The 55913-nt window shown below is 71.1% G+C and carries 52 protein-coding genes (2 of these 52 cut by a window edge); 25 read left to right on the top strand and 27 right to left on the bottom strand.

The window, feature by feature from the left end; all coding sequences use genetic code 11:
• Window positions 1-895, top strand: partial view of a HAMP domain-containing sensor histidine kinase gene (locus tag ABZX10_RS01890; protein ID WP_355533916.1) — the 3' portion only. 545 nt of this gene lie to the left of the window's left edge; the window shows 895 of its 1440 coding nt (coding positions 546-1440); its start codon lies beyond the left edge, outside the window; its stop codon occupies window positions 893-895.
• Window positions 896-898: 3 nt separating this feature from the next.
• On the opposite strand, the gene ABZX10_RS01895 is transcribed toward ABZX10_RS01890, so the two are convergent.
• Window positions 899-1300, bottom strand: coding sequence for an HIT family protein (locus tag ABZX10_RS01895; protein WP_355533918.1), 402 nt, complete (start codon window positions 1298-1300; stop codon window positions 899-901).
• A gap of 39 nt (window positions 1301-1339) precedes the next feature.
• Here ABZX10_RS01895 and purD point away from each other — a divergent pair, with 39 nt between their 5' ends.
• The 4 genes from purD (at window position 1340) to ABZX10_RS01915 (ending at window position 5056) form a co-directional block, all read left to right on the top strand.
• A complete protein-coding gene (gene purD, locus ABZX10_RS01900; RefSeq protein ID WP_355533920.1) occupies window positions 1340-2578 on the top strand; it encodes a phosphoribosylamine--glycine ligase in 1239 nt (412 codons plus the stop codon).
• An 87-nt stretch (window positions 2579-2665) separates the two neighbouring features.
• Complete coding sequence (locus ABZX10_RS01905) at window positions 2666-3268, top strand: TetR/AcrR family transcriptional regulator (protein ID WP_355533922.1); 603 nt, start codon at window positions 2666-2668, stop codon at window positions 3266-3268.
• Between the two features lie 18 nt (window positions 3269-3286).
• A complete protein-coding gene (locus tag ABZX10_RS01910) occupies window positions 3287-4180 on the top strand; it encodes a LysR family transcriptional regulator (protein WP_355533924.1) in 894 nt (297 codons plus the stop codon).
• A 6-nt stretch (window positions 4181-4186) separates the two neighbouring features.
• Window positions 4187-5056, top strand: a complete 870-nt coding sequence (locus ABZX10_RS01915; RefSeq protein WP_355533926.1) for a LysR family transcriptional regulator — start codon at window positions 4187-4189, stop codon at window positions 5054-5056.
• A gap of 1 nt (window position 5057) precedes the next feature.
• Here ABZX10_RS01915 and ABZX10_RS01920 read toward each other — a convergent pair whose 3' ends face one another.
• A complete protein-coding gene (locus ABZX10_RS01920; RefSeq protein WP_355533928.1) occupies window positions 5058-6365 on the bottom strand; it encodes an MFS transporter in 1308 nt (435 codons plus the stop codon).
• A gap of 159 nt (window positions 6366-6524) precedes the next feature.
• On the opposite strand from ABZX10_RS01920, the gene purB reads away from it, so the two are divergent.
• Complete coding sequence (purB, locus tag ABZX10_RS01925; RefSeq protein ID WP_355533930.1) at window positions 6525-7964, top strand: adenylosuccinate lyase; 1440 nt, start codon at window positions 6525-6527, stop codon at window positions 7962-7964.
• Window positions 7965-8022: 58 nt separating this feature from the next.
• On the opposite strand, the gene ABZX10_RS01930 is transcribed toward purB, so the two are convergent.
• Window positions 8023-8598 carry a DUF559 domain-containing protein gene (locus ABZX10_RS01930; RefSeq protein ID WP_355533932.1) on the bottom strand — a complete coding sequence of 192 codons (576 nt, stop codon included), beginning with the start codon at window positions 8596-8598 and terminating at the stop codon, window positions 8023-8025.
• Window positions 8599-9060: 462 nt separating this feature from the next.
• Here ABZX10_RS01930 and ABZX10_RS01935 point away from each other — a divergent pair, with 462 nt between their 5' ends.
• Window positions 9061-9951: a phosphoribosylaminoimidazolesuccinocarboxamide synthase gene (locus ABZX10_RS01935; RefSeq protein ID WP_355533934.1), complete on the top strand. Its 891-nt coding sequence runs from the start codon at window positions 9061-9063 to the stop codon at window positions 9949-9951.
• Window positions 9948-12047 (top strand): S9 family peptidase, encoded by a 2100-nt coding sequence (locus ABZX10_RS01940; RefSeq protein WP_355533936.1) that lies wholly within the window; start codon window positions 9948-9950, stop codon window positions 12045-12047. The genes ABZX10_RS01935 and ABZX10_RS01940 overlap by 4 nt, the downstream gene beginning before the upstream one ends.
• Window positions 12048-12135: 88 nt before the next feature.
• On the opposite strand, the gene ABZX10_RS01945 is transcribed toward ABZX10_RS01940, so the two are convergent.
• A complete protein-coding gene (locus tag ABZX10_RS01945; protein WP_355533939.1) occupies window positions 12136-13746 on the bottom strand; it encodes a DHA2 family efflux MFS transporter permease subunit in 1611 nt (536 codons plus the stop codon).
• Complete coding sequence (locus ABZX10_RS01950; RefSeq protein ID WP_355533941.1) at window positions 13743-14237, bottom strand: MarR family transcriptional regulator; 495 nt, start codon at window positions 14235-14237, stop codon at window positions 13743-13745. Before ABZX10_RS01950 ends, ABZX10_RS01945 begins: the two co-directional genes overlap by 4 nt.
• An 81-nt stretch (window positions 14238-14318) precedes the next feature.
• On the opposite strand from ABZX10_RS01950, the gene ABZX10_RS01955 reads away from it, so the two are divergent.
• On the top strand, window positions 14319-14810 hold the full coding sequence (locus tag ABZX10_RS01955) for a glutathione peroxidase (protein ID WP_355533943.1): 492 nt from the start codon (window positions 14319-14321) through the stop codon (window positions 14808-14810).
• Between the two features lie 68 nt (window positions 14811-14878).
• On the top strand, window positions 14879-15577 hold the full coding sequence (locus ABZX10_RS01960) for a DUF2334 domain-containing protein (RefSeq protein WP_355533945.1): 699 nt from the start codon (window positions 14879-14881) through the stop codon (window positions 15575-15577).
• 10 nt (window positions 15578-15587) lie between these two features.
• On the opposite strand, the gene ABZX10_RS01965 is transcribed toward ABZX10_RS01960, so the two are convergent.
• The gene (locus ABZX10_RS01965; RefSeq protein WP_355533947.1) at window positions 15588-16232 is read right to left on the bottom strand and encodes an MBL fold metallo-hydrolase; all 645 of its coding nucleotides are present in this window, start codon (window positions 16230-16232) and stop codon (window positions 15588-15590) included.
• A gap of 81 nt (window positions 16233-16313) precedes the next feature.
• Here ABZX10_RS01965 and purS point away from each other — a divergent pair, with 81 nt between their 5' ends.
• Genes purS through ABZX10_RS01980 form a run of 3 tightly spaced genes read left to right on the top strand, consistent with a single transcriptional unit; the run spans window position 16314 to window position 18516 of the window.
• Window positions 16314-16553, top strand: coding sequence for a phosphoribosylformylglycinamidine synthase subunit PurS (gene purS / locus ABZX10_RS01970; protein ID WP_355533949.1), 240 nt, complete (start codon window positions 16314-16316; stop codon window positions 16551-16553).
• Window positions 16550-17233: a phosphoribosylformylglycinamidine synthase subunit PurQ gene (purQ, locus tag ABZX10_RS01975; RefSeq protein WP_355533951.1), complete on the top strand. Its 684-nt coding sequence runs from the start codon at window positions 16550-16552 to the stop codon at window positions 17231-17233. The genes purS and purQ overlap by 4 nt, the downstream gene beginning before the upstream one ends.
• Window positions 17233-18516 (top strand): M18 family aminopeptidase, encoded by a 1284-nt coding sequence (locus ABZX10_RS01980; protein WP_355533953.1) that lies wholly within the window; start codon window positions 17233-17235, stop codon window positions 18514-18516. The genes purQ and ABZX10_RS01980 overlap by 1 nt, the downstream gene beginning before the upstream one ends.
• A gap of 150 nt (window positions 18517-18666) precedes the next feature.
• On the opposite strand, the gene ABZX10_RS01985 is transcribed toward ABZX10_RS01980, so the two are convergent.
• The 5 genes from ABZX10_RS01985 to ABZX10_RS02005 all read right to left on the bottom strand — a co-directional run bounded on the left by ABZX10_RS01985 (window position 18667) and on the right by ABZX10_RS02005 (window position 23906).
• Window positions 18667-19704: a zinc-binding dehydrogenase gene (locus ABZX10_RS01985; protein ID WP_355533955.1), complete on the bottom strand. Its 1038-nt coding sequence runs from the start codon at window positions 19702-19704 to the stop codon at window positions 18667-18669.
• A gap of 11 nt (window positions 19705-19715) precedes the next feature.
• Window positions 19716-20492, bottom strand: coding sequence for an SDR family oxidoreductase (locus tag ABZX10_RS01990; protein ID WP_355533957.1), 777 nt, complete (start codon window positions 20490-20492; stop codon window positions 19716-19718).
• A gap of 9 nt (window positions 20493-20501) precedes the next feature.
• Window positions 20502-21950: an MFS transporter gene (locus ABZX10_RS01995; RefSeq protein ID WP_355533959.1), complete on the bottom strand. Its 1449-nt coding sequence runs from the start codon at window positions 21948-21950 to the stop codon at window positions 20502-20504.
• 106 nt (window positions 21951-22056) lie between these two features.
• Window positions 22057-22848, bottom strand: a complete 792-nt coding sequence (locus tag ABZX10_RS02000) for an IclR family transcriptional regulator (RefSeq protein WP_355533961.1) — start codon at window positions 22846-22848, stop codon at window positions 22057-22059.
• Window positions 22848-23906: a D-2-hydroxyacid dehydrogenase gene (locus ABZX10_RS02005; protein ID WP_355533963.1), complete on the bottom strand. Its 1059-nt coding sequence runs from the start codon at window positions 23904-23906 to the stop codon at window positions 22848-22850. Before ABZX10_RS02005 ends, ABZX10_RS02000 begins: the two co-directional genes overlap by 1 nt.
• 56 nt (window positions 23907-23962) lie before the next feature.
• Here ABZX10_RS02005 and ABZX10_RS02010 point away from each other — a divergent pair, with 56 nt between their 5' ends.
• Window positions 23963-24865 (top strand): NAD(P)-dependent oxidoreductase, encoded by a 903-nt coding sequence (locus tag ABZX10_RS02010; RefSeq protein ID WP_355533965.1) that lies wholly within the window; start codon window positions 23963-23965, stop codon window positions 24863-24865.
• 36 nt (window positions 24866-24901) lie between these two features.
• On the top strand, window positions 24902-26374 hold the full coding sequence (locus ABZX10_RS02015; protein WP_355533967.1) for an amino acid permease: 1473 nt from the start codon (window positions 24902-24904) through the stop codon (window positions 26372-26374).
• Here ABZX10_RS02015 and dinB read toward each other — a convergent pair whose 3' ends face one another.
• Window positions 26375-27586 carry a DNA polymerase IV gene (gene dinB, locus ABZX10_RS02020; RefSeq protein WP_355533969.1) on the bottom strand — a complete coding sequence of 404 codons (1212 nt, stop codon included), beginning with the start codon at window positions 27584-27586 and terminating at the stop codon, window positions 26375-26377.
• Between the two features lie 118 nt (window positions 27587-27704).
• Between dinB and ABZX10_RS02025 the strand changes: the two genes are divergently transcribed.
• A complete protein-coding gene (locus tag ABZX10_RS02025; RefSeq protein ID WP_355533971.1) occupies window positions 27705-29588 on the top strand; it encodes an SDR family oxidoreductase in 1884 nt (627 codons plus the stop codon).
• A 71-nt stretch (window positions 29589-29659) separates the two neighbouring features.
• Window positions 29660-30382: an SDR family NAD(P)-dependent oxidoreductase gene (locus tag ABZX10_RS02030; protein ID WP_355533973.1), complete on the top strand. Its 723-nt coding sequence runs from the start codon at window positions 29660-29662 to the stop codon at window positions 30380-30382.
• On the opposite strand, the gene ABZX10_RS02035 is transcribed toward ABZX10_RS02030, so the two are convergent.
• From ABZX10_RS02035 to ABZX10_RS02045, 3 genes are read right to left on the bottom strand one after another with little or no spacing between them, the layout of a single operon-like run.
• Window positions 30340-31011, bottom strand: a complete 672-nt coding sequence (locus ABZX10_RS02035) for a GNAT family N-acetyltransferase (protein ID WP_355533975.1) — start codon at window positions 31009-31011, stop codon at window positions 30340-30342. The two genes, ABZX10_RS02030 and ABZX10_RS02035, sit on opposite strands and share 43 nt — an antisense overlap.
• Before the next feature lie 50 nt (window positions 31012-31061).
• Complete coding sequence (locus tag ABZX10_RS02040) at window positions 31062-31748, bottom strand: response regulator (RefSeq protein ID WP_355533977.1); 687 nt, start codon at window positions 31746-31748, stop codon at window positions 31062-31064.
• Complete coding sequence (locus ABZX10_RS02045) at window positions 31745-33301, bottom strand: ATP-binding protein (protein WP_355533979.1); 1557 nt, start codon at window positions 33299-33301, stop codon at window positions 31745-31747. Before ABZX10_RS02045 ends, ABZX10_RS02040 begins: the two co-directional genes overlap by 4 nt.
• A 96-nt stretch (window positions 33302-33397) precedes the next feature.
• On the opposite strand from ABZX10_RS02045, the gene ABZX10_RS02050 reads away from it, so the two are divergent.
• Window positions 33398-34771, top strand: a complete 1374-nt coding sequence (locus ABZX10_RS02050; protein WP_355533981.1) for a cation:dicarboxylase symporter family transporter — start codon at window positions 33398-33400, stop codon at window positions 34769-34771.
• Window positions 34772-34809: 38 nt separating this feature from the next.
• Here the strand turns inward: ABZX10_RS02050 and ABZX10_RS02055 are convergent, their stop codons facing one another.
• From ABZX10_RS02055 to ABZX10_RS02070, 4 genes are read right to left on the bottom strand one after another with little or no spacing between them, the layout of a single operon-like run.
• Window positions 34810-35364, bottom strand: coding sequence for a hypothetical protein (locus tag ABZX10_RS02055; protein ID WP_355533983.1), 555 nt, complete (start codon window positions 35362-35364; stop codon window positions 34810-34812).
• A gap of 27 nt (window positions 35365-35391) precedes the next feature.
• On the bottom strand, window positions 35392-36561 hold the full coding sequence (locus ABZX10_RS02060; RefSeq protein ID WP_355533985.1) for a sulfotransferase: 1170 nt from the start codon (window positions 36559-36561) through the stop codon (window positions 35392-35394).
• Window positions 36554-37327: an SDR family oxidoreductase gene (locus ABZX10_RS02065; RefSeq protein ID WP_355533987.1), complete on the bottom strand. Its 774-nt coding sequence runs from the start codon at window positions 37325-37327 to the stop codon at window positions 36554-36556. The genes ABZX10_RS02060 and ABZX10_RS02065 overlap by 8 nt, the downstream gene beginning before the upstream one ends.
• Complete coding sequence (locus tag ABZX10_RS02070; protein ID WP_355533989.1) at window positions 37327-38490, bottom strand: hypothetical protein; 1164 nt, start codon at window positions 38488-38490, stop codon at window positions 37327-37329. Before ABZX10_RS02070 ends, ABZX10_RS02065 begins: the two co-directional genes overlap by 1 nt.
• Window positions 38491-38583: 93 nt before the next feature.
• Here ABZX10_RS02070 and ABZX10_RS02075 point away from each other — a divergent pair, with 93 nt between their 5' ends.
• From ABZX10_RS02075 to ABZX10_RS02095, 5 genes are all read left to right on the top strand, one after another.
• On the top strand, window positions 38584-39501 hold the full coding sequence (locus tag ABZX10_RS02075; RefSeq protein ID WP_355533991.1) for a helix-turn-helix domain-containing protein: 918 nt from the start codon (window positions 38584-38586) through the stop codon (window positions 39499-39501).
• A gap of 205 nt (window positions 39502-39706) precedes the next feature.
• A complete protein-coding gene (gene cysD / locus ABZX10_RS02080) occupies window positions 39707-40663 on the top strand; it encodes a sulfate adenylyltransferase subunit CysD (protein WP_355533993.1) in 957 nt (318 codons plus the stop codon).
• A gap of 61 nt (window positions 40664-40724) precedes the next feature.
• Entirely contained in the window at window positions 40725-42557 is a 1833-nt protein-coding gene (gene cysC / locus ABZX10_RS02085) for an adenylyl-sulfate kinase (RefSeq protein ID WP_355533995.1), read from the top strand.
• Between the two features lie 22 nt (window positions 42558-42579).
• Window positions 42580-44859 carry a phosphoribosylformylglycinamidine synthase subunit PurL gene (purL, locus tag ABZX10_RS02090; protein WP_355533998.1) on the top strand — a complete coding sequence of 760 codons (2280 nt, stop codon included), beginning with the start codon at window positions 42580-42582 and terminating at the stop codon, window positions 44857-44859.
• On the top strand, window positions 44859-46268 hold the full coding sequence (locus ABZX10_RS02095; protein ID WP_355534000.1) for an amino acid permease: 1410 nt from the start codon (window positions 44859-44861) through the stop codon (window positions 46266-46268). Before purL ends, ABZX10_RS02095 begins: the two co-directional genes overlap by 1 nt.
• 98 nt (window positions 46269-46366) lie before the next feature.
• On the opposite strand, the gene ABZX10_RS02100 is transcribed toward ABZX10_RS02095, so the two are convergent.
• Complete coding sequence (locus ABZX10_RS02100) at window positions 46367-47668, bottom strand: sensor domain-containing diguanylate cyclase (protein WP_355534002.1); 1302 nt, start codon at window positions 47666-47668, stop codon at window positions 46367-46369.
• Between the two features lie 66 nt (window positions 47669-47734).
• Here ABZX10_RS02100 and ABZX10_RS02105 point away from each other — a divergent pair, with 66 nt between their 5' ends.
• Entirely contained in the window at window positions 47735-48574 is an 840-nt protein-coding gene (locus ABZX10_RS02105) for an SAM-dependent methyltransferase (RefSeq protein WP_355534086.1), read from the top strand.
• On the opposite strand, the gene ABZX10_RS02110 is transcribed toward ABZX10_RS02105, so the two are convergent.
• From ABZX10_RS02110 to ABZX10_RS02140, 7 genes are all read right to left on the bottom strand, one after another.
• Window positions 48571-49314, bottom strand: a complete 744-nt coding sequence (locus ABZX10_RS02110; RefSeq protein WP_355534004.1) for an anti-sigma factor — start codon at window positions 49312-49314, stop codon at window positions 48571-48573. The genes ABZX10_RS02105 and ABZX10_RS02110 overlap by 4 nt on opposite strands.
• Window positions 49311-49877 (bottom strand): ECF RNA polymerase sigma factor SigK, encoded by a 567-nt coding sequence (gene sigK / locus ABZX10_RS02115; RefSeq protein WP_355534006.1) that lies wholly within the window; start codon window positions 49875-49877, stop codon window positions 49311-49313. Before sigK ends, ABZX10_RS02110 begins: the two co-directional genes overlap by 4 nt.
• A gap of 88 nt (window positions 49878-49965) precedes the next feature.
• Window positions 49966-50550, bottom strand: coding sequence for a lipocalin family protein (locus ABZX10_RS02120; RefSeq protein WP_355534008.1), 585 nt, complete (start codon window positions 50548-50550; stop codon window positions 49966-49968).
• Window positions 50547-51338 carry a DUF1295 domain-containing protein gene (locus tag ABZX10_RS02125; RefSeq protein ID WP_355534010.1) on the bottom strand — a complete coding sequence of 264 codons (792 nt, stop codon included), beginning with the start codon at window positions 51336-51338 and terminating at the stop codon, window positions 50547-50549. The genes ABZX10_RS02120 and ABZX10_RS02125 overlap by 4 nt, the downstream gene beginning before the upstream one ends.
• Window positions 51335-52621, bottom strand: coding sequence for a class I SAM-dependent methyltransferase (locus tag ABZX10_RS02130; protein WP_355534012.1), 1287 nt, complete (start codon window positions 52619-52621; stop codon window positions 51335-51337). The genes ABZX10_RS02125 and ABZX10_RS02130 overlap by 4 nt, the downstream gene beginning before the upstream one ends.
• Window positions 52618-53376: a DUF1365 family protein gene (locus ABZX10_RS02135; protein WP_355534014.1), complete on the bottom strand. Its 759-nt coding sequence runs from the start codon at window positions 53374-53376 to the stop codon at window positions 52618-52620. The genes ABZX10_RS02130 and ABZX10_RS02135 overlap by 4 nt, the downstream gene beginning before the upstream one ends.
• On the bottom strand, window positions 53373-54635 hold the full coding sequence (locus ABZX10_RS02140) for an FAD-dependent oxidoreductase (protein ID WP_355534016.1): 1263 nt from the start codon (window positions 54633-54635) through the stop codon (window positions 53373-53375). The genes ABZX10_RS02135 and ABZX10_RS02140 overlap by 4 nt, the downstream gene beginning before the upstream one ends.
• A gap of 94 nt (window positions 54636-54729) precedes the next feature.
• Between ABZX10_RS02140 and ABZX10_RS02145 the strand changes: the two genes are divergently transcribed.
• Window positions 54730-55913 carry the 5' portion of a TIGR01777 family oxidoreductase gene (locus ABZX10_RS02145; protein ID WP_355534018.1) on the top strand. 160 nt of this gene lie beyond the right edge of the window, so the window shows 1184 of its 1344 coding nt (coding positions 1-1184); it begins with the start codon at window positions 54730-54732; its stop codon lies off the right edge, out of view.

Below are 55913 nucleotides of genomic sequence, written 5' to 3' on the forward strand. Positions count from 1 at the left end.
GCTGCGGCCGCTGGAGGAGGTCGAGGCGACGGCGGAGGCGATCGCCGCGGGTGACCTCACTCGGCGTGTGCCCGAGGCGCCCCCGCACACCGAGGTGGGCCGCCTCTCGACCTCGATCAACACGATGCTGCATCAGGTCCAGGACTCGTTCGACCGCGTCGCGGCCTCGGAGGAGCACGCCCGCGCCGACGAGGAGCGGATGCGCCGGTTCGTCGGCGACGCCTCGCACGAGCTGCGCACGCCGCTCACGTCGATCCGCGGCTTCGCCGAGCTCTACCGGCAGGGCGCGACCGACGACACCGAGTTCGTCATGTCGCGCATCGAGTCCGAGGCGCAGCGGATGGGCCTGCTCGTCGAGGATCTGCTGATGTTGGCCCGGCTCGACGCGCGGCGGCCGCTGGCCGAGGACGCCGTCGACCTGGTGGCTGTGGCCGACGACGTGGTCCATGCCGCACAGGCCCGTGAGCCGGGCCGCGACATCGAGCTCGTCGTCGAGGCCGGCCAGGGTCCTGCCGTGCCGGGCCCCGGCACCCCGGGCCCGGGCACCGTCGACCTCACCGGCGACCGGGACCGGCTGCACCAGGTGATCACCAACCTGGTCTCGAACGCGTTGCGGCACACGCCCGACGACGCCTCGGTACGCGTGCGGGTGGCCGCAGAAGCCGGCGCGGTGGTGCTGTCGGTCGCGGACACGGGGGAGGGCATGGATCCCGACGAGGCCGCGCGCGTCTTCGAGCGGTTCTACCGCACCGACTCCTCGCGCAGTCGCGGCAGCGGCGGCGCGGGCCTCGGGCTGTCGATCGTGCAGGGCATCGTCGAGCGGCACGGGGGCACCGTCACCGTCGAGACCGCCCCCGGGGAGGGCGCGACCTTCACGGTGCGCCTGCCGCGCTGATCCCTACTCGGCCGCGAGCGCCTCGACGATCCTGGTCTGCGCCTCGTCCAGCGACTCGGCCGACGGGTTCGGATCGACGCTGGTGAAGTCGAAGTCGGTGAGGCCGTACGCGGGGAAGACGTGCAGGTGCAGGTGCGGGATCTCGAAGCCGGCGACGATCAGGCCCGCGCGCGGAGCGTCGAAGGCGCGCTTGACGGCACGGCCCAGCCTGCGCGCGACGCCGTTGAGATGCGCCCACAGCTCGTCGTCGATGGACTCCCAGTTGTCCACCTCCGCGCGGGGCACCACCAGCACGTGGCCCTGCGTGAGCGGCGCGATGGTCAGGAACGCCACCACGGAATCGTCCTGGTACACGAACCGTCCGGGGAGCTCGCCGGCGATGATCTTCGAGAACACGGATGCCATGGGACCAGGCTAGTGGAGGTGCCCGGTAGTGTCATGACGGTGCGAGTACTCGTCATCGGCACCGGCGGCCGCGAACATGCCCTCCTCGACGCGCTGGCCCGTGACCCGCAGGTCACCGAGCTGCATGCGGCCCCCGGGAATCCGGGCACCGCGGCGATCGCGACCAATCACCAGGTCGACGCGTCCTCGGGCGACGAGGTGGCGGCCCTGGCCGAGCGCCTCGCCGCCGACCTCGTCGTGATCGGACCGGAGGTGCCGCTCGTCCTCGGCGTCGCTGACGCGGTCCGCGCACGCGGCATCGCCGTCTTCGGCCCGTCCGCCGCCGCCGCGCAGATCGAGGGCTCCAAGGCTTTCGCCAAGGACGTCATGGACGCCGCCGGCGTCCGCACCGCGCGCAGCGAGATCGTCGACAGTCCGGCGTCGATCGACGCGGCCCTGGACCGGTTCGGTCCCACCTGGGTGGTCAAGGACGACGGCCTCGCCGCGGGGAAGGGCGTCGTCGTCACCGCCGATCGCGCCGCCGCGCGCGCCCACGCCGCCGACCTCATCGAGTCCGGCCGGCCGGCCCTTCTCGAGTCCTTCCTGGATGGTCCCGAGGTCTCCCTGTTCTGCCTCGTCGACGGCGAGGACGTGGTGCCGCTGCTGCCCGCGCAGGATCACAAGCGCGTCGGCGACGGCGACACCGGCCCCAACACCGGCGGAATGGGCGCCTACGCCCCGCTCCCGTGGCTCGCCGAGGGGGCGGTCGACGAGATCGTCGAGACCGTCGTGCGCCCCGTCGCGCGCGAGATGGTGCGGCGCGGAGTGCCCTTCTCGGGCCTGCTCTACGCCGGCCTCGCGATGGGATCCGACGGCCCGGCCGTCGTCGAGTTCAACTGCCGCTTCGGCGACCCCGAGACGCAGGCCGTGCTGAGCCTGCTCATCTCGCCTGTGGGCGAGGCGCTGAACGCGACCGCCACGGGAACCCTGGGCGCGCTGCCCCCGCTCCGCTGGCGCGACGGTGCCGCGATCACCGTGGTGCTCGCCGCCGAGAACTATCCGGCGTCGCCCCGTAAGGGCGATGTCATCACCGGTGCCGACGGCGCGGGGATCTACCACGCGGGCACGGCCCTCGACGGCGAGGGCCGACTGGTCTCCAACGGCGGCCGCGTGCTCAACGTGGTCGGCGTCGGCGACGACCTCGCGGCGGCCCGCGCGGACGCGTACGCCAAGCTCGACCGGATCAAGCTGCCTGGCAGCCACTTCCGGACGGATATCGGATACCAGGCGTTACAGTAGCGCATTTGTGCTCGTCTTCGACGATGACGTCGGACGATTTGGTCGAAAAGCACTGCCCGGGCGGGGCGTGCTGGCAGCATGTCTCAGATGACAGCCGCGACTACGCCCAAGGGTGAGCGCCGGCGCGCGGCCCTTGTGGCGGCGGCCGGGGAACTTCTCGTCGAGGGCGGCTTCGAATCGGTCCGGCACCGCGCGGTGGCGCACCGCGCACACATCCCGCTCGCCGCCACGACGTACTACTTCGAGTCCCTGGGCGACCTGCTGTCGAACGCCGTGGCCTACGCGGGCGAGCTCGACACCGCCGCGATCCGCGGGCGGGTCGGCGCGGTCAGCAGGCGGCGCCGGGGCGATGCGGCGCTGTCGAAACTGTTGGCGGCGGTGTTCTTCGCGTCCGATACGGAGGCCGAGCGCGGCGCCCTGGTCTCCCGGTACGAGCGGTTGGTGCTGTGCACACGGGACCCCGAGCTCACCCGGCTGCAGGCGCAGACGCGGAACGTGCTGGCGGACCTGCACGCCGAGGTGCTCGACAGGTCCGGGCGGCGGGCCGACAGGCCCTGCGTGGACCGACTGATGGCCATCGAGGACGGTGCCGCTCTCGCGGCCTTCACCACGCCGGGCGCCGACGTCAACCGCGCGATCCGCGACGCCCTCGCCACCGTCGTCGACGATCTGGCACCGGTCCTACCCTGACGCTCGTACGGTGGAGCAATGAGTGAGTCGGCCGCGCCGGTCGAGGCGTACCTGCTGCGCTACTTCCTCGCCGTCGTCGAGCACGGTGGTATCAGCGCCGCGGCACCGGCGCTGTACCTGTCTCAGCCCGCCCTGTCCCAGGCGATCGCCAAGCTCGAGAGCCGCGTGGAGGCGGACCTGTTCGTCCGTCGGCCGTTCGAGCTGACCGAGGTCGGGCGGCGGCTGGTCCCCGCGGCCCGCTCGCTGTTGGAGCAGTTGGACGGTGCCGCCGCAGGTGCGCAACGCGTCCTCCGGCTGGAGGGCGGCAGGCTCGATCTGGTCACGTACTCGGCGTTCACGGTCGATCCACTGGTGCACCTGGTCGCCCGGTTCCGGCGCCGGTATCCGGACGTCCGGGTCGTCGTGCACGACGTGCAGTCGGGTCAGCTCGCCCGGGACGCGGTCCGATCCGGCGTCGCGGAGCTCGGCGTCGTCGACGGTGCCGAGGGCCGCGCAGCGACGGACCTGGCGCTGCCCTGGCAGGAGAGCGTCCTGGTCGGCCTCCCGAGCCTGCTCGGCGCGCTTCCCGACCCGGTGGCCCGCGAGACCGCGGCGCAGCTGCCCCTCATCCTGGACGCGGCGGAGCTTCCCCTGCTGCGGGCCGCCGGGCCCGCCGCGCGGAACGACGAAGAGGCGCCCAACGTCGTGGTGGACTGCTCCCTCCCACTCGCGACCTGGCGGCTCGTGGATGCGGGTCTAGGAGTGACCATTGCCACTCGCCGCGTCGCCGCGCAGCGGATGCGTGGCGCGATCACGCGTTCCCTCGATCCGCCCCTCGTGCGGCGGCCCATGGTGGTGCGCCGCTCGGACCGGCTCTCGCCGGCGGCGAGCGCCTTCGTCACCCTGTCCGGCGCGACCCGACCCAAGGACTGAGCGGCCATGGAGATCCGACAGCTGGAGTACTTCCTCGCGGTGGTCGACAACGGTGGCGTCGCGGGCGCGTCCGCGTTGCTGTCCGTCGCGCCGCCGACCGTCTCGGCCGCGGTCAGCACGCTCGAGACGGAACTGGGCGTGCGTCTGTTCCACCGCCTCGATCGCGGGATGAAGCCCTCGTCCGCGGGCTTCGCCCTCATCGGTCCGGCGCGGGAGGTGGTGCGGGCGGCCCGCGGGCTGACGGCCGAGATCGATTCCGCCCCGGGTGACCTCACCGGAACCGTCGTCATCGGGGTGTTCGCGCCGCTCGCGGGTTCGGCGCTCTCCGACGTGGTGATCCGGCTGCGCCGCGAGCATCCCCGGGTGCGCGTTCGGATCGTCTCGCTGGACTGGCCCGCGATCGGCGCGGCGGAACAGTTGGCGTCCGGCCACGTCGACTTTCTGCTCACGCACCTGCCGATGGGCGTCGACGGCCTGGCCGAGCTTCCGCTCGGCGTGCACGAGATGGTCGTCGCCTTCCCGGTCGAAGCGAAGGTTCCGCCCGGCCCCGTCGACCTGGGGAACCTGCCGCCCGTGCCGATGGTCCTGGCCCCTGCGACGTCCTACGCGATCGGCGAGGCCTTCGCCGCGATGCTCGGATCGGGCTCCCGGCAGCCGGACGTCGGTGTGGTGATGGGGCCGCGCGAGGGCTGGCTGCCCCTGGTCGAGGCGGGGGTCTGCGGCGCCATCTTCGAGCGGACGCAGGTCGACGACCTCCCGCCGGGGGTGGACGTGCACGAGGTGGTGCAGGCGCCGGGGGCCGCCTACGGGCTGGTGTACGACGCGCGCCGCCTCGACGCCGCCGGGCGGGCGGTGGTCGAGGTCGCCGGTCGCTGACTCACCGCGCGAGGGGACGGTTCCGGGCCCGGTCCCGAGCGGGCGCGGCGAGCAGGATGGATGCGACGGCGAGGACCGCGGCGGCTACACCGATGTAGCGGAACGACGCCTCGTACCCGGCGATCGCGTTGGGCGCGTGATCGAGGATCACCCCGGTCGCCAGCGGACCGATGACGCCGCCCATCGACTGCAGCGCGAGGAAGGCGCCGAGCGTCCCGGCGAGCTGGCGGGGCGGGCAGATCTCGGACATGGTCGCCGTGAACTGGGGGAACACCGCGATGCCCAGGCCGTACGCGACGGAGATCGCGGCGACGGTGGCCGGCCGGGAATCGATCGACCCCAGCGCGAGCAGGAGGACGCCGGCGGCGAGGACGGCTGCGGCGGGGATCCACATCCGGACCAGGCGGACCGACGCACCCCGCGACACCGCCCAGTCGCTCAGGTACGAGCCGACGAGCAGGGTGCCGAGCCCGACGAAGCTGGGGAAGGCGAACATCCAGCCGGACTGCAGCTGCGAGTAGCCGAGGCCCTTCTCGAAGTACGAGGGCAGCCACTGCAGCACCACCGAGATCAGGATGTAGGCGGGGATCACCGCGCACACACCACCGATGAAGGTGCGGGACAGGATGATCTGCCGCCACGGCACCGAGGGCTCCGCCGAAGCCGGAGCACCGTCGGCCCGGCCCCGCGTGAGGTAGGGGCCGGGACGCCAGGCGAGCAGCCACGGCCCGACCCAGAGGATCGACGCCGCGGCGAGCACCAGGACGGTCGCCCGCCAGCCGTAGCTGTGCATCACGAACGCGAGCGCGGGGACCACGAGGATCTTCGACAGCGTGGTGCCGGAGGTGATCATCGCGCCGGGGAGGCCGCGCCGGTTCGGGGCGTGCCACGAGTACGCGGCGGTGTGCTGGAGGGCGGAGGCGGGGCCTTCCGCCACGCCGAGTGCGGTCCGGCTGATCAGGAGCACCGCGAACGCGGCCCACAGCACCAGCGGCAGCAGGACGACCGCCCACAGGATCGCGATGAGCGCGATCGCCCATTTCAGCCCCAACCGGCGGTTCAGCGGCCCGGCGAGGAAGCTGCCCAGCGCGTAGGCGAGGAAGAACAGGCTGCCGGTGAGGCCGATCTGGGTGGCGGTGAGGCCCAGCTCCTCGCGCAGCGGCACCGTGATCAGGCCGAACACGGCCTTGTCGCTGGAGCTGAGCATGTACAGGACCACCAGCATTCCGGTCAGGCCCCAGGCTCGGGTCCGGCTGTCCGACGGTGCGCCCACCGGTACGTCCTGGGTGGGTGGCGTCGCTATCGACATGGTGTCTCCATCGGTCGGGTGTGTGCTCGGCGTCACACAGCACTGCTCAAGTAGCCCATCCGGGGCGATTCCGGGCAATGTCCGAATGCTGATGCCCCCGTTCGAAGCGGCGAATGTCCGCCGGTGGGGACGGCAATCGCTGCATGAGAGAATCGGGGTGTGAGCACTCCCAGCGTCGCCCCCCGCATCCCCGATGTCCTCGCCAACCGCTACGCCAGCCCGCGCATGCGCGAGCTGTGGTCGCCGGAGTACAAGATCGTGCTGGAGCGCCAACTGTGGATCGCGGTGCTGCGGGCGCAGCGCGACCTCGGGATCGACGTGCCCGACGGTGCCGTCGAGGCGTACGAGAAGGTCGTGGACCGGGTGGACCTGGCGTCGATCGCGGAGCGCGAGCGGATCACCCGGCACGACGTGAAGGCGCGGATCGAGGAGTTCAGCGACCTCGCGGGCTTCGAGCAGATCCACAAGGGCATGACCAGCCGCGACCTCACGGAGAACGTCGAGCAGCTGCAGGTGCTCCGGTCGCTGGAGTACGTGCGCGATCACGCCGTCGCCGTGGCGGCCCGGCTCGCCGAGCGTGCCGCGCAGTACTCGTCGGTCGTGATGGCGGGTCGCTCGCACAACGTCGCGGCGCAGGCCACCACGCTCGGCAAGCGTTTCGCGTCCGCCGCCAACGAGTTGCTGGTCGCGATCGCCCGCCTCGAGGACCTCATCGGCCGGTACCCGCTGCGCGGGATCAAGGGCCCGATGGGCACCTCGCAGGACATGCTCGATCTGCTCGGCGGCGACGCCGCCAAGCTCGCTGAGCTGGAGTCGCGGGTGGCGGAGCACCTGGGCTTCTCGCAGTCCTTCGTCTCCGTGGGCCAGGTGTACCCTCGATCGCTCGACCACGACGTGGTGAGCGCCCTGGTCCAGGTGGCGGCGGCACCGTCGTCCCTCGCGACGACGATCCGGCTCATGGCCGGGCACGAGCTGGTCACCGAGGGCTTCCAGCCCGGGCAGGTGGGCAGCTCGGCCATGCCGCACAAGATGAACACCCGCTCCTGTGAGCGCGTCAACGGCCTCGCGGTGATCCTGCGCGGCTTCGGCTCGATGGCGGCGGAGATGGCCGGCGCGCAGTGGAACGAGGGGGATGTCTTCTGCTCCGTGATCCGCCGTGTCGCGCTGCCGGATTCGTTCTTTGCGATCGACGGCCTCTTCGAGACCTTCCTGACGGTGCTCGAGGAGTTCGGCGCCTACCCCGCGGTGATCTCCAACGAGCTCGATCGGTACCTGCCCTTCCTCGCGACCACTCGCGTGCTCATGGCCGCGGTGCGGGCGGGCGTCGGCCGGGAGACGGCGCACGAGGTCATCAAGGAGCACGCCGTCGCGGTGGCGCTCGCGATGCGCGAGGAGGGCCGCGAGCCGGACCTGCTCGACCGTCTTGCCGGCGACTCGCGGCTCGGCCTCTCCCGCGCGCAGCTCGATGCCGCGCTCGCGGACCGCGCGGCCTTCACCGGCGCGGCGGAGGCCCAGGTCGCGCAGGTCGTCGCCGATGTCGAGGCCCTCGTCGCGAAGCACCCCGCCGCCGCCGGCTACAGCCCCGCACCCATCCTCTAACCGATTGAACACTGTTACTACCCATCGCGACCTGGGGTTATTCCGTCGGTAACGGTGTTCAATCGAGCGGGGTGCGGCGCACCGGGCGACTCGGGAGGGTCAGTTTCGGAGTGGTGGGCGACGGTCCGCGCCACCCTCGCGTCCGCAGTTCCCGGGCGACACGGTCCACGAACTCCGCGCGTCCGGTGAGCAGAGTCGTGGAAGTGATGCGGATCAGCCCCCAGCCCTGACCGGTGATCGCGTTCCAGCGGATGACGTCGGCGCGTTGCTGCTCGTCGGTGCGGTGGTACCCGCCGTCGTACTCGATCGCCACTCGGTACCGGCCGGAACCGAGGTCGACGTGGTACGGCGTTCCGGGAACCGGCTGCTGGGTTCGGAAGAGGTCGAGTCCCGAGCGGTGGACCACCAGTCGACTGTATGTCTCCCAGGGAGATTGGGATCCGGAGTCCGCTTCCTCGAGGATCGCCCGCACCCGCTTCCCGCCGTAGAGTCCGGGGTGGGTGTCGAGATATGCACGGATCTCACGTTTCGTGGTGATCGATCTCCCCTCCTGATCGCGTCGGATGTACTGATCGATCCCGACGACCGCCTCGTCGTTCCGGACGAGCCGACCGAGGTCGACTGCGCTGCGCACGACGCTCGTTGTGGGCCAGCCCGATACGGTCACGATGTCCTCCGTTGGGAGATGGCCGCATCGGATCACGACATTGTTGCGCCGGCGTTGTTCCGGGAGCCAGATCTCCTGGGGATGCCCGCTCGCGTAGGGCACACCGTGCAACTCCGCAGCGCTCCAGCAGCAGAACACCATCCCCGGATACGCCAGCATCAGTGCGGCTCGAATGTCATCGGTCGTGGGTGGTGCGCCACCGTCGTTGCGAATGCCCCGAATCACCGATTCGGTCGAGGTCTGGACGGCGCGTGCTGATCGGTCCGCGAGTAGCTTCCGAGTGTGTTCCATCATATGAATTGGACGCACCAGCTCGCCGATCGGATCCCATCCCCGATTGAACACTGTTACTACTCGCAGCGACTTGCGGGTTTGTCGTTCGTAACAGTGTTCAATCGGGGAGCGGCGGCGGGGCGATAGGGTGGCGGGGTGCGTCCTGAACTGAGCGAATACACGCCGATCTACTCGGGCAAGGTCCGCGAGCTGTACGCGGTGGACGACGAGCACCTGCTGCTCGTCGCGAGCGACCGGATCAGCGCCTACGACTACATCCTGGACACGCCGATCCCCGACAAGGGGCGCGTGCTCACGGCGATGTCCGTGTTCTTCTTCGACGCGCTGGGCGTGCCGAACCACCTGGCGGGCCCGGCGGACGATCCCCGCATCCCGGAGGCGGTGCTCGGCCGCGCGCTCATCACCCGCCGTCTCGAGATGGTGCCGGTGGAGTGCGTGGCCCGCGGCTACCTCACGGGCTCCGGGCTCAAGGAGTACCGGACGAACGGCGAGGTCTGCGGCGTGCCGCTGCCGGCCGGACTGGTCGACGGCAGCCGCATCGATCCGCCGATCTTCACGCCCGCCACCAAGGCCGCCGTGGGCGATCACGACGAGAACGTCTCGTTCGAGCGGGTGGCGCAGGACGTCGGGGTCGCGCTGGCGACGCGGCTGCGCGAGCTCACCCTCGACGTCTACGCCCGTGGTGCCGACATCGCCCGCGATCGCGGGATCATCCTCGCGGACACCAAGTTCGAGTTCGGTCGCAGCTCCGACGGTGACCTCCTTCTCGCCGACGAGGTGCTCACGCCCGATTCCTCGCGCTACTGGGACGGTGCGCTGTACGAACCGGGGAAGGCGCTCTCCAGCTTCGACAAGCAGATCGTCCGTGACTGGCTCACCAAGGAGTCCGGTTGGTCGACCGATGCCGGGACCCCGCCGCCGCCCCTCCCCGGTGACGTGGTGGAGCGCACCCGCGCCCGCTACATCGAGGCGTACGAGCGCATCGCGGGCCTGAGCTTCGCGGACTGGCCGGGCGGAGCCGCATGACCGGGCCGGTCCAGCCGGTTGCGAAGAAGGTTCCCGCGGAGCGGACCTTCCACGGCGACACCGTGATCGACGACTACGCTTGGCTCGCCGATAAGGACGACGTCGAGGTGCTCGACTACCTCCGCGCGCACAACGCCTACACCGAGGCCGCCACGGCTGCGCAGGAGCCGCTGCGTGAGGCGATCTTCGGCGAGATCAAGGCGCACACGAAGGAGACCGACATGTCGGTCCCGCAGCGCCGTGGCGGGTTCTGGTACTTCGCCCGCACCGTCGAGGGGAAGCAGTACGGCATCCACTGCCGCGCACCGATCGCCGGTCCCGATGACTGGACCCCGCCGGTGCTCGCCGAGGAGTCCCTGCCGGGCGAACAGGTCCTCATCGACCTCAACGTCGAGGCGGAGGGGCACGAGTACATCGCGGTCGGCGCGGCCTCGGTATCGCCCGACGGTGCCCTGCTCGCCTATTCCCTCGACACCGATGGCGACGAGCGGTTCACGCTGCGCATCAGGAACATCGAGACCGGAGAGGTCCTGGCGGACACGGTGGAGAACGTCTTCTACGGCGCCACCTGGGCCCCGATCACGCCGACCGGGGAGCGGTACCTCTTCTACACGACCGTCGACGACGCCTGGCGCGCTGATAAGATCTGGCGGCACGAGATCGGTTCGAACGAAGCCGATGTCACCGTGTTCCACGAGACCGATCAGCGTTTCGGTGTGGGGATCGGGCTCACCCGCAGTGAGAAGTACCTCATGCTCTGGGCATCGTCGACCCTGAGTTCCGAGACCTGGGTACTGGACGCCACCGATCCCTCCGGTGATTTCCGCGTGGTGCGGCCCCGCGAGGAGGACGTCGAGTACTCCGTGGAGCACGCGGTGCTGGACGGCGAGGATCGGTTCCTCTTCCTGCACAACCGCACCGGGATCAACTTCGAGCTCGCCTCGGCGCCCGTCGACGCTCCGCAGGAGTGGGCGGTCCTCGTCCCGCACCGCGACGACGTGCGGCTCGAGTATGTCGACGCGTACGCGCGACGTCTCGCTCTCGGGTACCGACGGGGCGGCCTGCCGCGGCTCGCGCTCGCCGAGGCCACCGCCGCGCCGGAGTTCCTCGAGTGGGATCCGGGTGAGGACCTCGTCAGCCTCGGGCCCGCCGCGAACCCCGAATGGGACGCCCCGCGCCTGCGATTGGCCTACGAGTCCTTCGTGACGCCCGGCACCGCGCTCGAGCTCGACCCGGAGACGGGCGAGCAGATCGTGCTCAAGCGTGCCGACGTACCCGGCTACGACGCCGCCCGCTACATCGCGGAGCGGGTGTGGGTCACCGCCCGCGACGGTGCGCGGGTCCCGGTGTCCGTGGTGCGCCGCAAGGACATCGGGGAGGGGTCCGCGCCCACGTTGCTGTACGGCTACGGCTCGTACGAGGCCACCCTCGACCCGTGGTTCTCGGTGGCGCGCTTGTCGCTCCTGGACCGCGGCGTGGTGTTCGCGGTCGCGCACGTGCGCGGCGGCGGCGAGATGGGGCGTGCCTGGTACGACCACGGCAAGCAGTTGGAGAAGACCAACACTTTCACCGACTTCGTAGACGTCGCACAGCATCTCGTGGACGCCGGCCGCACGACGCCGCAGCAGTTGGTCGCGATGGGCGGCAGCGCCGGTGGCCTGCTCGTCGGCGCGGTGGCGAACCTCGCACCGGAGCTGTTCTCCGGCATCGTCGCCGACGTGCCCTTCGTGGACCCGCTCACCTCGATCCTCGACCCGAGCCTGCCGCTCACGGTCGGGGAGTGGGACGAGTGGGGCAACCCGCTGGAGAGCGCCGAGGTGTACCGATACATGCGCGACTACTCGCCGTACGAGAACGTCGTCGCGAAGCCCTACCCGGCGATCCTCGCAACGACCTCGCTCAACGACACCCGCGTGCTGCCCACGGAGCCGGCGAAGTGGGTGGCGAAGCTCCTGGCCCACACCACGTCCGGCAAGGAGATCCTCCTCAAGACGGAGATGGTCGCCGGGCACGCCGGCGTCAGCGGACGGTACGCGAAATGGCGCGAGACCGCCTTCGAGTACGCCTGGGTTCTGGCCCGGCTCGGCAGGGGGTGACGGCGGAACCGTCTGAGGCGGACCGTCGGACCGACGAGAAGTGCCCGGCCCCCATCGGGGACCGGGCACTCGCCGGATCAGGTGATGATCAGTGCGGCATGACCAGCTGCCGCTCGGCGGCCTCGGTGTCCGCCGCGTGGGTGCGGGGCAGGAAGAACGCCGGGATGATGCACAGCGCCACCAGGATCGCGGCCACGAAGTAGGTGTTCCCGAACGCCTCCGCCGCGAACGGCAGGTTCTCGTGCAGGAACTTGCCGAAGCCGCTCTCGCTGCCCTGGAACATCGCGATACCGCTCTCGCGGGCGTCCGGGCTCGAGTTGAGTCCGAAGGCCAGCGCACCGGTGTGCTTCTCGCCCTGCGGGGTCTGCATCGCGGGGCCGGAGTTGGTGAGCCAGTTGGTGAACAGCACGGAGAAGATCGCGGTGCCCATCGACGCGGCGATCTGCTGGACGATGTTCGTCAGCGTGGAACCGCGCGAGATGGATTCCGGTGCCAGCGTGCGGATCGCGGCGGACATGGTCGGCATCATCGTCATACCCATGCCGAGGCCCTGGACGAACAGCGAGCCGAGCAGGATCCAGTAGGGCGTGTCCGCCGAGAGCTGGGTGAAGGCGATCATGCCGCCGGTGATCAGTGCGAGGCCGGTCATGACGAACTTGCCCGGGCCCATCTTGTCGGTGAGCACGCCGGCGATCGGCATCGTCAGCATGGCGCCCAGGCCCTGCGGCGCGAGCAGGAGTCCGGCCATGAGGGTGGACTCGCCGCGGATGCCGATGAAGTACTGCGCGTACAGGATCGAGCTGCCGAAGAAGGCCATCGCGAACATGGCGAAGGTGATCATGGCCACCGTCATGTTCCGGTTCTTGAACAGCCGCAGGTCCAGCAGCGGCAGCTTGGCGCGCAGGGCCCAGAAGACGAAGGCGATGATCAGCACGAGGCCGACGGCCGTCGCGGGGATGACCCGGCTGGTGTACATCGACGAATCCGACTGCGCCTCGGGGATCGAGGAGATGCCGAACAGGAACAGCGCGAGGCCGGGCGAGAGCAGGATGAAGCCGACGAGGTCGAACTTCTGCCCCTTGACGGGCTCGTCCTTATCCAGCACGAACCAGGCGTAGATGATCGCGATCGCGCCGATCGGCACGTTGATCAGGAAGATCCAGTGCCAGGAGAAGGACTCGATCAGCCAGCCGCCGAGGATCGGTCCGCCGATGGGGCCCAGCAGCATCGGGATGCCGAGCACGGCCATGACGCGGCCGATGCGCTCCGGGCCCGCGGCCCGGGTCAGGATCATCATGCCCAGTGGCATGAGCATGCCGCCACCGAGGCCCTGTAGCACCCGGTACAGGATCAGTAGGTCGATCGACGTCGCCGTTGCGCAGAGCGCGGAGCCGGCCACGAACATCGCTGTGGCCGCCATGTACAGCCGCTTGGTGCCGAATCGGTCAGCGGCCCAGCCGGTCACGGGGATGACCGCGGCCAGGGCCAGGGTGTAGCCGGTCATCGTCCAGGCGACGGTGGCGGGCGATGCGCCCCACTGCGCCTGGAAGGTGTTCTGTGCGACCGCCACGATCGTCATGTCCAGGATGGCCATGATCGATCCGAGGACGACCACACCGGCCACCATCAGGACGCGCCGGTCGAGGCCCTCACCCGCGTGCGGGATCTCGCTCTTGTCGAGCGTGTTCTCGGTACTCATGCGTTCTCTTTCATTGCGGTGAAGAAGGGGTTCGGAGGGATCAGGCCCTCGTCGAGGATCTCGACCATCACGTCGTGCAGCCGATTGCGGAGCACGGCGGGCAGCCGTTCCGCGAAGCTCAGCACCTCACGATGCTTGTCGCTGACCGCGGAGGCAACCGTTTTACGGCCGAGGTCGGTGATGGTCAGGTTCTTGATCCGCCGGTCGGAGGAGTCCTCGCGACGATCCACCATGTCGAGCTGAACAAGCTTCTCCACGTTTCGTCCCGTGGCGGCGACGGACAGCCCCAGATCATCGGCGAGCCGGTTGATCGGGAGCGGGGCGTCCGCCGCGACGAGCTGCAGCAGGATGTGGAACTGGTGCGCGGTGATGTCGGACGACAGCATCGTGCCCAGGCTCTCCTGCGTGACATTGCACATGAGGCGGCCCATGAACTCGCCGAAGACCTCGGTGAGAGCGTCAGGAGTCACGTCGACGGGTGTTGCTTGCACCCAAAAACGATAACTCTCACGCAACCATTGCGCAATCGAGATAGATGTGTCCTGCGTTACATCCCGCGTAGGCTGTGCTGCATGACTGCTCTGGACTCCATTCCCCTCACCACGCTCGACGGTGCCGCCACCTCCCTCGCCGACTACGCCGGCCGCGCCGTGCTCATCGTCAACGTCGCCAGCAAGTGCGGCCTGACGCCGCAGTACGCGGGTCTGGAGGCCCTCGCGACCCGGTACGCGGACCGGGGGCTGACGGTGCTCGGCGTGCCCTGCAACCAGTTCGCCGGCCAGGAGCCGGGAACTGCGGAGGAGATCGCGACTTTCTGCTCGACGACGTATGGCGTGACCTTCCCGCTGCTGGAGAAGACCGAGGTCAACGGCGAGAATCGCAACCCGCTCTACGTCGAGCTCACGCGGACCGCCGACGCCGAGGGTGAGGCGGGCGACATCCAGTGGAACTTCGAGAAGTTCCTCGTCGCGCCCGATCACGTCGCGGTGCGGCGCTTTCGTCCCCGCACCGAGCCCGAGTCCGCCGAGGTGGTCGGTGCGATCGAGGCCGTTCTCCCCGCCTGACCGGCCAGTTGGGCGACACGTAACCTTCCATCCCCGAACGGGACACCTGGGGCGCGCACACTGCGGATATGAGCTCGCCGCTGTACGTCTCGGTCTCCTCCCTCTCCGACGCCACCCGCGGGCACGCGGAACGCTTCACGGCGCAGATGGATGAGCGCGGGGTGCCCGTCTCGCTGCTCGTGGCGCCCCGCCTGAAGGGCAAGTACAAGCTCGTCGACGACCCGTCGACTCAGGCCTTCCTGCGGGAGCGTCGCGCCGGGGGCGACGTGATCGTCCTCAACGGCTACGACCAGGCCGCCACCAAGCGTCGTCGGGCCGAGTTCTCGACGCTCGGCGCGCACGAGGCCAAGCTCCGCCTGGCCGCGGCCGACCGCGTGCTCGAGACGGCGGGGCTGCGCACGCGCGTCTTCGCCGCGCCGCGGTGGAACGCGTCCACCGGCGCGGTGCTGGCCCTGCCCGACGCGGGGTTCCGGCTCAACCTCGGGTACACGGCGATCACCGACCTCGTGACCGGCGAGGAGGAGCGGGCCCGGGTGCTCGGCATCGGCGACGGCTTCCTCAGCGAGCCCTGGTGGTGCCGCGCGCTCCTCGCGCAGGCCAACCGCATCGCGCGACGGGGCGGTGTCCTCCGCCTCGCCGTCGACGCCCGGCGGCTCGACTCGTCGACGGTGAGCCGCACGATGCTCGACGCCGTCGACCTCGCGCTGCACCACGGCGCTGCACCCGCCGTGTACGAGCACCGTGCGCGGGTGCTCGCCGCGGCCTGACCGGCCGGGGCTACACCTCCACCGAGTCCTCCGCGCCCCAGCGGAGGAACTCGGCACCGTCGGGCCGCATGTCCGTGAGCCGGGCGAGGTAGATCGCCGCGCCCTCCGGCGAGAGCAGTTCGTCGTGGATCGGGACCGCGACGGCGGGGGCGGTCGCGCGGAAGAAGTCGATCGTCTCGCTGATCCTGCACCACGGCGCGTTCACCGGCAGGCCGAGCACGTCGACCGGGACGTCGGGCACGAACAGTGCGTCCCCCGGGTGGTAGAAGCGGCCGATCCGCTCCTCGTCGCCGAGCAGGATCGAGGTGTTGTCGATGGTCGGCATGTCCGGGTGGATCACGGCGTGCACGCCGCCGACGGCCCGTGCGATGAGATTGCCGATGCCGTAGTCGTGCCCGGGGACGGCGGCGATCCAGCGGTCGCCGCGGGCGGCGGCCGTGGTGGGGTCGGCGAACAGCTGCGCGTCGGGGTTCGCCTCGACCAGCGCGCCGATGCGGGCCGGGTCGATGTGGTCCGGGTGCTGATGGGTGACGACGATCGCGTCGAGCCCGGTCAGCCCCTCGAAGCCGTGGGAGAAGGTGCCGGGATCGAAGAGCACCCGCGTGTCGGACATCTCCACGAGGACGCAGGAATGGCGGAAGTGGGTGAGTCGCATGCGCCCAGTATGCGCCGGTAAACTAGCCCGTGAAGCGCGATCGACACCTCCAGAACGCGCTCGAACCGAGAGGGAAGCTACGTGGCACGGATTGTGGTGGACGTGATGCCGAAGGCCGAGATCCTGGACCCGCAGGGCAAGGCGATCGTGGGTGCGCTCGACCGCCTCGGTTTCGCCGGTGTCGCGGATGTGCGCCAGGGCAAGCGGTTCGAGCTCGAGGTCGACGGCGATCTCAGCGACGAGCAGCTCGAGAAGATCGCGGCCGACGTGCTGACCAACACCGTCATCGAGGACTTCACCGTGACCCGGGTTCAGGCATGAGCGGCGCTACCAGGGTCGGCGTCATCACCTTCCCCGGCACCCTCGACGATGTCGACGCGTCCCGTGCCGTGGAGCGCGCGGGTGGCGAAGCCGTCTCCCTCTGGCACAAGGACCACGACCTCAAGGGCGTCGACGCCGTCGTCGTCCCCGGTGGCTTCTCCTACGGCGACTACCTGCGCGCCGGCGCCATCGCCTCGCTCGCGCCGGTGATGACCGAGGTCGTGGCGGCCGCGGGCAAGGGCATGCCGGTTCTCGGCATCTGCAACGGCTTCCAGATCCTCTGCGAGGCGGGCCTGCTCCCGGGCGCGCTCACCCGCAACGAGGGTCTGCACTTCGTGTGCCGCGATCAGTGGCTGCGGGTCGAGGCCACGAACACCGCGTGGACGTCCCGGTACGAGTCGGGCGCCGAGATCCTGGTGCCCGTCAAGAACGCCGAGGGGCGTTACCAGGCGTCGGAGGCCGTGCTCGACGAGCTCGAGGGCGAGGGCCGTGTGGCCTTCCGCTACGTCGGTGGCAACCCGAACGGTTCGCAGCGCGACATCGCGGGCGTGGCCTCGGCCAACGGCCGCGTCGTCGGCCTGATGCCCCACCCGGAGCACGCCACCGAGGCGCTCACCGGCCCGTCGGATGACGGCCTGGGCCTGTTCTACTCCGCGCTGGACGCGGTGCTGTCGGCCTGATGACCGCTCCCACCGGCGCGTCCGTCGAGGCCTCCGCCGAGGGCCTCTGCGCGTTCGTCGACGCCTCGCCGTCGCCCTTCCACGTCGTGGAGACGACGGCGGCGCGGTTGAGCACCGTCGGCTACACCGAGCTCGCCGAGGGCGACCGCTGGCCGGCGGCGGGCAAGCACTACGTGGTCCGGGGCGGTTCCATCGTCGCCTTCGACACGTCCGGTTTCACCGCCGACGGTGCCTTCCGCATCGTCGGCGGGCACACCGACAGCCCCAACCTGCGGGTCAAGCAGCATCCCGACCTCGAGTCGGCCGGCCTGTCGCTGGTCGGCCTCGAGCCCTACGGCGGCGCCTGGCTCAACTCGTGGCTCGACCGGGACCTCGGGATCTCCGGTCGGCTCGCGTTCGCCGGGCCCGACGGTGCGCGGACGGCTCTCGTCCGGATCGATGAGCCGGTGCTGCGGGTGCCGCAGCTCGCCATCCATCTCTCGGAGAACCGCAAGGGCGTCGAACTGGATCCGCAGCGGCACGTCAACGCGATCCGCGGTGTGGGGGTCAAGGGGCCCTTCGTGGGTCTGCTGGCCGAGGCCGCCGGAGTCGACCCCGGGACGGTGCTCGGCTGGGAGCTGATGACGCACGATCTGGCGCCGAGCCGGGTGGTGGGCGCCGACGGCGACCTGCTCTCCGCGCCGCGCCTGGACAATCAGGGGACCTGCTACGCCGGCGTCGAGGCGCTGGTCGCGGCACCGTCGACCGCGGGGGTGACGCCCGTGCTCGCGCTGTTCGACCACGAGGAGGTCGGATCGGGTTCCGACCGCGGCGCCGCCTCCGACCTGCTGCTCACGGTGTTGGAGCGGATCGTGCTCGCCGCAGGCGGCGACCGCGAGGACTTCCTGCGCGTGATGAGTCGCTCGGTGTGCGCGTCGGGCGACATGGCGCACGCCACCCACCCGAACTACCCGGACCGGCACGACCCCGCGCACCGTATCGCCGTGAACGGCGGGCCGGTGCTCAAGGTGAACCAGAACCTGCGCTACGCATCGGACGCGACGGGCGAGGCGATCTTCGCGCTGGCCGCCGAGCAGGCGGGCGTGCCGCTGCAGCGGTACGTGCACCGCGCCGACCTGCCCTGCGGCTCCACGATCGGCCCGATCACGGCGGCCCGAACCGGCCTCAGCACCGTCGACGTGGGGGCGCCGCAGCTCGCGATGCACAGCGCCCGCGAACTCATGGGCTCCGCCGACGTCGCGATGTACTCGGCGGCGCTCGCCGCCTTCCTCGCTCCGGCCTGAACCGGGCTCACGCCCGGAGGTCCGGCAGCACTCCCGACGCCGCCGGAATGAGTGCGGATGGCTTCCCGCACCCGTTCCGCCCGCCCGCCCGCGCCGGAATTGCCCGCGGCCCGAGCCCGTGCAGTCCCGGTTCGACGGCCATGCCGTGGCTCACGTCCGGAAGTCGAGCAGCACCTTCCCGGACACAGCGGAATCACGGGCGATCTCGAAGGCCTCGAGGGCGTCCGCGGCGCGCAGGACGTGGGTGACCACGCCGCGCACGGTCAACGAGCCGTCGGCGAGGGCGGCGATGACCTCGTCGATCTCGTCGTTGAACCGCAGGGCACCGCGCAGATCCAGTTCGCGCGTGATGGCCTGGGCGGCAGGGAAGTCGACGTCGCCCGCGCGCTGCAGGCCGAGCATCACGACGATGCCGCCCCGGGCGGCCGCATCGACCGCGGCGTGCAGTCCGGGCACCGTGCCGGAGGATTCGATCACGACATCGGCGTGGAGTCCCGCGATCTCCTCGGACTCCCGGGCGTCGAGAACCGCGGCGGCGCCCAGCGTCAGGGCGCGGTCGCGCGGCCCTTCCGCGATGTCGGTGGCCACGACCTCCGCGGCCCCGTGGTGCAGCGCCACCGCGACGGCGAGCAGCCCGATCGGACCCGCACCGATGACGGCGACCCGCTTGCCCGCCACATCGCCCGCGCGGGCGACGCCGTGCCAGGCCACCGCCGCGGGCTCGATCAGGGCCGCGTCGCGCGGATCGATGCCGTCGGGCAGGACCCGCAGCATCCGGGTCGGCAGGGCGACGCGACGAGCGAAAGCGCCGTCGCAGTGCGGGAAGTGGGCCGCTGAGCCCAGGTAGGTGCCGGCGGGCGCGAGGTTCGGGCGCTCCGCCGGGTACGGGACACCGTCGACCCCGTGGGGCGTGGCCGGGTGTACGGCGACGGGGGTGCCGACCGCGGGTCCGGAGCCGTCGGCGGCCGATCGTTCGACGGTGCCGATCACCTCGTGGCCGAGGAGCAGGGGCGCGCGCAGGATGGATGTCCCCGCGGCGCCGTGCAGCCAGTAGTGCAGGTCGGAGCCGCAGACCCCGCCGTACGCGATCGCGATCACCGCCTCGTCGGCGGTGGGCTCGGGCTCCGGCAGCGCCTGCACGCGCAGATCGCCGGCGGCGTGCGCGACGACACCCAGATTCTCCGTCATCACAACCCCTTTCAGACCACGGCCGTCATGCCGCCGTCGACGTACAGTATCTGGCCGTTGACGAACGCCGAGGCATCGGACGCCAGGAACACCAACGGCCCCACCAGGTCCGCCACGTCGCCCCAGCGCGCCGCCGGCGTGCGGCCGGAGACCCACGCCGAGAAATCGGCGTCGTCGACGAGCGCCTGGGTCAGCTCGGTGGCGAAGTAGCCAGGGGCGATCGCGTTGGCCGTCACGCCGTGCGGGGCCAGCTCCGCGCACAGGCCCTTGGTGAGCATGACGATCCCGCCCTTGGTCGCGGAGTAGGGCGTGATGTTCGGGCGGGCCAGCTGCGACTGCACCGAGCCGATGTTGACGATGCGCCCGCTGCCGCGGGCGATCATGCCCGCGGCGACACGCTTCGCCACGAGGAAGGCGCTGGTCAGGTTCGTCGCGACCAAGGTGTTCCAGTCGCTGATCGGGAACTCGGTCAGCGGGTGGCGGATCTGCATGCCCGCGTTGTTGACCAGGATGTCGGGGGTGCCCAGCTGTGACTCGATCCGGGCCAGCCCCGCGTCGACAGCGGCCTCGTCGGTCACGTCGAAAGCCTCGCCGTGCACGGGATTGCCGGTCGCGGCGGCGATCTCGACCGCCACCGTCGACGCCGCGGTCCGGTCCCGGCCGTGCACGACGACCGTGGCACCTGCTGCGGACAGTCCTTCGGCGAGCCGGCGGCCGATGCCGCGGGTGCTGCCGGTGACGAGTGCGGTTCGCCCCGTGAGATCGAAGACGGAGGTGTCGCTGGGCATGACTGCCTTTCAGGGAATGGACGGTGCGGGCGCGGTAGCGACTGCGGGAGAGGGGAAGTCGAGAGTGCTCAGAGCGGAGGTGCCGGGCAGGGCGTACCCGGCGCCGGCTTCGGCGTCCGAGATCTTCACGGCATCGTCGGTGCGGGTCAGGTCGCGGCCCACGGTCTCCGGCACGAGGAAGGTGCTCGCCGCGGTGATGGTGCACAGGGTGACCATGTAGAGCCCGAGCACGAGCCAGTTCCCGTGCGTCACCTTGATCAGGTAGGCCCCGAGCACGCCCGCCACACCGCCCGCGAGCACTGCGGAGATCTCGCGTGCCATGGCCACGCCGAGGTAGCGGTGCCGTGCGCCGAACATCTCGGGGATCATGGCGCACTGCGGGCCGAGCATCGAGTTCACGCCCACGCCGATGCCGATCGCGATGACGGCGATCGCGATGCCGTGGTTGTGCAGGGTGAGTGCCCACCAGGCGGGCAGGGCGTAGACCAGCAGGAACAGGGCGCCGATCCGGTAGATGATGCGGCGGCCGTAACGGTCCGAGAGATGGCCCGTGAAGGGCACCGAGAACACGCCGATCAGCGAGCCGATGGTGACGCCCCAGGTGAGCACGCCCTTGTCGGCGCCGGGTCCGGTGACGGTGACGAAGAAGGACAGCGCCAGCGCCTGGAACATGTACGAGCCGCCGTTCTCGGCCATGCGCAGGCCGATGCCCACGAGCACGCCGGGGAAGCCGTGCTTGAACAGCTCGCGGACCGGCTTGTCGGCGACCTGCTCCTGCTTCTCCAACTCGACGAAGGTCGGCGTCTCCTGCAGCTTCATCCGGATCGCGACGGCGAGCAGGATGAGCAGGAAGGAGGACAGGAACGGCACCCGCCAGCCCCAGCTGAGCATCGCCTGCTCCGGCAGCGTGCTGATCAGCGTGAACACCAGCGCGGCGAGGAGCGTGCCCGCCTGGATGCCGATGAAGGGCAGTGCGGAGAAGAAGCCGCGCCGCCTCACGGGTGCGTACTCGGCCATGAGCACCGTCGAGCCGGCCTGTTCCGCGCCCGCACCGAAGCCCTGGAGCAGGCGCAGCGCCACGAGCAGCACCGGTGCCCACATCCCGATCGAGTCGTAGGTGGGCAGGACGCCGATCAGGGTGGATGCGCCGCCCATCAGCATGATCGTGATGACGAGGACCGTTTTACGGCCGACCTTGTCGCCGAGCCGGCCGAAGAACAGGCCCCCGAAGGGGCGGGCCGCGAAGCCCACACCGAAGGTGGCGAACGCGGCGACGGTCGCCATCGCCGGGTCGCCCTGGGGGAAGAACAGGACGTTGAAGATCAACGCCGTGGACAGGCCGTACAGCGCGAAATCGAAGTACTCGAGGGCACTGCCGATGCTGGAGGCGAGGGTCGCGCGCGTGAGGTTCGCGGCGTACTCGGGATCCTGCTCCGGCGAGGTGGTGGTGGTCGACACGGGGTTCTCCTTCGGACCATCGGGTCGTGACCGGCGTCACATCCGATACCTGAAAGCTAACACCTGACCGAACGGTGTACAACCAGTTGAACGATATTCGTGAGGATCAGTTCGTCGAGCCCTGCTGTCGCCACGGGTTGCTCAGCCGCGCCGCAGCCTCTACCAGGGCGGTCCCGACGGTGGCTATGCGCAGGTCGTCGGCCTGATCGGCGGGTACGGCCGCCCCGAGCCCGAGCGGCGGGTCGCCGGGCGTCCAGGCGGGGAGTGCCACCGCGATGCCCGTGACGCCGAGGGTGCCGTGTCCCCGGTCGACCGCGAATCCGCGCGTCCGCACCTGTTCCAGCTCGCCCCGGACATCGGCCTCGGTGACCTCGCTGCCGTCGGCGGCGCTCCGGGCGGGGACGGCGGAGCCGAGGATCGCGTCCAGCTCGTCGTCGGGGAGAGCGGCCAGGAGGGCGTGTCCCGTGGCTGTGAAGACGGCGGGCAGGCGCGAGCCGAGCGGCGTGCCGAAGCGGTACGGAGCCCGACCCTCGTGGCGCGCGAGGTAGAGCGTGTGGGCACCGTCGAGCATGGCGATCTGAACGAGCTCGCGATGCAGCGTGGGGGACGCCGCGATCACGGGGAAGAACTCGCGGACCTGGTTGAACTGCAGCGCGTAAGCGCCGCCGATCTCCGCAGTCCGCCGGCCCAGGGCGAAGCCGCCGGGCACGCGCCGGATCATGTCCCCGTCCTCCAGTGCCTGGCAGAGGTTGGTGCACGAGGACTTCGCGATGCCCAGCCCGCGCGCGAGCTCGCTGAGGCTCATGGCCGGCGCGTCGGATTCCGCGAGCAGCGTGAGAATGCCCAGCGCGCGGGTGACGGCGGGCGCCGGCGCGCGCGTGCCCTCGGGATCGGTCATCAGTAGAACTCCACGGTGTCGACGGTGTTGGCCATCGGCGTACCGTCGAGCAGCGCCGTGGCGTTGCGTGCGAACAGCCGGGCGATCCGCGTGGATTCCTGGCGGCTCAGCGCTGCCGTGTGCGGGCTCGCCAGGACGTTCGGGTGGTGCCACAGCGCACTGTCGGGCGGCAGCGGTTCGGTGGCGAAGACGTCCAGCGCGGCGAAGCCGATCCGTCCCTCGTTGAGGGCCATGAGCAGCGCGTCCTCGTCGATGACGGTGCCGCGGCCGACGTTGGTGAGCAGGGTGCCGGGCCGCACTGCGGCGAACAGGTCCGCGCCGATCAACTTCTCGGTGGCCGCGGTGCCGGGCAGGGTCACGACGATCGCGTCCACCTCGCCCGCCGCCGCGACGATGTCGTCGAGGGGGACGATCCGGTCGACGTTCTCCACGGGTCGGCCGCTGCGGGAGGTGCCCCACACCGTCGACCCGCAGGCCTTGAATCGGGCGGCGGTCGCCGCGCCGATCCCGCCGAGTCCCACGACGAGAACGGTCATCTCGTCGAGGTGCCGCATCTCCCACCGGGCGGGCCACTGCTTGGCGGCCTGATCGGCCTCCAGGCGGCGCAGGTTCTTCGCGCCCGCGAGGATTCCGAACAGCGCGAACTCGGCCAGCGTCGAGCCGTGCACCCCGGCACTGGTGGTGAACGCGACCCGCTGGAGCTCCGCCTCGTCGAGCCCGGCGGCGCGGACCTGCCCGCCGCCGCCAGCGGCGGTGGTGTGCACCCAGCGCAGACCGGGGTTGGCGCGGACGGTCGCGGCCAGCAGTGCGGGCTGCACGTCGGGGATGCCGAAGAGCGCGTCGGCGGCGGCGAGCAGCGAGTCGTAGGCGGCCTGCTGAGCGGGCGTACGGGTGAAGGCCGGGTCGCCCTCCCAATCCGCGTCCCACCGGGCCGGGCGGTACAGCGTGTGATCACGGAGCAACTCGACGCGGGGTTCGAGGCGCTCGATCAGCCGACAGTCGGCTTCGGGCAGGTCGACGGCGACGGCGACGCGCAAGGGCTTCGATGAGGTGGTCATGGGGCAAGTGTAGAAGATTGGCCAATATATCGAACGTCATTCGTTAGGCTGGACGGATGAATCAGGCTGCGCACACCGTCGTCGGCGTCATCGGACTCGGGGCCATGGGCGCGCCCATGGCGCGGCACCTCGCCCGTGCACACGGTGCCGTTCACATCGCCGCGCGACGGCCCCGCCCGGACCTCGTGTCCGACGGTGCCGTCCAGCACGACGACCCCGCCGGGGTGGCCGCGGTGGCCGATGTCGTGCTGCTGATGCTGCCCGACCTCCCGGAGATCGAGGAGGTGCTCGCGGGCGAGCGCGGACTGCTGGCGGGCGATCGCCCGCTGCTGCTGCTCATCGGTTCGACCTCTTCGGCGCCCGGTGTGCGAGCGCTCGCGGACCGTCTGGACCGGGAAACCGCCGGCCGGGTCCGCGTCGTCGACGCGCCGGTCTCCGGTGGTGAGGACGGCGCGATCGCCGGGACACTGTCGATCATGATGGGCGGCACCGAGTCCGAGTGCGCCCGTGCCGCGGAGGTGCTCGCCCCCTGTGGCACCCCGGTCCGCCTGGGGCCCTTGGGCGCCGGCGAGGTCGCGAAGGCGTGCAATCAGTTGGTCGTCGCGGCGACCATCGCGGCGTTGGGGGAGGCGACGGTGCTCGCGGACCGTTCCGGCATCGACCTCGCGGCGATGTGGGATCTGCTCGGCGGCGGCTACGCCTCGTCCCGCCTGCTGGCGACCCGCAAGGACAAGCTCGTCACGGGGGACGACGCACCATCGGGCATGGCGAAGTACCTCGCGAAGGACCTCCGCTCCGCCACCGAGGTCGCGCGTGCCACCGGCACGGAGGCGATGCTGCTGCCCGCGCTGCTCGCCGAATTCGAGGCGATCATCGAGGCTGGTCTCGGCGACCGGGACATGGCGGTCACCCGTCGGTTCATCGCCGAGCGGGGGCGTGCGCCGATCACTCCCGAGTGAACCGCGACTCACTCGGGTCCGTTAGTGTCCCGGGGCATGATCACTTCGCCCGAATCATCGTCGACCGCGGAAGAGGGTGAGGAGCTCACCCGCGCGCTGAGCAACCGCCACATCCAACTCATCGCGATCGGCGGCGCCATCGGCACCGGCCTGTTCATGGGCTCGGGCAAGACGATCTCCGTCGCCGGACCATCGGTGATCGTCGTGTACATGGTGATCGGCTTCATGTTGTACTTCGTGATGCGTGCGATGGGCGAGCTGTTGCTCAGCCGCACCGGCTACCGCAACTTCTCCGATTTCGCGGGCGACCTGCTCGGACCGTGGGCCGCGCACTTCACCGGGTGGACCTACTGGTTCTGCTGGGTCGTGACCGCGGTCGCCGACGTCGTGGTGATCGCCTCGGTGTACATCACCTTCTGGGCCAAGGACATTCCGCCGTGGATCCCCGCGGTGGTCGTGATCGTGCTGCTCATCGGGCTCAACCTTCCGACGGTGCGCGCCTTCGGCGAGACCGAGTTCTGGTTCGCCATGATCAAGATCGTGGCGATCGTCGCGCTGATCATCGCGGGTGCGGTGCTCATCATCACCGGGTTCGAGCACGACGGCGCCCGCGCGTCCCTGACCAACCTGTGGGAGCACGGCGGGATGTTCCCGCAGGGCTTCATGGGTTTCGTCGCCGGCTTCCAGATCGCCGTGTTCGCCTTCGTGGGCATCGAACTCGTCGGTACCGCCGCGGCCGAGACCAAGAATCCCGAGAAGAACCTTCCGCGCGCGATCAATGCGATCCCCCTCCGCATCCTGCTGTTCTACGTGGGCTCGCTCATCGTGCTCATGTCCGTGGTGCCGTGGGACCGGTTCAGCAAGGACGAGTCCCCCTTCGTCATGCTCTTCTCGCTCGCCGGCCTCGGCGCCGCCGCGCATCTCGTGAACGCGGTCGTGCTGACCTCCGCGATGTCGTCGGCGAACTCGGGCATCTACTCCACCTCGCGCATGGTCTACGGGCTCGCGACCGAGGGCGACGCGCCGAAGATGTTCGCGAAACTGTCCAGTCGCAAGGTGCCCGCGAACGCGCTCTTCCTCACCGCGGTGATGCTGTTGTCCTCGGTGGTGCTGCTGGCCTTCGGCCTGGACAAGTCCGCGGGCTTCACCGTGGTCACCACGGTCTCGTCGCTGTGCTTCATGTTCGTCTGGACGATCATCCTCATCAGCTATCTGGTGTATCGCGCCCGCCGCCCGCAGCTGCACGCCGAGAGCGCCTTCACGATGCCGCTCGGCACGGTGATGCCGTGGATCGTGTTCGCGTTCTTCGGGTTCCTGCTCTGGGCCTTCACCCGCGAGACCGACACCCTGCAGGCGATGCTCGTCACGCCGATCTGGTTCCTCATCGTCGGCGTCGCGTACCTGGCGATCCGGCGGACGCCGGAGCACCGTCGGGCACGGGAGGCGTTCGCCGCACGCCGGGCGCAGGAACAGGCCGAGGCGGCGCGCTGGCGCCTGGCGCAACACTGATCAGTCCTGCTCGGTGAGCATCGGCGCATCCGGCCCCAGCGGCCGGTGCAGGAGCTTGCCCCGCGTGACGGCGTCACGCCCGTAACGGGTGCGCAGGGAGTCGAGCGCGAGGTCGAGGTCGGTGTCGTGCTCGCCACCGTCGAAGGGCAGGGCGAGCTGCACCGCGCCGTGATTCTCCAAGTTCGCCAGCGAGAGCCCGATGAGCGTGCAGCCGCGCTCCCGGACCAGAGGCATCGCCTCATCGAGCAGACCGCGCGCGGTGGCGAGCACGACGGCCGTCCGGTCGGTGGGCTCGCGCAGCGAGCGGGACCGGGTGACGGACGCGAAATCGTCGAACCGCAGCCGCAGTTCGACGGTGCGCGCGACCCTTCCGGCGGCGCGTAGCCGCTCGCCGAGCCGGTCGACGATCGCGAGCGCGGTGGCTTCGATCTCCGACTCGGACGTCATCCTGCGACCCAGGGCGCGTTGCGCGCCGATCGACTTGCGGCGCCGACCGGTGTCGATCCGGCGCGGATCGTGCGCCATCGACAGGGCGTACAGGTGTCGCGCGGTGCCCCGGCCGAGGAGCGACGCCAGGCGCGGCTCGCCCAGCTCCGCGATCTGCCCGACGGTGCCGATGCCCACCTCGTGCAGGCGGGCCTCCGTCTTCGGGCCCACGCCCCAGAGGCGACGGACTGGGAGGGGATGTAGGAACTGCAGCTCGGTGCCGGGCGGGACCTCCAGCAGACCGTCGGGCTTGCCGACGGCGCTCGCGACCTTGGCCAGGAACTTGCTGCGTGCGACGCCGACCGTGATCGGTAGCCCGACCTCCGTGCGCACCCGCTCGCGGAGGTGCTGGGCGATCTCGACCGGCGTGCCGTCGATGCGGTGGAGGCCGCCCACGTCGAGGAAGGCCTCGTCGACCGACAGACCCTCCACCAGCGGTGTGGTGTCCCGGAAGATCTCGAAGACGCGGCGGCTGGCCTCCATGTACGCGTCGAACCGCGGCGGCTGGGTGATCGCGAAGGGTGCGAGGGCGAGGGCCTCGCGGTGCGGCATGGGGGATCGGACGCCCTTCGCCTTCGCCTCGTAGCTCGCGGCGAGCACCACGCCGGAGCCCACGAGGACCGGGCGGCCCCGCAACCACGGGTGGTCGCGCTGCTCGACCGAGGCGTAGAAGGAGTCGAGATCGGCATGCAGGATCGACGCTTCGGCCCGCGCGTCGATGCTCATGGACGCAGTATCGCGCCGGGGTCCGACAAGTGCGGTCGCGCGGGCTTGCGCAGAACTGACTCTTGAGTAAGGTTACTTCAAAGTCAGTTGCTGAGGGCCTCACTGAGGAGTCACATACATGAGTACCTACGTGATCACCGGAGCCACCGGATTCCTGGGCCGCCGCATCGTCCCCCTACTGCTCGAGTGTGAACCCGACGCCGTGGTGCACCTGCTGGTGCGCCCGTCGTCGGCGTCCAAGCTCGATGCGTGGCGCTCGCGCTGGGGCGGGGACCGCGTGCGACCGCTGCTCGGCGACCTGGCGGCCCCCGGTCTCGGACTCGCCGCCGAGCCCGACGGGATCGATGCCGTCCTGCACCTGGGAGCGGTCTACGACATGGCCGCGAGCGCCGAGGCGAACGATCGCGTCAACGTCGAGGGGACGCGCGCGGTCATCGGCCTCGCGCAGCGCGCGGGCGCCGCGCTGCACCACGTCTCGTCGGTCGCGGTCGCGGGCGATCACCGGGGTCCCTTCTCCGAGGATGACTTCGACCTCGGGCAGGGCTTCCCGTCGCCGTACCACCGCACCAAGTTCGAGTCCGAGAAGCTGGTGCGCGAGGCCGAGTGCCTGCGCTGGCGCGTCTACCGTCCGGCCATCGTGGTCGGCGACTCGCGGACCGGCGAGATGGACAAGATCGACGGGCCGTACTACTTCTTCCCGATCTTCGACGCGCTGCGGCGCGTGCCGTCCGTGATCCCGATGGTGCTGCCCGACACCGGCGACACCAACGTGGTGCCGGTCGACTACGTGGCGGAGGCCCTCGTCGAGCTGATGCTTCGGGCCGACGGCGACGGCCGGGTCTATCACCTGATCAACCCGGAACCGCAGAGCGTGATGGAGGTCTACCGGGCCATCGCGCGACCGGTGGGCGCGCCGCCCGCGGTCGGCCGGATCCCGCGTCGCGCGGTCGATTCCGCGATCCGGGTCAGCGGATCGGGTCGACCCGGTGTGCTCCGCGACGCCGTGCTCAAGCAGCGCGGCATCCCGCCGCGGGCGTTCGACAACCTGGGTTTCACGGCCCGGTACACCTCGGAGCAGACCCGGGCGGCCCTGGCGGGCAACGGGATCGAGGTGCCCGCGCTGCGCGACTACGGTCCCCGGCTCTTCTCCTACTGGCGCGAGCAGCTCGATCCCGCGCGACTGCGCCGCCGCGACCCGATCGCCGGCCGCCACGTCGTGATCACCGGCGCCTCCGCCGGCATAGGCCTCGCGACCGCGCGGGCCCTCGCCGACCGTGGCGCCCGCGTGATCCTCCTGGCCAGGGGCGCAGCGGAACTCGACGCCGCGGTCGCCGAGATCACCGATCGCGGAGGAGAGGCGGCCGCGTACGCGTGCGACGTCACCGACGGCGACGCCGTTGCCGATGCGGTGGCGCGGATCCTCGCCGAGCACGGCCACGTGGACTACCTGGTGAACAACGCGGGCCGGTCCATCCGCCGCTCGGTCCGCTCCTCGGTGGACCGGTTCCACGACTTCGAGCGCACCATGGACGTCAATTACTTCGGGGCGCTCCGGATGACCCTCGCGCTGCTGCCGCACATGCGCGAACGGGGCTTCGGACACGTCGTCAACGTCTCCAGCATCGGGGTCTCTGCGCGCGGTCCGCGATTCGCGGCCTACGTCGCGAGCAAGGCCGCGCTCGACGCCTTCTCGGACGTCGCGGCCACGGAGACCCTCAGCGATCACGTGACCTTCACCAACGTCCACATGCCGCTGGTCCGGACGGCGATGATCGCACCCACGGAGGCCTACGACGGTGCGCGCGCCATCAGCCCGGAGCACGCCGCCCGGATCATCGTGCGCGCGATCGAGCGGCGGCCCACTCGGTGGGAGACGCCACTGGGCGCGCTCGGTGTGCTGGGCCGGACCTTCACGCCTCGGCTGACCCGGCGCCTCCTGCATCAGGAGTACCTGACCTCCGCGGACTCGGCGGCGTCGAAGGGCACCCCCACCTCGAATTGAACACCGTTATGGAGATTCCCACCTGCGGTTATCCTCTCGATAACGGTGTTCAATCGAAAGGGGGGACGACGATGAGGGAGCTGAACGGGCGGCGGATCGCTGTGACGGGCGGCGGCGCGGGAATCGGCGCGGCGACCTGCAGGTTGCTGGCGGCGCAGGGCGCGCACGTCTGGATCGGCGATCGGGACGCGGCCGCCGAGGCCGACGCTCCGCTCGACGTCCTGGTCAACAACGCCGGCGTGATGTGGGTGGGGCCCTTCACCGAGGAGAGCGCCGCATCGATCCAACGACAGATCGCGGTCAACCTCGTCGGCCCCGTCCTGGGGACCCGGCTGGCGGCGCGCCGGATGCGGGCGCGCGGGCACGGGCACATCGTGACCGTGGCGTCGGCGGCATCGAAGCTCAGCTCCGCCGGCGAGGCCACGTACAGCGCCACCAAGTACGGGATCTACGGCTATCACCGGGCGGTGCGCCGCGAGTTGCGCGGCACCGGTGTGGAACTGAGCGTCGTCATGCCCGCCGTCGTCGACACCGCTCTCGCCGCCGGAACTACCACGGGGGCCGCGGCGATGCTCACCCCCGAGCGGATCGCCGGCGCGATCGCCCGGCCGCGATTCGAGGTGCACGTGCCGCCCACCGTCGGGCTGCTGCACCGATTGCAGACCCTCGCACCGCAACCCGTGCGTGACCTGCTGGACCGGTTCCTGGTCCCGGACCAGGTCCGCTCCGCCGACCGCGCCGTGCGTGCGGACTACGAACGGGGTGCCGTCGGCGACTCCGATCCCCAGAGGTAGTCGCGGATCGCCTCGACCCCCGCCGTCTCGAGACGCCACGAAGGACGCACGAAATCCTGGGCCGACACACGTAGTCGGACCATGTTCTCGACCACGCCGGGGCGCGTGACGATGCGATCGACGCCGTTCTCGCGATAGCCGAGAGCGCGAGACACCCCGTTCGACGAGGCGTTCCACTCCGCGGCCGCCGACGTCGCCCACTCGGCTGCGAGGTGATCGAGCGCGAAAATCAGGACGGCGGCCCGCATCTCGGTCCCGAAACCGTGCCCGTGGAACCGCCGGGCCAACCATGATCCGGTCTCGACGGAACGCAGCTCCGCGAACCGCTGGGCCGCGAGGTGCTGGGTGCCGATGGGGACTCCGTCGTGCAGCACGGCGAAGGCGAGTTCCCAGTCCTCGGGCGCGAACCGCGCACGCAACGACCAGTGGTACTGCGCGAGCAACGTCGGCGCGACGGCGGGAGCGCGGTCGGTCCACGGGGTCCGGAAGGGCATCACCGCCGGATCGTGGATGCCGTCGGCGACCGCCGCGGCGAGGTGCGGCAGGTCCTCGTCGCGGACGACGCGCAGCGTCAGCCGCGGGGTGCGGAGGTGCAGCCCGAACGGTGCCCAGACATCGGCGAGATCCATGGCGGCACGGTAGCAATGGTGCCGGACCCGGTGACAGTGGTTTTCGTCTGTCACAGCCAGCGGTAGCGCACCTCCGGGCGACCGCGGCCACCGTACTCGGTGATCCGCTCGCACAGCCGGTCGTCGGCGAGACGCTCGAGGTAGCGCCACGCGGTCACGCGCGACATTCCGGTGCGAGCAGCGACTTCCGCAGCACCGAGGGGCCCGTCGGCGTGCCGGAGAGCGCCGGTGACGGACTCCAGGGTCGACGGTGCCAGTCCCTTCGGTGCCGTCGTATCCGAGGGGGCCTCGCGCAGGGCCGCGAAGGCGGCGTCGACCTCGCGCTGCCCTACGTCCTCGCCGCCGAGGGCGTCGCGGAAGGAGAGGTAGCGGTTCAGTCGGTCCGCGAACGCCGCGAACGTGAAGGGCTTGATCAGGTAGAGGATCGCCCCGCTCCCCATGGCGCCGCGGACGGTCTCGATGTCGCGCGCCGAGGTGATCACGATGACGTCGGGCCGCGGACGGACGGAGGCCAGATCCGCGACGAGGTCGAGGCCGCTCCGATCGGGCAGGCCCACGTCGGCGAGCACCAGGTCGACGGGCGGGCCCGCGATGGCGGACCGTCGGACCTCGGAGAGGGCGGCGGCCGCCGTACCGGCGACCCCGGCGACCTCGAAACCGTCCATGCGCCGGACGTATTCGGCGTGCGCGCGAGCGATCTGCGGCTCGTCGTCGACCACCAGGACCCGGATCGTCATCGCTCTCCTCCCGGCAGGCGCACCGTCACCGTCGACGGTGCGCGCTCGACCTCGATCGTGCCACCCGCCTGACGGACCACCTGATCGACCAGTGCGAGGCCCAGTCCGCCGCCGTGCAGGCGGTCGCCGCGGTCCTTCGTGGAGTACCCGCGGGTCCGGGCGCGGGCGAACTCGCCGGCGGACATGCCGGGCCCGCTGTCGGCGACGGTGAGCTCCCACGATCCGTCGGGTCCGGTCGTCGCGGACAGCTCGACCCAGCCACCCGGGCCCGCGGCGTCGACGGCGTTGTCCACGAGATTGCCCACCAGTGTGAGGAGCTGGACGTCGGGCAGGGGCGCGGCGGAGAGGTCCGTTCCCTCCGCGACGGTGAGCTCGACGTCGAGTGCGCCGGCAGCGGCGGTCTTCGCGACCAGGAGTGCGACGGCGGACGGGGCCGCTTCGCCCGCGAGGCGATCGATGAGGCCCTGGGACGCGCTCCGGTCGGCGATGGCGAGCTGCGCAGCCGAATCCTGTTCTCCCAGCTCGATCATCGTGACCACCGAGTGCAGGCGATTGGCGTGCTCGTGCGCCTGTGCGCTGAGCGCGTCGGCCAGGGAGCGGGCGGTGTCGAGCTCGCCCAGCACCGTCTGCAGCTCGGTGCGGTCGCGCACGGTGAGCACCGTGCCCAGCAGGCCGGTCGGCCCGGTGACCGGGCGGCGGTTCACCAGCAGGACCCGGCTACCGGTCACGTGCAGCTCGTCGGTGAGGTCGTGGGAACCGCGTAGCGAGGGCGGCAGGTCCCGCTGGTGCACGGCGCCGCCGGGGAGCGCCAGGAGCCGCCGGGCCTCGTCGTTGACCACCTGGGCCGGACCGTCGGGGAAGTCCGCGTCGAAGACGATCAGCCCCTCCGACAGGGTGTGCAGCACGGCGTCGTGATGCTCGTACAGCCCGCGCAGGTCGTGGGCGGACAGACCCAGGGTCTGCCGCCGCAGCCGCCGCTCCGCGAGCGCGGAGAGCGCCACGAGTAGGAGAAGAGCCGCGGCCACCACGGCGAGGATGCGGGGCAGCGCTGCACGGACCTGGTCCCCGAGGCGCGCCCGGGTCACCCCCGCGGACACCAGCCCGACGACGGTGCCGGAGGCATCGCGCACGGGCGTGACGGTGCGGATCGACGGGCCGAGGCTCCCGGCGTAGGTCTCGGTGAAGGTCTCCCCGGCGAGCGCAGGATCGATGGTCCCGGTGTACTTGCCGCCGATCTGTTCCGGGTCGGCGTGGCTCAGGCGCGTGCGGTCGGGCCGCATCACGACGACGAAGTCGAGCTTGCCGAGCCGCCCGACCTGCTGGGCGACGGGCTGCATCGTCGCCGAGCCGTCGGGCGCGGCGAGAGCCGCGACCGTCGACGGCGACGCGGCGAGGGCGACCGCCGCCGCGCGGGTCTGCTCGCGCGCGGTGCGGTCACCGTCGTCCCGCGCCTGCGTCACCACCAGCCACGACGCGCCCACGGCGATGGTCAGCAGGACCGCCACCTGGGCCAGGAAGGACTGGGCGGCGACGCTGCGGGTTCTGTTCCTCACGGTGAAGACGTTTACACAATGAACACAAGCTGTGCTGCGCGTCACATTTCTCGCAGGATTTCTCTCGTTCGGTCTACGACAAACAGGAGGACCACTGTGACGGCAATCGACGGGGCGGCGCCGGCCGCCAGGACGAGACGGGACCGCACCCACTGGCTCTACATCGCCGTGATCGTCGCGGTGGTGGCGGGCGTGATCGTCGGCCTGGTGGCGCCCGGCTTCGGCAAGGACCTCAAGCCGCTCGGCGACCTCTTCGTCAGTCTGATCAAGATGATGATCAGCCCGGTGATCTTCTGCACCATCGTGCTCGGCATCGGCTCGGTGCGGGCCGCCGCGAGCGTGGGGAGGATCGGTGGCCTGGCGCTCGGGTACTTCATCGCGATGTCGACCCTGGCCCTCGGTGTGGGCGTCCTGGTCGGCAACCTGCTCAAGCCCGGTACCGGGCTCGGCATCCACGCCGATCCGACGGTCGGCGCGAAGTACGCGGACCAGGCTCACGCCGCGGGCGGGACGTGGGGCTTCGTCCAGGGCATCGTCCCCGAGACGCTGTTCTCGGCGCTGACGGCGGGCAGCGTCCTGCAGGCCCTGTTCGTCGCGCTGCTGGTGGGCTTCGCGCTCCAGGCGATGGGGCCGGCGGGCGAACCCGTGGTGCGCGCCGTTGCGACGCTCCAGAAGCTGGTCTTCCGGGTCCTGGTGATGGTGCTGTGGCTGGCGCCCGTCGGCGCCTTCGGCGCGATGGCGGCCGTGGTCGGCGCGACCGGTTTCGACGCGGTGATCCAACTCGGCTGGTTGATGCTGGCCTTCTACATCACCTGCGCGCTGTTCGTGTTCGTGATCCTGGGCTCTCTGCTGCGTCTCGTCACCGGGCTGTCGGTGTTCAAGCTCGCCCGCTACCTCGGCCGTGAGTACCTGCTCATCGTGGCGACGAGCTCCAGCGAGTCGGCGTTGCCGCGGCTGATCGCGAAGATGGAGCACGCCGGAGTCGAGAAGACCACGGTGGGCATCGTCGTGCCCACCGGCTACTCGTTCAATCTCGACGGCACCGCCATCTACCTCACGATGGCCTCGCTGTTCATCGCCGACGCGATGGGCTCGCCGTTGAACTACGCCGAGCAGTTCTCGCTGCTGCTGTTCATGATGATCGCGTCCAAGGGAGCGGCCGGCGTGACCGGCGCCGGGCTGGCGACGCTCGCCGGCGGCCTGCAGAGCCACCGTCCCGACCTGCTCGGCGGCGTCGGTGTCATCGTCGGTATCGACCGGTTCATGTCCGAGGCCCGCGCGCTCACCAACTTCTCCGGCAATGCGATCGCGACCCTCCTCGTCGGGAAGTGGACGCACACCGTCGATCTCGCGCAGACCCAGCGGGTGCTCGACAAGCAGGACCCGTTCGACGAGGCGACGATGGTCGACGACCATGGCGCACCGTCGGACCCCGGCGCCCCGGATGCGCAGGTGGCTGCCGCGCACTGACCGCGTGCCTCAGCTGAAGCCGTCCCGACCGCTCGCAGTCAGGACGGCTTCAGCTCGTGTGCGAGGTCGCGCGCCTGCTGCTCGGTGAAGCCGCCCGCCAGTTGCGTCGTGCCGCCGGCGATCCGCTCGCTGATCGTCGGCGCGGAGACGACGTGCGCACCGACCACCACCGCGAGCTGCTTGCCGATGTTCGTGGCGGTGGTCTCGGCAACGGCGCGGCTGTCGGCGTCGTCGAGCTGGAAGGTCACCAACCACTGCCCCGATTGCTCGGAGGCGCTCGCGCTCGTCGCCGCCCCGTGCGTGACCGACGGGGCGACGCGGTAGAGCGTCGTCCCGGGGCGATCGCACAGCTCCGCCGGCGCCGACGGGGCCGGGCTCGCGGTGGGGCACGTCCTGGCACCCACGGGCTCGGCCGAGGTCACGACGCGCAGCTGGAGCGCCGCCGCGGCCGGCGCCCGGCTGCTGGGACTCTCGTGCCCGGTGTGCCCGGTGTGCTCCGTCCCCCCGGACCGGCCGCACGCTGCGGTCGCGGTGAGAGCGACCGCCAGAACGGTCGCCGTGGTCGCGGTCCGGATTCCTCGTCGCTGCGCCATGACCTCAAGGGTAGGCGCCGTCGTCGTTCAGCGGGCGAAACGCGCGCGCACCCCGTCCTCCGTGAGACCGTAGTCGGCGAGGGAGTAGGTGTGGTTCGGGCGGCGGGCGCCGGAGCGACTGGCGTCGTGCATCGCCGACATCGACTGCCGCGCATCGTCGGTCAGTTCCAGCCCGAATCTCTCGTAGATGGTCCCGACGGTGCCGAGCGGGTCGGCGACGAGGTCGCGGTAGTCCACGTCCACGAACTGATCGCCGCGGCCGGCGGCGGTGTGCCGGGCGCGGGCCTCGTCGAAGGCATCGAGCCCGCGGGCCCAGGTGTCCAACTGGTCCGCCCCGATCGTCGCAGAGGTGAAGGCCGTCGACCAGCCCTCGGTCGCGTGCTGCGCCAGCGAGCAGACGGAGGCGATGATCGTCTCGGCCGGGCGATGGCACTGCACGATCAGCGCGTCGGGGTACACCTTGAGCACCGCGTCGAGCGCGAACAGGTGGCTGGGGTTCTTGAGCACCCACCGCTTTCCGGTGTCGTTCATGCCGATCAGCTGCAGGTTCCGCTTGTGCCGGCGGTACGCGGGCGTCCAGTCCTGCTCCGCCAGCCAGGCGGCGTACGACGGGACGTGCGCCAGGCATTCGTAGGAGACCGAGTGCACCGACTGGCGCAGCAGCTGCCAGCACTCCTCGACCTCCGAGGCCGACATGTAGTGCAGCCCCATGAATTCGGGGTGCTCGGTGTGGTGCTGCGCGTACTGCTCGTCGAGGAGCTGGTAGACGGGGTTCCCGGCCCAGGTCTCGCGCGGGGGCCGCGGCTGCGGCACCTCCGCCAGCCACATCTGCAGGCCCTGGTTGCCGGGGTCCGCGTCGAGCAAGCGGTGCAGGGCAGTCGTGCCGGAGCGGGGGAGGCCGGTGACGAACATCGGCCGCTCGACGGCGACGTCGGCGTGGCCGGGGTTCGCCGCGAACGCCGCCTCGCTGATGAGGCGCGCGGAGAGCGCGCCCCGGAGGAAGACGCGGGAGAGCTTGGAGCCGAGCTCGGTGAGCGCCGCCTCGTCGCGGTAGGAGTCGAGCAGGACCTGCAGGGCCTCGCGGTAGCCGTCCGACGGGTCGCCGAAGTCGCTGAGGCCGGTGCGCCGCATCGCGGACTCGTGCAGGTCGTCCACGGTTCCGACCAGGCGGCCGACGGCATGTGTGTTGTCAGACATGGAACTCTCCGCAGTTGACGTCGAGCGTCTGGCCGGTGATGCCGGACGCGCGGGGGGACGCGAGGAACAGGACGGCCGAGGCCACCTCGTCCTCGGTGGGCAGGCGCCGCAGGTCGGAGTTCTTCGCCGCATCGGCGTAGTCCTCCTCGACCGTGACGCCCTTGGTGCTCGCGCGGTACTCGAAGTAGGCCTTGAGCGTGTCGCCCCAGATCCATCCCGGCACCACGGAATTGATGCGGATGCCCTCGGGGCCGAGTTCGGTGGCGAGGGACTGCGCGAGCGCGAGCTGCGCCGTCTTGCCCGCCTTGTAACCGCCGTAGCGCAGGTCGGAGTGGCGGATCACCATCGAATTGACATTGACCACAGCGCCTTCGGCGGCGGCGAGGGACTCGCGGAAGGCGAGCACGGTGCGCAGCGCGCCGAGCGCCATGAGGTCGACGCTCTGCAGGATGTGCGCGGGGTCGGTCTTCGTCAGGCGCTGCATGGACGGGTACGTGAACGCGTTGTTGATCACCGCGTCGACCCGGCCGAACCGCTCCTGCACCTGCGCCGCGAGCGCGGTGAGCGAGTCCTCGTCGGTGATGTCCGCGGGGAGCGCGACGGCACCGTCGATCTCGGCGGCCATCGCGTCCAGGCGTTCCGCGGTCCGCGCGACGAGGACGACCTGCGCGGCCTCGTCGGCGAACCGTCGGGCGAGCACGGCGCCGAGGGCCGGCCCCGCCCCTGCGATGACGACGACCTTGCCGTCCAGTCCCAGTCCGGCCATCAGCCGACCATCCTTTCGCCGATGAGCCGCGCCCGCTCCGCGATGCGGGCGCGCCACGCGGCGCCGGCGATGCGGTTGGCCGCGTAGTGGGGGAGGTGCTGGGCGACGTCCGCGAGCGGGACCACCTGCGCGGTGGGCCCGTCGGCGGGAGTGAGGGGCGAGTCGGTGCGCTGCCACCGGAACTGGAGGTAGCCCCGACGGTGCCCGAGCGTCTCGGCCCAATTGGTGACGCCGGGATCGCCCTGCGACACCACGATCCGGATCATGCCGTCCGGATCCACCTGCGCCTGACTGCCGTTGAGCGAGGTCTGGTGGTGGATGTAGTCCAGCGAGATGTACCAGAGGCTGCCGAGCTGGAAGCCCAGGTACGGTGCGTCGCCACGGGGGACCGTGATGATGAGCGCCTGGTCGTCGGCGAGGTCGTAGTGGCCGACCGAGGAGAACTGGGTGGCGAGGCCGCCGGGCGTGAGCCGCGGCGCCGTCAGAGTGTTCACGGGCAGCGGGTCGTAGAACCACTTGGGGAACTGCAGCCAGGTCTTCACGCGGTTCACCAGTTGCTTGCCCGCGGCGGCGTAGCGCTTGGCGATGAGCTCGGGGGTGACCGGGGGCGGGGCGGTGCCCGCGGTGTCGGCGCGGGCGATGGCGAAGGTGCTGCGCTCCGCCGCCCAGTCGTCGAAGACCTCGCGGATCACCAACTGCGCCTTGCCGGGCGGGAGCCGGTAGTAGTCGGGTCCGGGCTCGCCGGGGCCGAAGCGGACCGCGAACCGGCCGTCGGCGTCGACGGTCAGCTCGCGGTCGTCGAAGGCGACGGTGCTGGCCGGCACGTTGTCGTCGGTGTACTCGCCGCCGCCCAGCACCTGGAAGCTGATGTCAGCGGTGGTACCGCGGCGGCCGGTGACCACGTACTCGTGCGCCCCGTCGACCCGCGCGCCGAAGTACAGCGTGTCCGGGTTGTCGAGGCCTATCTTGGTGAACGGCCCTGTGCCGCTGAGCAGGAACGGGTGGTCCTTGTCGAAGTGGAAGGCCCCGTGTACGCACGCCGCCACGCCCTGCGCGAGGTACTGCAGCCCTTCGAGCAGGTCGGCCTCGGTCTCGATGTGCGGTGCCGCGGCGACGAGGCCCTCGGCCTCGGTGATCGCCGCGACGAGCGGATCGCTGTACATCCCACCTCCGATAGTGGTACAAATGTGGACCAATCTAGTAGAACCTGTTCCAGACCGTAGGCGCAGGTGTCGAGACGTGTCAAGGGAGTGGCGATGACCGAACCGGTGGAATCCGCGGAGCGGGGCGCGGCGGGCCGGACCTCGCCCCCGACCGAGCGGGTGGTGGCGGTGCTGGAGTTCCTGTCCCGCCACGAGCGCGAGCGGTTCGGGATCTCCGAGCTGGCCCGTCGGGTGGGCCTGAGCAAGCCGACCTGCCTCGGCATCGCGACGACCCTGGTCGAGACCGGCTATCTGCTGCGTGACGAGCGGGACAAGAACTACCGGCTGGGCCCGGCGCTGATTCCCCTCGGCCGGGCGGCTCGCACCTCGCTGCGCGCGGACCCCGCGGGCGGCGACATCCTGGCCGGCCTCTGGGAGGCCTTCGGGCATCCGGTCTCGTTGTCCGGCGTCGTGGGGGACCGGGTGACGGTGCTCGATGTGGCCGTCGACCCGGGCCGCCCGGCGATGGTCAAGGTCGGCGACAGCTACCCGTTCACCCCGCCGATCGGGTTGATGTACGTGCTCTGGGACCGGACGGGGCGGCTCGAACGCTGGCTGGCCCGGGACCGGATCCGGGCCGACGGTGACCGGCTCGCCCGGGTGATCGAGGCGTGCCGGGTGGACGGCTACCTCGTGGAACTCCTCACTCCCGCGGGGCAGCAGCTCTATCGCCTCATGGCGGGCGTCCCGGGCGACATTCCGGCGGAGCTGCGCGCCCTGCTCGGCGAGGTGGTCGCCGGCATCGGCGACCGCGTCCATCTGCGCGGCGAGGCGGATGCGCCGGGGGAGAGGCGGAACGTCAGTGTGATCTCCGCGCCCGTCTACGACGCCGACGGCGCACAGGCGATGGTCGCGAGCCTCTACGTGAGCGACGAGCTCGACGAGCGGGCGATCGACGAGCGCGCGTCCGCGCTGATCGCCGCCGCCGACCGGGTGACGGTCCGGATCGGGGGCCACAAGCCCGGACGGTGAGTCGGCGTGATGATCCGGCGTTCGCGGGGCGTACATCGCCCACATGGCGGTGCACGCCGGGTGTAGCTGCGCAGAACGGGTGTGTTGGAACTCGCAGAGCGTCAGATCGGGTGATCGATCGACGTTGACAATGTGTGAGAACGCGTTCTACTCTCCAAATATCACAAATGGATCGTTATGGTCCAAATATGAACCGGAGGAGCGTATGTCGTCACCGACGCCCGTCATCGCCAGCGACGCGGCCGCTACCGAAGCGCCGCCAGAGGCGGCGGATCACCTGCGACGTCTCGAGGCGGAGGCGGTTCACATCTTCCGCGAGGTGGCCGCAACCTTCGAGCGTCCCGTCCTGCTCTTCTCTGGCGGCAAGGATTCGGTGGTGATGCTGCACCTCGCGGCGAAGGCGTTCTGGCCCGCCGCGATCCCGTTCCCGGTCATGCACATCGACACCGGCCACAACTTCGACGAGGTGCTCGCCTTCCGTGACGCGATGGCCCGCCGCATGGGGCTGCGCCTCGTGGTCGGGAGTGTGCAGGACGACATCGACTCGGGCGCCGTCGTCGAGCAGGCCGGGCCGGGCGCCACCCGCAATCGGCTGCAGACCGCGACGCTGCTGCGTACGCTCGGCGAGCACCGCTTCGACGCCGCCTTCGGCGGGGCGCGCCGCGACGAGGACAAGGCCCGCGCCAAGGAGCGGATCTTCAGCTTCCGCGACCGCTTCGGCCAGTGGGACCCCCGCGCGCAGCGCCCCGAGCTGTGGAACATCTTCAACGGCCTGCACCAGAAGGGCGAGCACATCCGTGTGTTCCCGCTCTCGAACTGGACCGAGCTCGACATCTGGCAGTACATCGCCGCTGAGTCGATCTCCCTGCCGTCGCTGTACTACGCGCACCAGCGCGAGGTGATCGAGCGCGACGGGATGCTGCTGTCCACCGGGCCGCTGGTCACGCCCCTGCCCGGCGAGACACCCGAGGTCCGGACCGTGCGGTTCCGCACCGTCGGCGATGCGACGTGCACCGGCGCCGTGGAATCGGACGCCACCACCCCCGAACAGGTGGTCGCCGAGGTGGCCGCCACCCGGATCACCGAGCGCGGCGCGACCCGCGCCGACGACCGGATCTCGGAGGCGGGCATGGAGGACCGGAAGAAGGAGGGCTACTTCTGATGGGCGCGCGAATGTTGTTGAGTGGCTTGCTGGTCGCGGAGACCGGAGAGGGGTACTTCTGATGGAGATCCTGCGCATCGCGACGGCCGGCAGCGTGGACGACGGCAAGTCGACGCTCATCGGGCGCCTGCTCTACGAGTCGAAATCCGTTCTGGAGGATCAGCTCAGCGCGGTCGCCGCGACGACTGCCGCCCGCGGCGAGGAGGGGGTGGACCTGGCGCTGCTCACCGACGGCCTGCGCGCCGAGCGGGAACAGGGCATCACGATCGACGTGGCCCACCGCTACTTCGCCACCGCTACTCGGAAGTTCATCCTCGCCGACACCCCGGGGCACGAGCAGTACACCCGCAACATGGTCACCGGTGCGTCGACGGCCGACGTCGCGCTGATCCTCGTCGACGCCCGGCACGGCCTCACCCGGCAGTCCCGCCGGCACACCTTCCTCACCTCGCTCCTCGGCGTCGAGCACATCGTGCTGTGCGTCAACAAGATGGACCTGGTCGACTTCGACCGCGCCCGGTTCGACGCCATCCGCGCCGAGTTCGCCGACTTCGCCGCCAAGCTCGAGGTGCACGACGTCGAGGCCATCCCGGTCTCCGCGCTCCTCGGCGACAACATCACCGAGCGCTCGGCGAACACCCCCTGGTACGACGGCCCGTCGCTGCTCTACCACCTGGAGAACGTGCACGTGGTGAGCGATAAGAACCTCATCGACGCGCGCCTGCCCGTCCAGTACGTGATCCGGCCCCGCGACAGCGACTTCCGGGGCGTGGCCGGCACCGTCGCCTCCGGGGCGTTCGCGGTCGGCGACGAGGTGGTCGCGCTCCCGTCGGGCTTCACCACGACGGTGGCCGAGCTCTACCGGCCCGGCGGCGCGAAGGCCGACCGGCTCGAGGCCGGGGAGGCCGCGTGCGTCCGGCTCGCCGACCACCTCGACGTGGGCCGCGGCGACGTGCTGTGCCGGCCCGCGAACCGTCCGCAGTCGGCCACGGACCTCGACACGACGCTGTGCTGGTTCTCGGACACCGCGAAGCTCACCGTCGGCGCCGAGTACCGGATGCTGCACGCGCACACCTCGGAGCCCGTGCGGGTGGAGGCGCTGGACTACCGGCTGGACACCAGCACCCTGCACCGCGATCAGGACGCCGCCGAGCTCGGGCTCAACGACATCGGCCGGGTGCAGCTCACCGCGCGACGCCCCGTCTTGTTCGACCCGTATCGGCGCAACCGGACCACCGGCAGCTTCGTGCTGGTGCACCCGCCGACCAACGAGACCGTCGCCGCCGGGATGATCACCGGCCCCACGCTCAAGTCGACCGCCGTCGTCTGGCACGGCGCGGCCGTGCGCCGCGAGGACCGGGCGACGCGGGGCGGTACCATCTGGCTGACGGGGCTCTCGGCGTCGGGCAAGTCGACGGTGGCGTGCGAGCTCGAGCGCCTGCTGGTGGCGCGCGGCGTCCCCGCCTACCGGCTCGACGGCGACAACTTGCGGCACGGACTCAACGCCGACCTCGGCTTCTCCGCCGCCGACCGCGCGGAGAACGTGCGCCGCGTGGGCGCCGTCGCGCAGTTGCTCGCGGATGCGGGGACGGTGGCGATCGCCTCGCTGATCAGCCCGTACCGCGAGGACCGCGACCGGATCCGCGCACAGCACGAGGAGGCGGGTCTGCCCTTCGTGGAGGTGTTCGTCGACACCCCCGTCGAGCTGTGCGAACAGCGCGACCCCAAGGGTATGTACGCCAAGGCGAGGGCCGGCGAGATCCCCGAGTTCACCGGGATCAACGCGCCCTACGAGGCGCCGGAGCGGCCCGAGTTGGTGCTGCGGCCGGAGGACGGCGAGCCCGCCGAACAGGCGCTGGTGGTGCTCGATCGCTGGCTGAAACTCCGGCCGTGAATCACCCGTCTAAACTGGGCTGGTGCACGTAGACACGGTGACCCACGCCGCCTCCACGCCCGATGTCGACCAGCCGTACCGTGAGCTCGGACTCAAGGACGACGAGTACCAGCGGATCCGCGAGATCCTGGGCCGCCGACCGACCGACGCCGAGCTCGCCATGTACTCGGTGATGTGGTCCGAGCACTGCTCCTACAAGAGCTCCAAGGTGCACCTGCGCTACTTCGGCGAGACCACCACCGACGAGATGCGGTCGACGATGCTCGCGGGCATCGGCGAGAACGCGGGCGTCGTGGACATCGGCGACGGCTGGGCCGTGACCTTCAAGGTCGAGTCGCACAACCACCCGTCGTACGTGGAGCCCTATCAGGGCGCGGCCACCGGCGTGGGCGGCATCGTCCGCGACATCATGGCGATGGGCGCCCGCCCGATCGCCGTGATGGACCAGCTGCGCTTCGGCCCGGCCGACGCCCCCGACACCCGCCGCGTGCTCGACGGGGTCGTGCGCGGCGTCGGTGGCTACGGCAACTCCCTCGGCCTGCCGAACGTGGGCGGCGAGACGGTCTTCGACGCTTCGTACGCGGGCAACCCGCTGGTCAACGCGCTGTGCGCCGGCGTGCTGCGCACCGAGGACCTGCACCTGGCCTTCGCCTCCGGCAAGGGCAACAAGATCATCCTGTTCGGTGCCCGCACGGGCCTCGACGGCATCGGCGGCGTCTCCGTGCTCGCCTCCGAGAGCTTCGACGCCGACGAGAAGCCCAAGAAGCTGCCGTCGGTGCAGGTGGGCGACCCGTTCATGGAGAAGGTGCTCATCGAGTGCTGCCTGGACCTGTACCGCGAGAAGCTCGTCGTCGGCATCCAGGATCTCGGCGGCGCAGGGCTGTCCTGCGCCACCTCCGAGCTGGCCGCGGCCGGCGACGGCGGCATGTTCATCGACCTCGACCAGGTGGCCTGCCGCGCGCAGGGCATGAGCGCCGCGGAGATCCTCTCCTCCGAGTCCCAGGAGCGCATGTGCGCCGTCGTGGCTCCGGAGAACGTCGAGGAGTTCATGGCCGTCTGCGCCAAGTGGGACGTGCTCGCCACCGTCATCGGCGAGGTCACCGACGGCGAGCACCTCGTCATCGACTGGCACGGCGAGACCGTCGTCGACGCCCCCGCGCGGACCATCGCCCACGACGGCCCCGTCTACCAGCGTCCCGTCGAGCGGCCCGCGTTCATGGACGCGCTCATCGCCGATACGACCGCCGGCCTGCGGCGCCCCGCGTCCGACGACGAGTTGCGCGCCACCGCGCTGAAGATGCTCGCCTCGCCGGCGCTGTGCTCGCGGCGCTTCATCACCGAGCAGTACGACCGGTACGTCCGCGGCAACACCGTGCTCGCCGAGCACGCCGACGGCGGCGTCATCCGCATCGACGAGACGACGCAGCGCGGCATCGCGCTGTCCACCGACGCGTCGGGTCGCTACACCTACCTCGACCCGTACGAGGGCGGCCGGCTCGCGCTCGCCGAGGCCTACCGCAACGTCGCGGTCACCGGCGCGACGCCGAAGGCCGTCACCGACTGCCTCAACTTCGGCTCGCCGGAGGATCCGGGCGTGATGTGGCAGTTCCAGCAGGCGGTGCACGGCATCGCCGACGGCTGCGTCGAGCTGGGCATCCCCGTCACCGGCGGCAATGTCAGCTTCTACAACCAGACCGGGTCCACCGCGATCCTGCCGACGCCCGTCATCGGCGTGCTCGGCGTGATCGACGACGTGCGGCGCCGCATCCCGACGGGTCTCGGCACGGAGCCCGGCGAGACGCTCTACCTGCTCGGCGACACCCGCGACGAGTTCGACGGATCCATCTGGGCGCAGGTCGAGCACGACCACCTCGGCGGCGTGCCGCCGAAGGTCGACCTGGGCCGGGAGAAGCTGCTGGCCGACGTGCTCACCGCGGCCTCGCGCGACGGCCTCGTCTCCGCCGCGCACGACCTCTCCGAGGGTGGCTTGTGGCAGGCCGTCGTCGAGGCCGCGCTCGCGGGCGAGACCGGCTGCCGCCTGCTGCTCCCCGAGGGCGCCCAGGATGTCGCAGGTGCGTTCGTCCAGCTCTTCAGTGAGTCGGCGGGCCGCGTCCTGGTCGCCGTCCCGCGGACCGAGGAGACTCGGTTCGCGGCGATGTGCGCCGCCCGCGAGCTGCCGGCCGTCCGCATCGGCGTGGTCGACCAGGGCAGCGACTCCGTGGAGGTCCAGGGCCGGTTCAGCGTGACGCTGGCCGACCTGAGCGCCGCGCACGAGGGCACCCTGCCCGCACTGTTCGGCTGATGGCGGCACCGTCGGGCGAGAACACCGCAGCGGCCGCGCCCGAGGAGGGCCTGCACGCCGGGCTGCGCGCCCGGCACCTGATCATGATGAGCCTCGGCTCCGCGATCGGCGCCGGGCTGTTCGTCGGCTCCGGCAAGGGCATCGCGGCCGCCGGGCCGGCGGTGCTCATCGCCTACGCGGTGGCGGGACTCGTCGTGATCGCGGTGATGCGGATGCTCGGCGAGATGGTCGCGGCCGACCCGAATCCCGGCGCCTTCTCCTACTACGCCGGCAGGGCGCTGGGGCCGGGCGCCGGCTTCGCCGTCGGCTGGCTGTGGTGGGTGCAGCTGTGCCTCGTCGTGGCCGCCGAGGCCGTCGCCGCCGCGGCGATCCTGAACGGGCTCCTGCCCGGCGGGCCGCCGGTGTGGGTGTGGGCACTGGTCTTCATGGTCGCGCTGACCGGGCTGAACCTGGCCGGGGTCCGCGGCTTCGGCGAGTTCGAGTTCTGGTTCTCGCTCATCAAGGTCGTGTTCGTAGGCCTCTTCCTCGTCGTCGGGGTGGGTTTCCTCCTGGGCTGGACGTCGGCGCCGTCGCCCGGGCTGGGCAACCTCACCGACTTCGCGCCCCACGGCATCAGCGGGGTCGTCGCGGCCCTGCTCGTGGTGGCTTTCGCCTTCGGCGGCATCGAGATCGTGGCCGTCGCGGCGGCCGAGACGCAGGATCCGGAGCGCACCGTCGGGCGGGCGATCCGCGCCACGGTGTGGCGGATCCTCCTCTTCTATGTGGGCAGCGTGGCCGTCATCCTGCTGGCCCTGCCGTGGCACGATCCCGCGGTCGCCGAGAAGCCCTTCGTGGCCGTGCTCGACGCGGCGGGGCTGCCGGCGGTCGGCACGACGCTCGGCGCGGTCATCGTCATCGCGCTGCTCAGCTCGCTCAACGCGAACCTCTACGGCAGCTCGCGGATGCTCTACTCCCTCGCCGAGCGTGGCATGGCCCCCGCAGCCGTGGGGCGGGCGAACTCCGCGGGCGTCCCCGTCCTCGCGGTGCTCGCGAGTTCCGCGATCGGCTTCCTCGCGGTGCCCGCGACGTACATCTGGGGCTCCGAGGTGCTGGACCGCCTGCTGGCCGTCGTCGGGTCCACGCTCATCGTCACCTGGCTCGCGACCATCGCCTCGCAGATCGTGTTGCGTCGCCGCGCCGAGCGCGACGGCACCCGGCTCCCGCTGAAGATGTGGGCCTACCCGTACCTGTCCTGGGCCGTGCTGGTGGTGCTGCTGGGCATCGTGGTGCTGGCCGTGCTCAACGACGACGTTCGCGACCAGGTCCTCTCGACCGCCGTCGTGGTGCTCGTGCTCTGGGGCATCGGGACGCTGCACGCCCGCAGGTCGTCGCCCGACGGTGCGGGGGTCGGCTCGATCGGTCGGCGCTAGTCCGCTCGGCGCTCGATGCCCAGCACCTGATCCCGCTCCCGGTCAGGGGCCGAGCGCCGCGAGGGGAATCACGTGCACGCCGTCCGGGCGGGTGTACGTCACGCGCGACGGGCTTCCTTCGACCGGTAGAGGCCGGCATCCGCGGCGGCGATCAGATCCTCGACGGTGCTGGTCCGTGCCGGCGCGACGGTCGTGCCGATACTGGCGCCGATCGTGATCGGCGGACCGTCGATCACCTCGATCGGCCGGCGCAGCGTCCGGTGGACCAACTGCGCGGCGTCGCGCGGCTGGAACGGGGGAGCGACCAGGACGGCGAACTCGTCGCCACCGACGCGGTAGAGCCGTCCGGTTCCGCCCAGGGCATCCTCCATCCGGCGGGCGACCGCGGCGAGCAGCGCGTCGCCGCCCGAGTGACCGAGATGGTCGTTGATCCGCTTGAAACCGTCGAGGTCGATGAGGCAGAACCCCGCCGGTGCGGGCAACGACTGCAGGTCCGCCGTGAGGGAGCGACGGTTCGGCAGGTCGGTGAGCGCATCGTGGTGGGCGAGGTGATCGAGCGTCATCTGTCGGGCGTGCAGCTCGGTCACGTCGTGGCCGACGCCGACGATCATCGCCGCCCTACCGTCGCGGACCGGGGTGCGGCTGGTCGCCCAGCGGACCACTCCCGGACGATCCCCGATCAGCACCCCGTGCGCCTCGAGGAACACGGTCGCCTTCTCCTCGTCGACGAGGGCCAGCGTGCGCAATGCGCGGGCGACCTCGTCCGGATCGTCGGACAGTAGGGGCAGGATGTCGTCGCCCGCGCCCCCCATCCGGGCGCGGTTCGCCTCGATGAGATCGCGCATGATCGGGCTGGCGGACAGCACCGCGCCCTGCTCGTCGGCGACGAAGACCGCGAGTCGCGCGTGCTCGAACATCATTCGCAGGCGCGCCTCGGCCTGGCGCTCGCCCTCTTCGGCGGACCGTCGGGCCCGCTGGGTCGCGCGGTGCACCACGGCCTGGCCGTCGATGATCCGCCGGGTGAGCGCCTCGGCGTAGCCGGCCGTGTACTCCGCGAGTATCAGGGCACTGCGGCGCCGCGCCTCCGCCGACGGTTCCCGCGACAGGGCGTCCGGGAGCGCGGCGATGGCGCGCCCGCCCGCTGCGGCGCCCTCGGGCACGGTGATCTGCAACGACACCAGGAGGCGGCCGACATCGCGGCCGACGGTCGGATCGAAGTCGTCCGCGCCGAATGCGGCGATCATGCGCTGGAACGCCGTGAGCAGCTCCGCGCGGACCGTCGACACGGGCAGCGGGAGGTAGACGTCGTCCGCGATCGCCATCAGGAATTCGTCCACGAGCAGAGCCACGACGGACTCGCCGCGGGCGAGGAATCCCAGCGGCGAGGACGAGTCCGGCATTGATCCTCCTCCTCGACCGACAGTGGCTCCATACTACGTGCGATCGGCTAGATTCTTACAGCGATGATGGAATCTCAAAGCTGCTGTACCGGTACGGCCGTACCGGAAAATCTCGACATGGACCGGCCGAACGGTTCTCGCCTGTACAACTACTTCCTCGGCGGCACGAGTTACCTCCCCGTGGACCGGGACGCGGGGGAGGCCATCACACGGGCCGCCCCGCACTGGGCGCTCGGCGCCCGCCTGACGCGGACCTTCGCGCGCCGCGCCGTGCAGACGATGGCCGCGGCCGGTATCGACCAGTTCCTCGATCTCGGCTCGGGCATCGGCGCGGGTGGATCCGTCCACGAACTGGCCCGTCTCGTGACTCCGGACGCCCGCGCCGTGTACATCCACCACGAGCCGATCGCCTACGAGCTCAGTCGTGAACTGATCGGCGAAGATCCGTACGCCGCCGTACTCAAACTCGACATCAGTGACCCGGACGCCGTCCTGAACCATCCGGTCACGCGCGGGCTCATCGATTTCGACCGGCCCGTCGGTGTCCTCGTCGTGGGGGGCTTCGTGTTCGTCCCCGACGAGGCCGGGCCGGCGGAACTGCTGCTGCGCTACCGCGCGGCGTTGGCGCCCGGCAGCTACCTCGCGCTGTCCCAGGTCTCCGACGACTCCGCACACGCCGAGGTCTCCGCCGAACTGGAGTGGGTGCGGAAGCGGTACGCGGCGACGTCGTCCCCGCTGCACGTGCGCCCGCGTACGGAGGTCGCCTCGTGGTTCGACGGGATGGAGCTGGTCGAGCCGGGGTTGGTGCGGTACGGCAGGTGGCGGCCCGAGTTCCCGCTCACCGCGGCGCAGCTCCGGTGCGACTACGGCTACGTGGGCCTCGGGCGCGTCGTCGGGAACCGCTAGCCGGGCTGGATCGGCAGCGTCGCGACGATCCGGTCGGGCGACGGTGCCGCCGCGCCGCCGGGACGCTCGACGGAGATGCCGAACGAGGTGGCGTCATCGATCGCGACGACCGCGGCCGTCGTGGTGGGACGCACGTCCTGCTGGGTCATCGTGCCCCGCGAGCGGGCGCCGCCGCCGGGGTCCATCAGCCACATCTGGTAGACCGTGCCGTCCTTCGGCGGCGGCACGTCGTTCATGAGGACGACGCCGGCGTTGCGCTCGCGGGAGTAGATGAACGAAATGGTCGCGTCGCCGACTCGCGCCTGCGCGGTCCGCGCGTCGGGCGCGGCGAGCACGATCTCGGTGTCCGAGCCGGTGCGGCCCTGATCGGGGGCGAGTTCGCGCCCCACGAGCACGCCGCCGCCCACCGCCACGACGACGACCGCGGCCGCTGCGAGCACCCGGAGAGTGCGCCGCGAGATACCGCGGCGATGGCGGATGGGGACGGCGCGGGGATCGTCGGCGATGCGGCTGAGCACGTTCTCGAAGGTCTCCGCCGGCGGCTCCTCGGCGTAGGTGGCGGCCTGGGCCGCCATCGTCTCGCGAGTGGCGCGGACCCGGGCGTCGAACTCATCCCGGGCCTCCGGATCCGCGGCGCGGAGAGCCGATTCCACCGCGGCCCGCTCCTGATCGCCGAGTGCGTGCAGGGCGTAGACCTCGGCGAGGTCGAGGAACTCGGCGTCACTGTGTTGTGGATTCACGATGTCGCTCCGAGCGGACCGAGGCAGCGGCGCAAGCGCGCGATACCGTCCCGGATCCTGGTCTTGATGGTGGGCAGCGGCGCGTTGAGCCGCTCGGCGACCTCGCGATAGGTGTGGCCGCCGTAGTAGGCCAGGGTCACCGCATCCCGCTGTGCGGTGCTGAGGGTGTCCAGGCAATCGGTCACCGCGCCGGCGTCCTCGTTGCGTTCTGCGGCTTCGGCGACCACGTCGTGCGGGCGTTGGAAGCTCTCGTGCGCGAAGGCGTTCTCGCGCTCGCCCCGGGCCCGCTCGGACCGCACGCGGTCGACGGATCGACGGTGCGCGATCGTCACCAGCCAGGCCTCCGCGGAGCCCCGTTCGGCGTCGAAGTCGCCCGCTTTGCCCCACACCTCGAGGTAGACCTCCTGGGTGATCTCCTCGGCATAGCCTCGGTCGCCCACGACGCGGACGGCGGTCCCGAAGACGAGGTGCCCGGTGCGCTCGTAGAGCCCCCGGAAAGCGCCGACGTCCCGCGCTGCGACGCGGCGCAACAGCCCGTCGGCGGGGGTCCGGCCAGTGGTCATCGGCGCTACTCCTTCGTTCTTCCGTACGGTATCGGCTCCGGTCGTTCCCGGCGCGCCGAACCGCGGTCGTTCGAGGAGCAACACGATGTCACGGGAGTGTGCAGAGCGGGGCGACACGCTCGAGCCCGCCGGTCGTCGGCGTGCTGAGGATGGTGCAGCTGTTATACCCCAGACGGTCCGCCGTGGAGTGGATCTCCGCCCAGCGCGCGGCTGGTACCGACGGGGTGCGGGAGAGCACGAACGCGCTGCGTCGCGCCGGATCGCCGACGAACGCCCACGAGTAGTCCGGTGCGAGAGCGGCGATCACGTAGTTGGGCGGACCGTCGAGCGATTCCTGCGTGGGCACGCCGGGAAAGCTGACGTGCAACTGCGCTCCGGTGCGCGGGTCGGTGACCCGGGCGTTCCCGGTGATCGTCGACTGCGACCCGGTCCAGGTCGTGCAGGTGTTGCGGACCGCGACGTCGGTCGTGTCGAGGACGCGGTACACCGCGGTCGTGTCGCGCGCGCATTGCAGGCTGAACGGGGCGGGCACGGTGGCCAACTGGTGCCAGGTGCCGGTGTACCGGGCCACATCGACCCGGGCGACCGGGGCGAGCGGCGCCGCGGCGGCCGGCGCCGCGGTGGGTCCAGCGAGGGTGAGGACGGCGACGCCGGCGAAGACGGTGCGGTTCATCGGGATTCTCCTCGGGGTGGTCGGGGCAGGAAGAATGATGTGCGAGCGGCGTATTCGGCCCAGCCGGGGCGGCGGCTCATGAAGCGCTCCAACCGGCGGGCGCCGGTGGCGTGCACCAGGAAGTAGGTCATCAGAGCGGGCGACAGGACGGTGAGGACGCCGGGCCACGCACTTGCGGCGATCAGCCACAGACCCCACCAGACGCAGGCGTCGCCGAAGTAGTTGGGGTGCCTGGTCCACGCCCACAGGCCGCGGTCGATGATCCGGCCGTGGTTGGCCGGATCGGCCTTGAACGCGCGGAGCTGGTGGTCGCCGACCGCCTCGAAGGTGAAGCCGGTGAGCGCGAGCGCGACGCCGACCATCAGCACCGCCGTCCACGGCCCCGCCGTGTGGTCCGCCGCGCCAGACACCTGCACGGGCAGCGAGACGAACCACTGCGCGGCGCCCTGGACCACGAAGATCTTCCGGATCACCGTGCCGACACCGCCGCCGGCGCGCTCCAACATATCGGTGTACCGCGGATCTTCGCCCCTGCCTGCCGACTTCACCCACATGTGCCAGGAGAGGCGGAGCCCCCACACCGTGACGAGTGCCGTGACGATCCACCCCCGCACCGGATCACCTCCGCCCAGGCCGAGGGCGATCCACGCCACCAGCACGATGCCTGCGCCCCAGGCCACGTCGACGGTGTTGTACCGCCCGATCCTGTGCCCGACGGCGAAAGTCACGGCCTGGAGCACGGCGAGCATCGCCACGGAGACGACGGTGACGAGCAGGAACCCGGTCATCGCGCGGCCCCCTCGGTGAGGACCATCTGCTGGACGTCGATGTAGCCCGAGCGGAATCCGGCCTCGCTGTAGGCGAGGTAGAACTCCCAGAGGCGTTGGAACGACGGGGTGTCCGCCGGCGCCGGCAGGGTGTGGGGGTCGGCGAGGAACCGCTCGCGCCACAGTCGCAGGGTTTCGGCGTAGTGCGGGCCGAACCGATGCCGGGAGCGGATCGCGAGCCCCGCTCGAGCGGCCGCGGCGGCGATGGCCTCGGTCGACGGCAGCATCCCGCCGGGGAAGACGTACTTCTGGATCCAGGTGTAGGTGTGCAGGGTCGCCAGCATCCGCTCGTGCGGCATCGTGATCGCCTGCAGCGCGATCCGGCCGCGGGGCGCGAGCAAACGGGCGAGCACGGCGAAGTACTCGTCCCAGTGCGCCGCGCCGACGGCCTCGATCATCTCCACGGAGATGATCGCGTCGTACTCGCCGTCCACTGCGCGGTAGTCCAGGAGATCCACACGCGCCCTGTCGGTGAGGCCCGCCTCGGCGATGCGCCGCCGCGCCAGGCCCTGCTGCTCGGTCGAGAGCGTCACCGACCGCACCGTCGCCCCGCGGCGTGCGGCGCGCAGGCACAGCTCGCCCCAGCCCGTCCCCACTTCGAGGACGCGGGATCCGGGGCCCACGTCGGCGGCGTCGAGGAGCCGATCGACCTTGGCGCGCTGGGCGTCCGAGAGAGCCTCCCATGTCGCTCCCGTGGCATCCGGGGCCCGGGTGAGACCGGGCGCACCGTCGGGGATCTCGACGGGGGAGAACAGCGCACTGGAGTAGGTGAGCGTCTCGTCGAGGAACCGCGCGAACAGCGCATTGGACAGGTCGTAGTGGTGCGAGACATTGGCCCGGGTGTGCTGCGGCGCGCCGATCTCGGTGCGCGGTCGGGCGATCGCCGCGAGCGGCCGCAGTGCCTGGATCCACCGCGGCACCAGGTCGGGCATCCGGGTGGCGAGCGCGGTCAGGGCGCCGGCCAGGTCCGTCGAGTCCCAATCGCCGGCCACGTAGGCCTCGCCGAAGCCGATCAGCCGGGCCGTACCGATCCGGCGGCCCGCCGCACCGGGCCGGACGAGCCGGATCGCCGGACCCGCGGGCGCCGGGTCTCCGCGGTTCGACAGCGCGACCCCGGTGCGGGCGGCCGCGCGCCGCAACAGGATCCGGGCGGCGATCCCGAGGGCGCGGGGGAGCGGTCCGTCGGGCGCCGGCGCGGACGGCCGGGGCGAGCGGGCGGGTCGGACATCGAGTTCGGCGGTCACGGTTGCGCTTCCTGTTCGACGGTGTGCGGACGTTCGACGGTGTGCGGGCGGGGCACGAGGGGAAGGCCGGCGGCCCACAGGCGGATGCCGTGCACCCGGATGCGTGCGGCGACGACGAGGGGGACGAGCGGCGCGCGCAGCTGCGCGGCGAGGATCGACCGTGTCGTGGCGGGCCTGCGCGTGCCGCGCCAGTGAGCGAGAAAGGGCGGCAGCGCCTCCCGCTCGAGGGTCACGTCGATCGCGAGCCGCTCACCCGGCTCCGGCATCCGGAGCCGGTACTCGCCCTCGACGGCGTTGAAGGGGGAGACGTAGAAGCTCTTGTCGACGCACGTTCCCGTCATCGCCGACGCGTCCAGGACATAGGCGTGCCGGCCGCCGTAGGTGTTGTGCACCTCGGCGACGACCGCCCGCACGGCGCCGTCGGCGTCGTGACACCAGAACACCGTCAGCGGATCGAAGACGTAGCCGAGGCAGCGGGCGTTGAGGAGGGCGGTGATCCGGCCGGCCGGCAGGTCGATCCCGGCACGGCGCAGGCTCGCCTCCACCCGGCGGCGGAGGGTGTCGGGGCCGGCGTCCACGGGCGCGAGGTGGTCCGCCGCGCGGAATCCGACGAGCGGTCGCAGTGCCCACGGCACGCGGGGCGGGACGTCGACATCGATGAACCAGCTCGCGCTCCGGTACCGGAAGCGGTGGGGGATCGGACCGCGCCGGATGTGGCTGATCTCGGTGTCGTACAGCGTGTTCGATTCGGTCACAGCCGCACCCCGGCGATCCGCTCGGCGGCCCGCAGGCCCGACACGGCACCGTCCTCGTGGAAGCCCCAGCCGTGGTAGGCGCCGGCGTAGGCGAGCACCGGGCCCGACAGCTCGTCGAGGCGTTGCGCGGCAGCCACCGACTCCGTGCTGAACGACGGATGCTCGTAGTCGAGCTCGGCGATCACGGTGCGCGGGTCCACGAGATCCGCGCCACCCAGGGTGACCAGGACGGTCGTGCCGCCGCGCGGCAGGCCCATCAGTCGGGTCATGTCGTAGGTCACACAGACCCGCCGGCCGTCGGCGGTGGTGAGGTGGTTCCACGACCCGCGGGCGTGTTCGTTCCGGGGGAGCAGGGAGGTGTCCGTGTGCAGCAGAGCGGGATTGGGGGTGTACCGGATCGCGCCGAGAAGCTCGCGTTCGAGGATCGTCGGCGCGTCGAGCAGCGCCAGCGCCTGGTGCGGGTGGACGGCGACGACGGCGCCGTCGAACTCCGTTGCCGCGCCGGTCTCGTCGACGACCCGGACGCCCGGGCCGGTCCGCCGCAGGCTGCGCACCTCCGTGCCGGTGCGCACGTCCGCGACGCCGGCGGCGACCTTCTCGACGTACCGCGCGGATCCGCCGATGACGGTGCGCCACTGCAGCGATCGCCCCACCGACAGCATCCCGTGGTTGGCCAGGAAACGGAACAGATGGCGGGCGGGATAGGCGCCCACCTCGTCGGGCGGGCAGGACCACACCGCGGCCACCAGCGGACGAAGGAAGCCCCGGACGAGGCGGTCGCTGAGTCCTGCACGCCGGACGAAGTCGTCGAGCGGCAGGTCGACGCCGGTGCCGTGGAGGTGTCGCCGTGCCGCGCGATGGAACCGAGGCACCTCCGCGAGCAGGCGCAGGTGCTGCGGGTCGGACAGATGGCGCGGGGTGGGGAACAGGCCGCGGAACCCCTTGCCGCCGGCGAACTCGACGCCGCGCGCGTCGTCGCGGAGGGACATGCTCATCTCGGTCTCGCGGGTCGCCACGCCGAGTTCGTCGAACAGATCGCACAGCACCGGGTAGGTGCGGTCGTTGTGGACGATGAAGCCGGAGTCGACGGGCACGGTCCCGCCGGGCCCGAGGTCCACCTGGTGTGTGTGGGCGTGCCCGCCGAGGCGTTCGTCGCGCTCGTACAGGGTGACGCGCGCGGTCCGGCTCAGGCGGTGCGCGGCGACCAGGCCGCTGACGCCGCTGCCGATGACCGCCACGTGCCTCTTCCGATGATCCATACCGCCTATTCGGAGCGGATGGCGGTGCGGATGGGATTTTCTCCGAGAAGTTTTCGGTCCTGCGCCCGGCCGGATCCGGGGTTAGCGTGGAGGCATGGGCATACGGCGATCCGCAATCATCGAGGCACCCGTCGACGAGGTGTTCGCCTGGTTCTCGCGACCGGGCGCGTTCACCAGGCTGATGGCGCCGTGGGTGCCGATCCGCCTGGTTTCGCAGGCGGATTCACTCGCCGACGGCACCACAGTGCTGGGCCTGCCCGGCGGCCTGCAGTGGCTCGCCCGGCACGACCCGCAGGCCTACTCCCCCGGGCGACGCTTCGTCGACGAGGTGGCGGCGGACGGCGTGCGGTCGCTCCCCGCCGGCATCTTCCCGTGGCGGCACGTGCACGGTTTCGAGCCGGTCGACGAGGGCCGCACCCGCGTCTCCGACGACGTGTCCACCCCGGTCCCGGAGGCCCTGCTGGCGAGCGCGATCGACTTCCGGTACCGCAGGCTGGAGGGCGACCTGGCGGCGCACCGTCGGGCCGCGGAAGCCGGACTGACCCCCTCGACGGTGGCGGTGACGGGCGCGTCCGGCCTGGTCGGCGCCGACCTGACCGCATTCCTCAGCACGGGCGGGCACCGTGTGATCTCGCTGGTCCGGCACGCGCCGACAGGGCCGGACGAGCGCCGATGGGACCCGGCGGCGCCCGACCCGGCGGCGCTGGAGGGCGTGGACGCCGTGGTCCACTTGGCGGGCGCGAGCATCGCGGGTCGGTTCACCCAGGCGCACAAGGACACGATCGTCGGTAGCCGCATCGAGCCCACGCGCCTGCTCGCCCGCGCCGCGGCGGAGGCGGGCGTGCCGGTGTTCGTGAGCGCGTCGGCCGTCGGGTACTACGGGCGCGACCGGGGCGACGAGGCGCTCACCGAAACCTCTTCCGCGCCCTCGGAACCGGATTTCCTCTCCGAGGTGGTGCGGCAGTGGGAGGACGCGGCGCACGACGGCGCCGGGGACGGGACGCGGGTGGTCACGGTCCGCACCGGCATCGTCCAGTCGCCGCGAGGCGGCACCCTGGGGCTACAACTCCCGCTGTTCCGGGTGGGCCTCGGCGGGCGCCTGGGCGACGGCCGGCAGTGGCAGCCCTGGGTCGGCATCGACGATCTCGTCGACGTCTACCACCGGGCGATCTGGGACACGGGCCTGTCCGGCCCGGTCAACGCCGTCGCGCCGGGCGTGGTCCGCAATGCGCAGTACACCAGGGCCCTCGGCCGGGCCCTGCATCGGCCGACGGTGCT

Origin of the sequence: Tsukamurella sp. NPDC003166, assembly GCF_040611135.1 — a bacterium.
Classification (GTDB): Bacteria; Actinomycetota; Actinomycetes; order Mycobacteriales; family Mycobacteriaceae; genus Tsukamurella.

What these genes read in the sequence shown, in the direction of transcription:
- ABZX10_RS02015 (WP_355533967.1), top strand. Translation starts at nt 24,902, where the DNA reads ATGATCACTTCGCCCGAATCATCGTCGACCGCGGAAGAGGGTGAGGAG.
- ABZX10_RS02055 (WP_355533983.1), bottom strand. Translation starts at nt 35,364, where the DNA reads ATGGCGCAGCGACGAGGAATCCGGACCGCGACCACGGCGACCGTTCTG.
- ABZX10_RS02010 (WP_355533965.1), top strand. Translation starts at nt 23,963, where the DNA reads ATGAATCAGGCTGCGCACACCGTCGTCGGCGTCATCGGACTCGGGGCC.
- purQ (WP_355533951.1), top strand. Translation starts at nt 16,550, where the DNA reads ATGAGCGGCGCTACCAGGGTCGGCGTCATCACCTTCCCCGGCACCCTC.
- ABZX10_RS01905 (WP_355533922.1), top strand. Translation starts at nt 2,666, where the DNA reads ATGACAGCCGCGACTACGCCCAAGGGTGAGCGCCGGCGCGCGGCCCTT.
- ABZX10_RS02030 (WP_355533973.1), top strand. Translation starts at nt 29,660, where the DNA reads ATGAGGGAGCTGAACGGGCGGCGGATCGCTGTGACGGGCGGCGGCGCG.
- ABZX10_RS01955 (WP_355533943.1), top strand. Translation starts at nt 14,319, where the DNA reads ATGACTGCTCTGGACTCCATTCCCCTCACCACGCTCGACGGTGCCGCC.
- ABZX10_RS01980 (WP_355533953.1), top strand. Translation starts at nt 17,233, where the DNA reads ATGACCGCTCCCACCGGCGCGTCCGTCGAGGCCTCCGCCGAGGGCCTC.
- ABZX10_RS02075 (WP_355533991.1), top strand. Translation starts at nt 38,584, where the DNA reads ATGACCGAACCGGTGGAATCCGCGGAGCGGGGCGCGGCGGGCCGGACC.
- ABZX10_RS02065 (WP_355533987.1), bottom strand. Translation starts at nt 37,327, where the DNA reads ATGGCCGGACTGGGACTGGACGGCAAGGTCGTCGTCATCGCAGGGGCG.
- cysC (WP_355533995.1), top strand. Translation starts at nt 40,725, where the DNA reads ATGGAGATCCTGCGCATCGCGACGGCCGGCAGCGTGGACGACGGCAAG.
- ABZX10_RS01915 (WP_355533926.1), top strand. Translation starts at nt 4,187, where the DNA reads ATGGAGATCCGACAGCTGGAGTACTTCCTCGCGGTGGTCGACAACGGT.
- ABZX10_RS02025 (WP_355533971.1), top strand. Translation starts at nt 27,705, where the DNA reads ATGAGTACCTACGTGATCACCGGAGCCACCGGATTCCTGGGCCGCCGC.
- ABZX10_RS02005 (WP_355533963.1), bottom strand. Translation starts at nt 23,906, where the DNA reads ATGACCACCTCATCGAAGCCCTTGCGCGTCGCCGTCGCCGTCGACCTG.
- ABZX10_RS02035 (WP_355533975.1), bottom strand. Translation starts at nt 31,011, where the DNA reads ATGGATCTCGCCGATGTCTGGGCACCGTTCGGGCTGCACCTCCGCACC.
- ABZX10_RS01985 (WP_355533955.1), bottom strand. Translation starts at nt 19,704, where the DNA reads ATGACGGAGAATCTGGGTGTCGTCGCGCACGCCGCCGGCGATCTGCGC.
- ABZX10_RS01910 (WP_355533924.1), top strand. Translation starts at nt 3,287, where the DNA reads ATGAGTGAGTCGGCCGCGCCGGTCGAGGCGTACCTGCTGCGCTACTTC.
- ABZX10_RS01960 (WP_355533945.1), top strand. Translation starts at nt 14,879, where the DNA reads ATGAGCTCGCCGCTGTACGTCTCGGTCTCCTCCCTCTCCGACGCCACC.
- ABZX10_RS01945 (WP_355533939.1), bottom strand. Translation starts at nt 13,746, where the DNA reads ATGAGTACCGAGAACACGCTCGACAAGAGCGAGATCCCGCACGCGGGT.
- ABZX10_RS01920 (WP_355533928.1), bottom strand. Translation starts at nt 6,365, where the DNA reads ATGTCGATAGCGACGCCACCCACCCAGGACGTACCGGTGGGCGCACCG.
- ABZX10_RS02040 (WP_355533977.1), bottom strand. Translation starts at nt 31,748, where the DNA reads ATGACGATCCGGGTCCTGGTGGTCGACGACGAGCCGCAGATCGCTCGC.
- ABZX10_RS02000 (WP_355533961.1), bottom strand. Translation starts at nt 22,848, where the DNA reads ATGACCGATCCCGAGGGCACGCGCGCGCCGGCGCCCGCCGTCACCCGC.
- dinB (WP_355533969.1), bottom strand. Translation starts at nt 27,586, where the DNA reads ATGAGCATCGACGCGCGGGCCGAAGCGTCGATCCTGCATGCCGATCTC.
- ABZX10_RS01965 (WP_355533947.1), bottom strand. Translation starts at nt 16,232, where the DNA reads ATGCGACTCACCCACTTCCGCCATTCCTGCGTCCTCGTGGAGATGTCC.
- ABZX10_RS02120 (WP_355534008.1), bottom strand. Translation starts at nt 50,550, where the DNA reads ATGAACCGCACCGTCTTCGCCGGCGTCGCCGTCCTCACCCTCGCTGGA.
- ABZX10_RS02095 (WP_355534000.1), top strand. Translation starts at nt 44,859, where the DNA reads ATGGCGGCACCGTCGGGCGAGAACACCGCAGCGGCCGCGCCCGAGGAG.
- ABZX10_RS01940 (WP_355533936.1), top strand. Translation starts at nt 9,948, where the DNA reads ATGACCGGGCCGGTCCAGCCGGTTGCGAAGAAGGTTCCCGCGGAGCGG.
- ABZX10_RS02070 (WP_355533989.1), bottom strand. Translation starts at nt 38,490, where the DNA reads ATGTACAGCGATCCGCTCGTCGCGGCGATCACCGAGGCCGAGGGCCTC.
- ABZX10_RS02125 (WP_355534010.1), bottom strand. Translation starts at nt 51,338, where the DNA reads ATGACCGGGTTCCTGCTCGTCACCGTCGTCTCCGTGGCGATGCTCGCC.
- sigK (WP_355534006.1), bottom strand. Translation starts at nt 49,877, where the DNA reads ATGACCACTGGCCGGACCCCCGCCGACGGGCTGTTGCGCCGCGTCGCA.
- ABZX10_RS02060 (WP_355533985.1), bottom strand. Translation starts at nt 36,561, where the DNA reads ATGTCTGACAACACACATGCCGTCGGCCGCCTGGTCGGAACCGTGGAC.
- ABZX10_RS02100 (WP_355534002.1), bottom strand. Translation starts at nt 47,668, where the DNA reads ATGCCGGACTCGTCCTCGCCGCTGGGATTCCTCGCCCGCGGCGAGTCC.
- ABZX10_RS02105 (WP_355534086.1), top strand. Translation starts at nt 47,735, where the DNA reads ATGGAATCTCAAAGCTGCTGTACCGGTACGGCCGTACCGGAAAATCTC.
- ABZX10_RS01990 (WP_355533957.1), bottom strand. Translation starts at nt 20,492, where the DNA reads ATGCCCAGCGACACCTCCGTCTTCGATCTCACGGGGCGAACCGCACTC.
- ABZX10_RS02140 (WP_355534016.1), bottom strand. Translation starts at nt 54,635, where the DNA reads ATGGATCATCGGAAGAGGCACGTGGCGGTCATCGGCAGCGGCGTCAGC.
- ABZX10_RS01895 (WP_355533918.1), bottom strand. Translation starts at nt 1,300, where the DNA reads ATGGCATCCGTGTTCTCGAAGATCATCGCCGGCGAGCTCCCCGGACGG.
- cysD (WP_355533993.1), top strand. Translation starts at nt 39,707, where the DNA reads ATGTCGTCACCGACGCCCGTCATCGCCAGCGACGCGGCCGCTACCGAA.